38 protein-coding genes and 2 riboswitches (1 of these 40 running past the window's edge) are annotated in these 44560 nt (G+C 37.4%); of the genes, 27 read left to right on the top strand and 11 right to left on the bottom strand.

What is annotated here, in order from left to right; genetic code table 11:
* The first annotated feature begins 291 nt into the window (after window positions 1–291).
* The 5 genes from ACQKOG_RS19915 to ACQKOG_RS19895 all read left to right on the top strand — a co-directional run bounded on the left by ACQKOG_RS19915 (window position 292) and on the right by ACQKOG_RS19895 (window position 6729).
* Window positions 292–507 carry a hypothetical protein gene (locus ACQKOG_RS19915; RefSeq protein WP_370076594.1) on the top strand — a complete coding sequence of 72 codons (216 nt, stop codon included), beginning with the start codon at window positions 292–294 and terminating at the stop codon, window positions 505–507.
* 336 nt (window positions 508–843) lie between these two features.
* Window positions 844–1347, top strand: a complete 504-nt coding sequence (locus ACQKOG_RS19910) for a GrpB family protein (RefSeq protein WP_370076592.1) — start codon at window positions 844–846, stop codon at window positions 1345–1347.
* Between the two features lie 110 nt (window positions 1348–1457).
* On the top strand, window positions 1458–4646 hold the full coding sequence (locus ACQKOG_RS19905) for a BTAD domain-containing putative transcriptional regulator (RefSeq protein ID WP_370076590.1): 3189 nt from the start codon (window positions 1458–1460) through the stop codon (window positions 4644–4646).
* A gap of 245 nt (window positions 4647–4891) precedes the next feature.
* Entirely contained in the window at window positions 4892–5710 is an 819-nt protein-coding gene (locus tag ACQKOG_RS19900; RefSeq protein ID WP_370076588.1) for an alpha/beta fold hydrolase, read from the top strand.
* Between the two features lie 119 nt (window positions 5711–5829).
* The gene (locus tag ACQKOG_RS19895; protein ID WP_370076680.1) at window positions 5830–6729 is read left to right on the top strand and encodes a LysR substrate-binding domain-containing protein; all 900 of its coding nucleotides are present in this window, start codon (window positions 5830–5832) and stop codon (window positions 6727–6729) included.
* Between the two features lie 36 nt (window positions 6730–6765).
* Here the strand turns inward: ACQKOG_RS19895 and ACQKOG_RS19890 are convergent, their stop codons facing one another.
* Window positions 6766–7755: an aldo/keto reductase family protein gene (locus tag ACQKOG_RS19890; RefSeq protein ID WP_370076586.1), complete on the bottom strand. Its 990-nt coding sequence runs from the start codon at window positions 7753–7755 to the stop codon at window positions 6766–6768.
* A gap of 443 nt (window positions 7756–8198) precedes the next feature.
* Between ACQKOG_RS19890 and ACQKOG_RS19885 the strand changes: the two genes are divergently transcribed.
* The 12 genes from ACQKOG_RS19885 (at window position 8199) to ACQKOG_RS19830 (ending at window position 19569) form a co-directional block, all read left to right on the top strand.
* The gene (locus ACQKOG_RS19885) at window positions 8199–9440 is read left to right on the top strand and encodes a substrate-binding domain-containing protein (protein WP_427448100.1); all 1242 of its coding nucleotides are present in this window, start codon (window positions 8199–8201) and stop codon (window positions 9438–9440) included.
* A 90-nt stretch (window positions 9441–9530) separates the two neighbouring features.
* Window positions 9531–10307 carry an ABC transporter ATP-binding protein gene (locus tag ACQKOG_RS19880; RefSeq protein WP_427448099.1) on the top strand — a complete coding sequence of 259 codons (777 nt, stop codon included), beginning with the start codon at window positions 9531–9533 and terminating at the stop codon, window positions 10305–10307.
* Complete coding sequence (locus ACQKOG_RS19875) at window positions 10282–10989, top strand: ABC transporter ATP-binding protein (RefSeq protein ID WP_402874435.1); 708 nt, start codon at window positions 10282–10284, stop codon at window positions 10987–10989. Before ACQKOG_RS19880 ends, ACQKOG_RS19875 begins: the two co-directional genes overlap by 26 nt.
* A 15-nt stretch (window positions 10990–11004) precedes the next feature.
* Window positions 11005–11877 (top strand): branched-chain amino acid ABC transporter permease, encoded by an 873-nt coding sequence (locus ACQKOG_RS19870; RefSeq protein ID WP_370076578.1) that lies wholly within the window; start codon window positions 11005–11007, stop codon window positions 11875–11877.
* 2 nt (window positions 11878–11879) lie between these two features.
* Window positions 11880–12893: a branched-chain amino acid ABC transporter permease gene (locus tag ACQKOG_RS19865; protein WP_415730669.1), complete on the top strand. Its 1014-nt coding sequence runs from the start codon at window positions 11880–11882 to the stop codon at window positions 12891–12893.
* Window positions 12890–13894 carry a 3-oxoacyl-ACP synthase gene (locus tag ACQKOG_RS19860; protein ID WP_427448096.1) on the top strand — a complete coding sequence of 335 codons (1005 nt, stop codon included), beginning with the start codon at window positions 12890–12892 and terminating at the stop codon, window positions 13892–13894. The genes ACQKOG_RS19865 and ACQKOG_RS19860 overlap by 4 nt, the downstream gene beginning before the upstream one ends.
* A gap of 12 nt (window positions 13895–13906) precedes the next feature.
* Window positions 13907–14818, top strand: a complete 912-nt coding sequence (locus tag ACQKOG_RS19855) for an alpha/beta fold hydrolase (RefSeq protein ID WP_427448094.1) — start codon at window positions 13907–13909, stop codon at window positions 14816–14818.
* Window positions 14802–15533 (top strand): 3-oxoacyl-ACP reductase FabG, encoded by a 732-nt coding sequence (gene fabG / locus ACQKOG_RS19850; protein ID WP_427448092.1) that lies wholly within the window; start codon window positions 14802–14804, stop codon window positions 15531–15533. Before ACQKOG_RS19855 ends, fabG begins: the two co-directional genes overlap by 17 nt.
* A gap of 16 nt (window positions 15534–15549) precedes the next feature.
* A complete protein-coding gene (locus tag ACQKOG_RS19845; RefSeq protein WP_427448090.1) occupies window positions 15550–17016 on the top strand; it encodes a class I adenylate-forming enzyme family protein in 1467 nt (488 codons plus the stop codon).
* 231 nt (window positions 17017–17247) lie between these two features.
* Entirely contained in the window at window positions 17248–17637 is a 390-nt protein-coding gene (locus tag ACQKOG_RS19840) for a hypothetical protein (protein ID WP_402874453.1), read from the top strand.
* Between the two features lie 620 nt (window positions 17638–18257).
* Complete coding sequence (locus ACQKOG_RS19835) at window positions 18258–18692, top strand: MarR family winged helix-turn-helix transcriptional regulator (protein WP_370076568.1); 435 nt, start codon at window positions 18258–18260, stop codon at window positions 18690–18692.
* 19 nt (window positions 18693–18711) lie between these two features.
* Window positions 18712–19569, top strand: coding sequence for an MBL fold metallo-hydrolase (locus tag ACQKOG_RS19830; RefSeq protein WP_427448087.1), 858 nt, complete (start codon window positions 18712–18714; stop codon window positions 19567–19569).
* A gap of 75 nt (window positions 19570–19644) precedes the next feature.
* On the opposite strand, the gene ACQKOG_RS19825 is transcribed toward ACQKOG_RS19830, so the two are convergent.
* Entirely contained in the window at window positions 19645–20205 is a 561-nt protein-coding gene (locus ACQKOG_RS19825; RefSeq protein ID WP_370076564.1) for an AAA family ATPase, read from the bottom strand.
* Window positions 20206–20648: 443 nt separating this feature from the next.
* On the opposite strand from ACQKOG_RS19825, the gene ACQKOG_RS19820 reads away from it, so the two are divergent.
* From ACQKOG_RS19820 to panF, 3 genes are all read left to right on the top strand, one after another.
* Window positions 20649–22343: a methyl-accepting chemotaxis protein gene (locus ACQKOG_RS19820; RefSeq protein ID WP_427448084.1), complete on the top strand. Its 1695-nt coding sequence runs from the start codon at window positions 20649–20651 to the stop codon at window positions 22341–22343.
* Window positions 22344–22613: 270 nt separating this feature from the next.
* On the top strand, window positions 22614–22877 hold the full coding sequence (locus tag ACQKOG_RS19815) for a YhdT family protein (RefSeq protein WP_370076560.1): 264 nt from the start codon (window positions 22614–22616) through the stop codon (window positions 22875–22877).
* Entirely contained in the window at window positions 22877–24322 is a 1446-nt protein-coding gene (gene panF / locus ACQKOG_RS19810; RefSeq protein WP_427448082.1) for a sodium/pantothenate symporter, read from the top strand. Before ACQKOG_RS19815 ends, panF begins: the two co-directional genes overlap by 1 nt.
* 887 nt (window positions 24323–25209) lie before the next feature.
* Here panF and ACQKOG_RS19805 read toward each other — a convergent pair.
* A complete protein-coding gene (locus tag ACQKOG_RS19805) occupies window positions 25210–25992 on the bottom strand; it encodes a TSUP family transporter (RefSeq protein WP_427448080.1) in 783 nt (260 codons plus the stop codon).
* Between the two features lie 123 nt (window positions 25993–26115).
* On the opposite strand from ACQKOG_RS19805, the gene ACQKOG_RS19800 reads away from it, so the two are divergent.
* Window positions 26116–26898, top strand: coding sequence for a TrmB family transcriptional regulator (locus tag ACQKOG_RS19800; RefSeq protein ID WP_427448078.1), 783 nt, complete (start codon window positions 26116–26118; stop codon window positions 26896–26898).
* A gap of 73 nt (window positions 26899–26971) precedes the next feature.
* On the opposite strand, the gene ACQKOG_RS19795 is transcribed toward ACQKOG_RS19800, so the two are convergent.
* A complete protein-coding gene (locus ACQKOG_RS19795) occupies window positions 26972–27343 on the bottom strand; it encodes a nucleotide excision repair endonuclease (protein WP_415730643.1) in 372 nt (123 codons plus the stop codon).
* Between the two features lie 556 nt (window positions 27344–27899).
* Between ACQKOG_RS19795 and ACQKOG_RS19790 the strand changes: the two genes are divergently transcribed.
* Both ACQKOG_RS19790 and metA read left to right on the top strand, forming a co-directional pair.
* Window positions 27900–28199, top strand: coding sequence for a YfzA family protein (locus ACQKOG_RS19790; protein ID WP_427448075.1), 300 nt, complete (start codon window positions 27900–27902; stop codon window positions 28197–28199).
* Window positions 28200–28355: 156 nt separating this feature from the next.
* Window positions 28356–28466: riboswitch (SAM riboswitch) on the top strand.
* 148 nt (window positions 28467–28614) lie between these two features.
* A complete protein-coding gene (metA, locus tag ACQKOG_RS19785; RefSeq protein WP_427448073.1) occupies window positions 28615–29550 on the top strand; it encodes a homoserine O-acetyltransferase MetA in 936 nt (311 codons plus the stop codon).
* A 75-nt stretch (window positions 29551–29625) separates the two neighbouring features.
* Here metA and ACQKOG_RS19780 read toward each other — a convergent pair whose 3' ends face one another.
* From ACQKOG_RS19780 to plsY, 7 genes are all read right to left on the bottom strand, one after another.
* Entirely contained in the window at window positions 29626–31578 is a 1953-nt protein-coding gene (locus ACQKOG_RS19780) for an endospore germination permease (RefSeq protein WP_427448072.1), read from the bottom strand.
* Window positions 31579–31804: 226 nt separating this feature from the next.
* Window positions 31805–33499, bottom strand: a complete 1695-nt coding sequence (locus ACQKOG_RS19775; protein ID WP_427448070.1) for an endospore germination permease — start codon at window positions 33497–33499, stop codon at window positions 31805–31807.
* Between the two features lie 38 nt (window positions 33500–33537).
* Window positions 33538–33771 carry a hypothetical protein gene (locus ACQKOG_RS19770; protein ID WP_402874997.1) on the bottom strand — a complete coding sequence of 78 codons (234 nt, stop codon included), beginning with the start codon at window positions 33769–33771 and terminating at the stop codon, window positions 33538–33540.
* A 3-nt stretch (window positions 33772–33774) separates the two neighbouring features.
* Complete coding sequence (locus ACQKOG_RS19765) at window positions 33775–34974, bottom strand: Ger(x)C family spore germination protein (protein WP_370076533.1); 1200 nt, start codon at window positions 34972–34974, stop codon at window positions 33775–33777.
* Window positions 34975–34988: 14 nt separating this feature from the next.
* Window positions 34989–36524: a spore germination protein gene (locus ACQKOG_RS19760; protein ID WP_370076531.1), complete on the bottom strand. Its 1536-nt coding sequence runs from the start codon at window positions 36522–36524 to the stop codon at window positions 34989–34991.
* A gap of 127 nt (window positions 36525–36651) precedes the next feature.
* On the bottom strand, window positions 36652–36942 hold the full coding sequence (locus ACQKOG_RS19755) for a HesB/YadR/YfhF family protein (protein ID WP_370076529.1): 291 nt from the start codon (window positions 36940–36942) through the stop codon (window positions 36652–36654).
* Window positions 36943–36961: 19 nt separating this feature from the next.
* On the bottom strand, window positions 36962–37564 hold the full coding sequence (gene plsY, locus ACQKOG_RS19750) for a glycerol-3-phosphate 1-O-acyltransferase PlsY (RefSeq protein ID WP_370076527.1): 603 nt from the start codon (window positions 37562–37564) through the stop codon (window positions 36962–36964).
* Window positions 37565–38258: 694 nt separating this feature from the next.
* Between plsY and parE the strand changes: the two genes are divergently transcribed.
* The 4 genes from parE to ACQKOG_RS19730 all read left to right on the top strand — a co-directional run.
* Entirely contained in the window at window positions 38259–40235 is a 1977-nt protein-coding gene (parE, locus tag ACQKOG_RS19745) for a DNA topoisomerase IV subunit B (RefSeq protein ID WP_370076525.1), read from the top strand.
* Window positions 40232–42658: a DNA topoisomerase IV subunit A gene (gene parC / locus ACQKOG_RS19740; protein WP_427448066.1), complete on the top strand. Its 2427-nt coding sequence runs from the start codon at window positions 40232–40234 to the stop codon at window positions 42656–42658. The genes parE and parC overlap by 4 nt, the downstream gene beginning before the upstream one ends.
* A gap of 464 nt (window positions 42659–43122) precedes the next feature.
* A riboswitch (TPP riboswitch) is annotated at window positions 43123–43232 on the top strand.
* Between the two features lie 181 nt (window positions 43233–43413).
* Window positions 43414–44409, top strand: coding sequence for an ABC transporter substrate-binding protein (locus ACQKOG_RS19735; protein WP_402874986.1), 996 nt, complete (start codon window positions 43414–43416; stop codon window positions 44407–44409).
* Between the two features lies 1 nt (window position 44410).
* Window positions 44411–44560 carry the 5' portion of a thiamine-binding protein gene (locus ACQKOG_RS19730; protein ID WP_370076519.1) on the top strand. 141 nt of this gene lie beyond the right edge of the window, so 150 of the gene's 291 nt are visible here — the first part of the coding sequence; its start codon is at window positions 44411–44413; its stop codon lies beyond the right edge, outside the window.

Below are 44560 nucleotides of genomic sequence, written 5' to 3'. Positions count from 1 at the left end.
CACATATTGTTTTACCGATAGCATGAATTAGGCTATCGAACCTTATACAATATCCAATTTTCAATGAACGAGCGTGTTTTATAGACTTTTACTAGCCTATAGATGAAGTATAACACCTTTTCAGACAATTAAGGTAGCAATAGTTACCTCTTGTCTGACCTCACTTTCATCCCATGGCTAAAAACGGGCTACACCTGCATAGGCTTTCTCGTTCGGAAAATCTGTAAGAGAGATCTATCCATTACTAATAAACTAGGTAAAATAAATTATACAGTAGCAGAAATTACTGAAATGATAGAGAGCTATAAAGAAAAATTTAACACTCTCAAAAATAAACCAGAGGTTGATGCCTTGATGTCTCAAATACAAAAGCAATATTTGAAGTTTGCGACAAAAGGAATCTCTCCATATGACAAAGACGATGAAGCTGCTAAGGGCTTTATCCAAGATAAATCAGAAAAAACCTTTATTCATATTGCAGATTATTGGAAAAGATTATTGGAATAGGATGAAACTATTTTTCGATATTGATAAAAATACTTAGGTAGAGAAGGATTACCTTTTTATAAAAACAAAACATAAATTTTCTGGTTCAGAATCCATTTTGATCATTTTTCAAAATGGATTCTTTTAACATTGAGGAGATAAATGGTCTAAGCGCTTGCGAATAATCTAGATGAAATATTTCATATTGGCGATAAGGTAAAAGTGGGCTATGATGGTAAAATAAAGGATAAAGTACCAATTGGAATTGCTACACTTACTATAGAATTAATTTAGGAATATCTACTAAAGTAGTTGTACCAATCTAACGTTGCTACTTTGTAATTGGGGGAGTTTTATATGGAAAAAGTAAATTTTTTCAAAAGTGAACTATTTCATGAAAATGCTGAGAAAACTTTTTTGATACACAAAAATAAAATTACAGATATAATACCGAAGGCTGATATCCAGCATGTCGGTAGTTCAGCAATTCCTAATAGCATTACTAAGGGTGATTTAGACATCCAAGTACGTGTTAGTGCTGAACAATTTTCGAAAGCAGTAGAGCTTCTATCTAATTTATATGAAAGAAATGATGAAAGTGTCAAAACAGATACATTTAGGGCATTTAAAGATGATACAACTAATCCTCCTTTAGGAGTTCAATTAACTGTAATTGATTCTGAGTTTGATTTCTTTTGGAAATTTAGAGAAGTTTTATTGGCAAATAATAAATATCGAGATGCATATGATAAATTGAAGAAAGAATACGAAGCCAAATCGATGGATGCCTATAGGGAAGCTAAAGATATCTTTTTCCAAAGACTCATGGAAACTCCTGAGTTTAAGAAATATGATAAGTAATTTTTGAATGGAACAACTCTACGTATGGTGATTGGCCTATAATTTAAAAGATTTTAAGCTTTGAAGACTTTTAACCTTACATAACCAGTTGAATGGGGAGGTTATCACATATGACTACAGACATTATTATTCAATCTAAGTGTATTCCACCGAGTCCTTCCAATCATTGTATTAGTAGAGCTTTATTAATGAGAACATTAAAAAAAAGCCTAGACCATACTTGTACACTTATTCATAGTGGAGCAGGGTATGGCAAAACAACAATCCTTACACAATTTCTACATGCACAATCAAGCAAATTTTCCTGGTATAGTGTGTCGGAGGAAGATGATAATATATTGCCGTTTTTAAGACATTTATTTTATAGTATCACACGTATTGTTCCGAGCTTCGGTCAAGAATTTGATGCATGGAATCAATTATCCCGTTTTCCGAAAATAGAGGAACTAAATCGTTGGTTTAAGCTGTTTGTCAACAGTTTATGTGAAATCGAAGGGCCGATTCTAATTGTTATTGACGACTACCATCTTGTTGATCATGAATTTCATATTAATTATGTGATGGAAAAAATAATTGAGTTTTCACCACCGAATGTTCATTTTATTATCGCCTCTAGAACGTTGCCGAATTGGGATATTACGAGAAGATTAAAGCTACAAAAGAAATTACTCGTTATTGCAGAAGGAGAATTAGCATTTTCTTCAGAGGAAATCGCTGTTTTTTTCGAGGATTATGTAGCAGTGCATTTAACAGATGAAGAAATATCTAAGGTTTTAGAAATTACAGAGGGCTGGGCAATTAGTATTTCTTTATTAGCTGAGCAATGGAACAATGAATCGTTAGCGCATTGGCTAAATATTTCTACAAATGATCTTTTCACCTATTTATCGGAGGAAGTTTATCTTAAGATGTCAGCATTCGAGCAAGAGGCTATACTAAAACTGGCGATTTTTCCCACATTTTCTGAGGAGTTTATCACACAATTTTATAGTTCGGAAATAGCAGAGGCGTTAAAACTGTTTATACAGCGACATTTATTTATTCAACCGATCACAACGGATGGTTTATATCGTTTTCATGCATTGTTCATTCGTTTTTTAGAGCTAAAATGGCGACAAAATGCTTCGCAATATATTGCATTACATAAACAAGCAGCATTGTATTATGTAAAAGAGAAAAATATACAAGCTGTTCTTCATCATGCATTTAAAACGAATGATCAGGATTTTAGTGGTGAGTTATTACAAAATCATGCCGAAAGTCTAGTCCGTGCAGGGCAATTTGAGTGGCTATTAGAAAAAATAAATCGATTTACAGCTGATGAAAAATCGGAATATTACAAATTATATTATTTTGAAGGTGAGTGCCACCGTTATCGTGCTTATTATGAAAGAGCGAAGCAGTCCTATGAACATTGTGCAAACATCGCAAAAAATAAGAATGATTATCTCTTTATGACGAAAGCCCAAGCAGGTTTAGCACATATTTATCTCGATACAATCCAGCCGGCATTGGCAGAGCCGCATTTAAAAAGAGCGTTAGAGTTAGCGGATCATACGCCGTTAAACGAAGAGGAACTTCTCGAATTGCAACGTCAGTATGCAGAAAATTTGGTGAATTTAGGGAAGGCGAAAGGCGCACAAATTTTTATAGGTGAGGTTGCTTTGACAGAGGATGTGCTACAAAGAGCAAATGTTGATGTTCGCATATTGTTAAGAACAGGGCAGCTACTAGAAGCAAAGGAATTGCTGACGCAGAGATTGGAATTACCACCACAGCTTGTCGCGACACATAGAGAGAGTGAGCTATTGGCATCATTTGTCTATGCGTTATTAGGGCTAGGGAAGGATGCTTGGTATGCCGCTCAGCATGGGATTCGTAGGGGATTACGTGAAAAATCGGTTTTTATTGAGGCTGTTGGCTATATTCGCAAAGCACATGCATTACTATTAATAGATTTTCCTGATTATCAAGGAGCCTGCAATGCTTATGAAAAAGCCCTTACATTGTTGAATACCATTAATATTTCTCGCGTAAAGGCCGAGCCGTACATGGGACTTGCAATTGTCAAACATGCGCAAGGAGATATTATCTCTGCTAAAAAATATGTAGCGCTCGGATTACGGGAAACGGAGCAAGTACAAGATGCATGGATGACCGCTCTTATATTAACCGCTGAGGTTAAAATTATTATTTCTCAACAGGAATTTGAACGGGCGAGGCAATTATTAATGAAGGCACAGCGATTATTCCAGGACTGTGGCGATCACAATGGAGAGATGCATGTACTTTTCTTTCAATCTGTCATTGCCTTTAAAGAAAATAATCCTCAACAATTCAATCATTATTTTCAGCAGTTTGCACAGCTATGTATTACAAATGGTTATGACTACTTTTTACAAAGGAAAACCATCCTCGGTCCACCGAATAGGATGATTTTTTATGAGCTTTTACAATTTAGTAGAAAGTGTGATGGGGAAAATGCTGCTATTTTAGCGATGCGTAGCTTTTTTCAAGTAGAGGATAATATTGTTTATCCGCATGAGGAAATACAGATGAACTTTTTAGGCAGTCTACATTTAATAAGAAAGCATCGAAAGCTTGAGGATAAAGAATGGCAACGTGATAAATCGAAGGAGCTCTTCGTCTATTTATATTGTCATCGCAACCGATTTACGCCAAAGGAAGAGATTGCACAGGCATTATGGCCAGAGCGAAATGTTGAATCGCTAGATCGAGATTTTAAAGTTGTATTGAATACGTTATTAAAAGTGCTTGAGCCAAGTAGAAACGCGCGTCAGGAAAGCTTTTTCATTCAGCGTAAAAATAATATGTACCAATTGCAGCAAATTCAATTTCTACAAATCGATGCCGAACGCTTTCTCTATTTTTATGAATTAGGGATGGAGGAGTTCGATCCACAATTGTCAAACGAATGGCTGCAGCTTGCTGAAACGAGCTATACGGATGTACTTTATGCTGAAAAAAAGCAGTTAGATTGGCTCATACAGGATCGAGAAAAGCTAGATTCAATGTATATTGAAGTACTGGAAAAATTAGCACAAAATGCGACGCGGCAACAAAATTATAAGCAAGCTATTTTTTATGCAGAAAGAATAATTCGTGAGGATCCTTTATGGGAAGAAGGCTATCGGTTGTTGATGTATAGTTACTATCAACTACAAAATCGTTCACTTGCATTAAAATGGTATGAAAAATGTGTGCAGCAATTAAAAAGTGAACTAAATACAACACCGATGGAATCGACGATGGTTGTTTATGATTTAATAATGGGCTAGTATATATTGGATAGTTGGTTATTTTGGGGATATTATCGTAACATGGGGTTGATTTCCGTTCCCACTGGCTGGGAGCGTCCGATGACCCGGGTTCGCAGTAGGGTATCATCAATGACGCTAATCTCGAAGGAGTCACCCAGTCTCCACTCCAATCAACCGGCACCTACAAGAAAAAGCCATAACAACTTTTGATGAACATTTATGTATTTTAATCAATAATTTTTATAATATTTGGAGGAACTACTATGTCATTTTGTAAGGTAAGTAAGGCGAATATTTACTATGAAATAATTGGGACCGGAACACCAATCGTTATGCTCCATGGATATTCGCCAGACCATCAACTAATGAAGGGATGTATGGAGCCTGTTTTTGCAGAAAGGGAGGGCTGGAAACGAATTTATATTGATCTTCCAGGAATGGGCAAGACGACAGACTACGAAAAGATCAATAACTCAGATGAAATGCTCGAGGCTGTTATAGAACTAATTCACTCATTAATACCAAATGAACGTTATTTATTAGTAGGAGAATCTTATGGTGGATATTTAGTCCGTGGAATTATGAGAGAGTATCATGAACAAATTTTAGGGGCTGCGTTTATTTGTCCGTTGATTATTCCAGATAAACAAAGTCGAACTGTGCCAGAACAAAGTGTTGTCTCGGCGGATAAAGACTTTTTATCGACACTAACGAAACAGGAGCTAGAAGATTTTAGCTCGCATCTAGTTGTTTTAGATGAATATAATTGTCAGCGTTACACAAATGAAGTGTTTGCAGGTATAGAAAAAGCAGATGTGGCATTTTTAGAAAAAATCCAAAAAAACTATAGTTTTTCTTTTCCTGTAGATGAGATTTCATTTGCTAAACCTTGCTTATTTTTGCTAGGTAAACAGGATTCCATGGTTGGCTATAAGGACGCTTTTGCTATTTTAGATAAATTCCCAAGAGCAGCCTTCACCATTTTAGATAAGGCTGGGCATAACTTGCAAATTGAACAAGCAAATTTGTTTACGAATCTTATGAGTGAATGGTTGGAGCGGGCAGTGGAAATTAACGATTGAAATACATTTTTAAAAAGACAAAATGAAATCCATTGATCGATTGAAGAATTCACAAGACACCAATGAGTTCAATATTAAAAGAAGTCCTGAATCGAATTTAGTAGAAGGGATAGTTGCAAATAGATATTAGGAAAATGCGATATTTCATAATGGTGGCAGAAGAATTGAATTTTAGTCGTGCAGCAGAACGTCTGAGGATGGCGCAACCTCCTTTAAGCCAAGAAATTCGTAAATTAGAAGTAGAATTGGGAGTTCAACTTTTTAATCGAACGAAAAGAACGGTTGAACTTACGGATGCTGGGAAGATATTTTTAGAAGGATCTCAACAAACACTGCTTCAGTTAGAAAGAACCATAAAAGAAACACAACTCGCAGCTGAAGGGAAAATAGGGAGCTTAATTATTGGTTTTGTCGATTCCACAGAAATTGTTATAGAAGTTCTTAATAAATTTCGAGAACGCTTTCCTAAAATCCATCTTATTTTACGTGAAATGACAACGGAGCAGCAATTAAAAGCGCTTTATGAGAAACAAATTCATATTGGATTTATTCGTTCTAAACAAAACAACGGAATTCTCTCTTCTGAAGTTTGTTCGGAAGAATCTTTAAAATTGGTTTTACAACAAGATCATCCTTTCGCCTTATTGCCCGATATACCACTCCGATTGTTAATTGATGAACCATTTATTTTGTTTCCGCGTCATATGGGTCCCAATTTTTATGATTTAATTATTAGCTACTTTTGGGATCATGGTGTAAGTTTAAATGTTGTCCAAGAAGCTATTCAAATGCAAACGATTGTTAATTTAGTGGCAACCGGAATGGGAGTTTCTGTCGTTCCATCGTCGGTGGAAAGCTATAAACATCCTGGGGTTATCTATAAAAAAATCCAAGAGACGACACCAAAAGTAAATTTATATGTTAGTTGGAGAGAAGATGAAAAATCTGCAGTAGTTAATCATTTCTTAACAGTTGTTAGAGAGATGTATTCGATTTTAAAATTTGATCACCAAAAATAAAACCCCATCCTAAAGGGGATGGGTAATAAAATATTATTAACCTGTTTTACTCGGGTCGTACTCAACGAAACCTTCTAATACTTTGTCAATCTGATTCATAATTTCAATGTCTAGTTTGATACCTGAAGCGAGCGCATTCTCTCTTACCTGTTCTGGGCTCGAGGCACCGATAATTGCTGAGGAAACGTTCTGGTTTTGTAGTACCCAAGCTACTGCGAGTTGAGCGAGGGTAAGATCAATCTCTTGTGCGATGGGTTTAAGCTTCTGAATAGCAGTGAGCACATTGTCGTTCATCCAACGTTGTGCAAGTTTATTAAAGAATGGTTTGCCAGCCGGAGAATTAGCACGTGATTGGGCTGGTACCGGTTTTTGGGGTAGATATTTTCCAGTGAGAACACCTTGTGCTAAAGGCGACCATACTACTTGCCCAAGTCCCTCACGTTGACAGGTTGGTATAATATCGCTTTCGATAACTCTCCACAACATTGAATACTGGGGTTGGCTTGCGATGAACGGAATTTTCAATTCCCGTGAAAGTGCTGCACCACGGGTGATTTGTTCTGCTGTCCACTCACTTACACCAATATAAAGCACTTTACCTTGTCTTACAAGATCTGCGAAAGCTAACATCGTTTCTTCAAGTGGAGTAGTTGGGTCATACCTGTGTGCATAATAGACATCTATATAGTCTGTTTGTAACCGACGCAAAGATGCATGACAATTTTCTAGAATATGTTTTCGTGATAAACCTTTATCGTTTTGCCCATTCCCAGTCGGATGGCACACCTTTGTACATAGTTCAATGCTCTCCCGGCGAATACCTTGTAAAGACCTGCCGAGTATTTCTTCAGCTTTAGTTTCTGAATAAACATCAGCAGTATCGAATGTAGTTATACCGACATCTAGTGCTGCTTTAACACACTCTTTTGCAGTATCCTCATCTACTTTACCCCCATGATTTATCCAGTTTCCGTATGCTATCTTGCTTATTGTCAATCCGCTATTGCCAAGTTTACTAAACTCCATTCTAGACCCTCCCTTTAAAAGTGCTATCTTCATTATAAAAACCAGATTTCAATATGGATAATATATTATTACTAATGAATTAATATGAATTTTATATAATAAAACTGTTTTGCTGTTGTTGCAGAAAAAGTGGCAGCTTACACTGTATTTTCTAAAATGTTCCGATAAATCGATGAAACATTCCGATAAAACCTGAAATTGTTCCGATAAAACACGAATTTATTCCGATAAATCTCTCATCCCCGGAAAAAAACTTTCACCCACCTAAAAAGGGAGCTCATTTAAAGATTTTTGTCGCTGTCGTTGCACTTCGCTGCAGAGATAGTTGGCTCAATAAACTGACCCAACTATCTTGTAACTAATTTGTAACTGATGTTTTATATAGTGTTTACATAGCAACGAAAACGCTTTCTATTTTAGTTCATGATGAAAGGGGTTTTGGGATGAAGAAGCATTGGTTAATTATGCTTTTATTGATGCTGACAATGTTAATGGTGGCATGTAATTCAGAGGGGTCGAAGGATAGTTCAAGTGGGGGTAAGGCTTCGGAGGATGATACAAAAGGTACAGCTGAGGAAGGGGGCACTATTAAAATCGGTATGCTTGCGTCATTGACGGGTGCCCTTGAGTCGTATGGGAAACAAACACAGCATGGATTTGAATTAGGAATTGATTATGCTACAGGCGGTACGATGGAGGTTAACGGTAAGAAAATAGAAATTGTCTATGAAGATACAGAAACAAAGCCTGAGGTTGCAGTACAAAAAGCGACAAAGCTATTAGAAGATGACAAGGTTGATTTTTTAGTTGGTTCCTCTAGCTCAGGTGATACGCTCGCTGTACTACCACTTGCGGAAGAATATCAAAAAATTATGGTGGTGGAGCCTGCAGTAGCGGATAGCATTACGGGCTCAGAATTTAATAAATATATTTTCCGTACAGGTCGAAATTCTTCTCAGGATGCTTATGCTGCAGCGGCGGCGATTGCGGGAAAAGGTGTTAAAATCGCAACGTTTGCACCGGATTATTCTTTTGGCTGGGACGGGGTAAAGGCATTTAAGACAGCTGCAGAAAAGCTAGGCGCAGAAATTGTTTTAGAGGAATATGCAGATCCAGCAGCAACTGATTTTACGTCTAATTTGCAAAAAGTAATTGCTGCAAAACCAGATTATTTATTTGTCGTATGGGCTGGAGCAAACTCGCCGTGGAATCAAATTGCAGATTTAAAAATTCAAGAAAAGGGCATTAAAATTTCAACGGGTGCCCCAGATATTATTGCATTAAAACTTATGAATCCATTAATTGGTATGGAAGGGTTCTCTGTTTATTATCATACGTTACCACAAAATGATGTCAATAAATGGTTAGTGGAGGAACATCAAAAACGCTTTAATGAAGTTCCGGATTTATTTACGCCAGGAGGCATGTCTGCAGCCATCTCTATTGTTGATGCGCTGAAAAAATCAAATGGCGATACAGATGCGGAAAAACTTATCGGCATTATGGAGGGAATGTCATTTGAAACACCAAAAGGAACGATGACTTTCCGAAAAGAAGATCATCAAGCATTACAGTCGATGTATTCGATCCGTTTAGAAAAACAAGATGGTGTAGATTATCCAGTACCAGTGCTAATTCGTGAGCTTAGCCCTGAAGAAACGGCACCTCCAATCAAGAATAAGTGAAATTACGAGACAGATATTTTCTGTCTCTCTTCACCCACTTTCAAATGAGAATGGGTGAAGAGAGATAGAAGTACTAGAAAGGAGAATACGATGGAACCTATTTTACGAACAGAAAACTTAACTATTCGTTTTGGCGGACACAAAGCTGTCGACCAGGTGAATTTTAATATGCCGGAAAAGCATTTGAAATCAATTATTGGACCTAATGGAGCTGGAAAAACAACCTTCTTTAATTTGCTTAGTGGAGAGTTAAAGCCGACTGCCGGGGATGTCTATTTTAAAGGACAGTCACTTGCGAAAAAATCAGCAATTGAAAGAACACGAATGGGTCTCGGGCGTTCTTTTCAAATTACGAATGTTTTTCCGAATTTGACTGTTCTAGAAAATGTCCGTTTGGCTGTGCAATCCAAGGAGAAAGTTCGTTACCAATTATTTCGCCATTACAAAAGCTATAAGGCGATTACCGAAAAAGCGGAGGAGCTATTAACACTTGTCTTGCTTGACAATAAAAGAGATGCTCTAACGACAATGCTGTCCCATGGGGAAAAGAGAAAGCTTGAGATTGCTATGCTGTTAGCACTTGATACGGAAATCCTTTTACTTGATGAACCAACGGCAGGCATGTCCTTAGAGGAGGTGCCAACGATTTTAGAGGTGATTCGCACCATTAAAAATCAAGGTGATAAAACCATTCTGCTTATTGAGCACAAAATGGATATGATTCTAGATTTGTCGGACTCGATTATGGTGCTATTTAACGGCCAGCTTCTTGCGGATGGAACTCCAGGGGACATCATGAAAAACGAAACCGTACAAAATGCATATTTAGGAGGTCTGTACGATGAACACCTTACTGAAATTAAATGATGTCCACACATATATCGGCCAATACCATATTTTGCAAGGAGTCAATTTTGAGGCCATGGAGGGGCAAGTAAGTGTACTGCTTGGTAGAAATGGAGCGGGTAAAACGACCACTTTAAAAACGATTATGGGGTTAACACCTGCCTCAAAGGGCGAGGTGGAATTTCGCTCACATTCTATTAAAAAAAGCCCTACCTATAAAGTTGCAAAATTAGGAATAGGTTATGTACCTGAAAACCAAGGGGTTTTTGCAGATTTAACCGTTGAGGAAAATATGAAAGTGGCCATGCGTAAAGAAGATACGGCTACTTTCGAGCGACAAAATTATGTGCTGGAGCTGTTTCCTGATCTGAAGAAATTTTGGAAGAAGGCTGGCGGACATCTTTCAGGTGGTCAAAAACAAATGCTGTCCATGGCAAGGGCATTTATCAATGATAGTAAGTTAATGTTGATTGATGAGCCATCTAAAGGACTGGCGCCCATAGTGGTAGAGAAAGTAATGGAGGCCATCGTTGAAATGAAAAAGCAAACGTCCATCATTCTTGTTGAGCAGAACTTTCTGATGGCGAGCCGAATTGGTGATACGTATACATTGATTGATGATGGCAGAACAGTTCACTCGGGTAACATGCAGGATCTTATCCATCATGAAGAATTAAAAAGAAAATATCTTGGAATCGGATAAAGGTGGTGTACTTTATTGGAGCTATTCGTCAATTTAGTCATTAATGGCCTGGCAACTGGCATGTTAATTTTTTTACTAGCGGCAGGTCTGACGTTGATTTTTGGACTAATGGATGTTTTGAACTTTGCTCATGGTGGTTTATTCGTTTGGGGGGCTTATGCTGGGATCTTTACGTATATGTTCACAGAGAGCTTTCTAATTGGCATTGTAGGTGCCGTCGTAACAGGGGCTTTATTAGGACTCATTACTGAAAAATTAATTATCACACCTGTGTATGGCAATCATATTCAGCAAATTTTAATTACATTAGGGCTGATGCTTGTGCTACAGGAGTTGATTAAAGTTGTTTTTGGTCCAAATGGTGTGGCAGTGAAAACACCGAGCTACTTAGCAGGCAGCTGGGAAATTGGAGACGTTATTATTATAAAATATCGATTATTTATTATTGTTGTAGGTTTTATCATTTTCGCTATTTTTCAATACATGCTTAAGAAAACGAAGATTGGGCTTATCGTTCGGGCGGGTGTACAGGATAAAGAAATGGCACAGGCACTTGGCATTCATATAAAGCGAGTATTTTTATATGTCTTTATGGTTGGTGCGGCATTAGCAGCACTTAGCGGCATGTTGATGGCTCCGTATTCAGGTGTCATCTATGCGGAAATGGGCATGGAGTATGCAATCTTAGGTTTTATCGTTGTTGTAATCGGAGGAATGGGTAGTTTTTCGGGCTCACTATTGGCAGCTATATTAGTCGGTTTAGCAGGTAGCTTTATGGCTTATTACGTGCCAGTGCTATCGCTTGCGGTCAATATGATTTTAATGGCCATTGTTTTAATTTTCCGTCCACAAGGTTTATTTACTATGAGAAAGGAGAGATCAACATGAAGATGAGGCTTTCAATGCAGCATGTATGCTTTTTCCTCGTGTTAGCTATTTTCGTGCTTCTCCCTTTCGTTAATGATTCAAGGACGCTCATCATTTTATTAACGCAAATTTTTATTTTCGGTATTTTAGCGATGAGTTATGACATTCTCCTTGGCTATACAGGTATTGTATCGTTCGGTCATGCGATGTTTTTTGGTTTAGGTGCCTACACAACGGCTGTCATGCTGAAACAAATGGAGCCAACACTTTCAACATTTTTATTATCAATCTTAGTCGGCATGGTGCTAGCAGGGTGCATCAGCTTCTTAGTAGGATTACTTACACTTCGATTAAAAAGTCATTTCTTTGCGATGCTGACATTATCATTTTCGGGGCTATTTTTAGTAGTAGCAGAAAAATGGCGTTCTGTTACATACGGAAATGATGGTTTTACGTTTAGAGCACCCGAAATGTTTAGAGATCGAATGACGTTTTATTTCTTCGTGCTAGCATGCTTAGTCGTTATTTTTATTGTGCTATATCGTTTCGTTAACTCGCCAACTGGTCGAATATTAATTGCTGTTCGGGAAAATGAACAACGAACAAAATCATTAGGCTATAACACCTTGCACTATAAAGTAATTGCATCAATTGTGGCAGGAACCGTTGCAAGCTTAGCAGGTTCCTTATATGCTGTGTCACTACGATTTGTCAATACGAGTGTGATGACAATGGACATTACGCTAGATGCATTATTAATGACAATTATAGGTGGTGTTGGCACATTAGTTGGACCATTACTAGGATCGGCTGTTATTGAATATGCACAACATGCACTTTCAGGGTTAGCTCGTGATTATCCAATATTTGAACGTTGGATTATCTTCTTTGGAATTCTTTATATTTTAGCTGTTATCTTTTTCCCAAAAGGAATTATTGGATCACTGCGCCTGATGTTTTGGAAATGGCGCTTAAAGCACAAGGAAAAAGGCCAAACATCGGTTGCCCCGTCGCAGGAAAAGGAGCGATTTGAATGACTGTATGCATTGTAAGTACGGGAATCTATATTCCACAAACGAAAATGACATCTAAAGAAATTGCGAGGCTTTCCAATATTCCAGAGGATATTATTCGACAAAAAATGGGCATCTATGAAAAGCCTATTCCTGGTGAGCGCGATCATACGGTTCAAATGGGGATATGGGCAGCACAGGATGCAATACGCAAGGCTCATATCGACCCGAAGGACATTGATGTTGTGATTTATATGGGAGAGGAGCATAAGGAGTATCCCTTGTGGACTGCCTCTATAAAAATGCAGGAGGAGCTAGGGGCCGTAAATGCTTGGGCATTCGATGTGCAATTAAGATGTGGCACGACCATTATGGCGCTAAAACTAGCGAAAAGCTTAATGGCGTCGGATGATTCCATTCAGACTATCCTCCTAGCTGGTGGCTATCGAAATGTTGATTTTATCGATTATAGCAATCCTCGCACACGCTTTATGTACAATTTAGCAGCTGGTGGTGGCGCTATCCTTTTACAAAAAGACTATGACAAGAATCATTTATTAGAGGCAGATATTATGACGGATGGTTCGTTCTCAGAGGATGTAGTCGTGCCTGTTGGTGGTACAAAAAAACCTTTGACGCCTGATGATTTAGAAAATAATTTGTACCAGCTCGATGTGATCGATCCAATAGGGATGAGGGAGCGCTTAGAGCAAAAATCTTTAAGCAATTTTTTGAAGGTAATTCGAACATCCTTGGCGAAAAGTGGATTAACTGAGGGGGATATTAGTTATTTAGCGATGCTTCACATGAAAAAATCTGCTCATGACTATATTTTATCTGAACTAGGCTTACAGCAGGAGCAATCCATATACTTACGAGAGTATGGTCATATCGGACAGATTGACCAAATATTATCATTGCAGCTGGCGTTAGATGAAGGCCGTATCCACGATGGAGACATCGTCACACTTGTTAGTGCAGGGATTGGCTATGTATGGGGAGCTATTACGATTCGATGGGGATAAGGGGGAATTGCGATGTTAAAAACCGTTGAGCTATCAAATGGAGAAACGATTGCTTATCGTAAACGTCAAGGAGGAGAGCGTGCTATATTACTTATTCATGGCAATATGACATCCTCCAAACATTGGGACGTTCTAATCGATGCGTTGGATGAAAAATATACAATTTATGCGATAGATTTACGAGGTTTTGGTGGTTCATCTTATCATAAACCAATTTCCGCGATTAAAGATTTTAGCGATGATGTGAAGCTTTTTGTGGACGCCATTCAATTAAAACACTTTGACATGATTGGCTGGTCTACGGGCGGAGCTGTATGTATGCAGTTTGTCGCTCAATATCCAAGCTATTGTCAGCAGCTTATTTTACTAGCCTCGGCATCTACGAGAGGCTATCCATTTTACACGGATTTAGGTACTGGCAAGCAAGCAGCCTTAAAGAGGGCATTTACCTATGAAGAAGTACTTGTCGATACATCTAAAACAAAATTAGTACAAGGCTTCTACGATTTGAAAAATGTGCAAGGCTTACAGTCGATCTGGAACGCACTTATATACACCCATAATCAACCTAGCCCGGAGCACTATCAGACATATGTGGAGGATATGCTGACACAAAGAAATCTCGCTGAAGTTTATCATGCATTAAATGTCTTCAATATAAGTGCTGTTAATCATGAAGTAGCTAACGGCACTCATGAGGTTCAACAGATTACCATTCCAGTTTTAGTGTTAAGAGGGGATCGTGATTACGTCATAACAGAATTAATGAATGACGAAACAATGCTCGATTTAGGTGCAAATGCACAATTCGTCAGCTTAAAAGACTGCGGTCACTCCCCATTAATTGATGATTTATCACAACTTATAACTGAAATTGAAGCATTTTTAGAAATTGGAGGTAAAAATTATGCGTTTAAACAATAAAGTTGCCATTATTACAGGAGCTGCAAACGGGATTGGCTATGCTGCTGCTGAACGATTTATTGAAGAAGGTGCACTCGTTGTCATTGCAGATTTTAATGAAGAGGCGGGTATTTCAGCTGCCCAGCAATTAGGGGATCAGGCATTATTTGTGCAAGTAAACGTTGCGGATAGAGAAAGCGTCAAGAAGCTAGTGGCAACGGTTATAGAGCATACGGGCCGAGTTGATATTTTAGTGAATAATGCAGGTATTACACGTGATGCAATGCTAACAAAAATGACGGAAGAGCAGTTTCACCAGGTGCTTGATGTGAATTTGACTGGCTTGTTTCATTGCACACAAGAGGTGATTCCACATATGATTGCTGCCGGTGGGGGCAAAATTATTAATACATCCTCTGTTAGCGGTGTCTATGGCAATGTTGGCCAAACAAATTACGCTGCCACAAAGGCGGCTATTGTAGGCATGACCAAATCATGGGCAAAGGAATTGGGGCGCAAAGGTATCAACGTGAATGCGGTGGCACCTGGCTTTACAGAAACAGATATGGTGAAAAAAATGCCAGAAAATGTGCTTGCACAAATGCGCTCCATCGTGCCACTGCAAAGATTAGGAACACCTAGAGATATTGCTAATGCTTATTTATTTTTAGCATCTGATGAGGCTTCCTATGTCCACGGTCACACGCTTCATGTGGATGGAGCAATTATGATGTGATAAGGAGGCTTTCAAAATGTATGTAGAGCAATCCTGGATTTTAAAACGTGCATCGTTAACACCTGAACGTTTAGCATTGGTGAACCTAGAAACTAAAGAACAGTGGACTTATCAGCAATTAACAGAGGAAATCAAAAAATGGAGTCATTTTTTTGAGCGCCAAAATTTGCAGGGAGGAAGTCGTGTAGCCGTATTTGCGAAAAATCATATTCAGCTTTTTGCTGTCTTATTCGCCTGCGGATTAAGAGGTCTTATCTACGTGCCATTGAATTGGCGTATGAGTAAAAAGGAATTGCATGATATTTTGACGGATGCTACGCCTTCTTTACTGCTTTACGATGAAGATATGAATTGCCCTTTGTCTTTTGAAAACATGCATTCTCTTCGTTTAACTAGTGAAGAAGCAGTTCTCAGCATTCGAGAACTAGACCTTAATGATCCGTGGTTAATGATTTATACAGGGGGCACAACTGGCAAGGCAAAGGGTGTTGTACTATCCTTTAATTCTGTGAATTGGAATGCTATAAATACAATTATTAGTTGGGGCTTGAGTGATAGTGATTGTACGTTAAATTATATGCCGTTGTTTCATACAGGAGGTTTGAATGCATTATGTATACCGCTGCTAATGGCTGGCGGTACAGTTGTAATTGGTGATAAGTTTGAGGCAGAAAAAGCTCTTCAGGCGATTAATCAGTATAAGACAACGATTTCGCTTTTTGTGCCAACAATGTACCAAGCGATGATTGCGACGGATTACTTTAAGAACAGTAGTTTCCCTGCAGTGAAAGTTTTTTTATCAGGGGGCGCACCATGCCCGTATCCGATATATGACGCATTTTTTAAGAAGGGATTATTTTTTAAAGAGGGCTATGGTTTAACAGAAGCGGGGCCAAATAATTTTTATATTTCTAGGGAGACCGCCTATTTAAAAAAAGGTGCCGTGGGGAAGAGCATGCAATTCAATGAAGCGAAAATTATCAATAGTGCAGGAGAAAGCTGTGCGCCAAACGTTGTTGGAGAGCTAATGGTTAGAGGAAAGCATATGTTTCGCTTTTACTGGAATAATCAGCAGGAGACTGAAAAAATCATTCAAGATGGGTGGTTAAAAACCGGCGATTTAGCACTAATGGATGAAGATGGTGACTTTTATATTGTCGGTCGCAGTAAAGAGATGATTATTTCTGGTGGAGAAAATGTTTATCCCCAGGAAGTAGAGCAATGTATTTTACGCCATCAGCTAGTGCAAGAGGTTGCGGTAATTGGAGTGGCGGATGATTATTGGGGAGAAATCGTGGCAGCAGTTATCGTTTGCCAGGATAAGCAAGATACTGTACTAGAAGAAATCAAAGAAATCTGTAGCAAGCATCTAGGTCGCTACAAAATTCCCAAAAAGATTATGTTCATCGATGAATTGCCAAAAACAAGTGTTGGAAAGATTGATAAAAAAGCATTGCAAATGTATGCGAAAGCCGCGAATTAACAAAGAACGCTTGGAGATCCAGGCGTTTTTTGGGGTTCTATAAATGAAATGTCTCCTTGAGGAAGGAATAATACCCCTGGAAATAAACGGATAGAAGAGGCTATTCAATTGGGCCAGATTGTTGAAAATCCCCTGTGTAATTATGATAAAATATTGCGAGTGAAATCAGATTTTTAACGATTTTCAGTATTAAAGAATATATTTCAGAAACGAAGAGAGGGCAGTACTATTATGGAAAACGTATCAAATGTAGAAAAATTGGAATCAATAAAATCTTTACAATCGACACTCAGAAAACTCGAAAGTGCCCTGTCACAGATGACCCAGAAAGGCGCAAATACTACCTTAGTAAAGAAACGACTCAAAGCTGTTTGCATTGGTTTAGCAATGTTAGAAAACGTTTGGAATCAAAGCCCTCATCATTATAACCAGGAAGATTTAGCAGAAGCGCGCAATGTTCTCGCTGGTTTATTACCATCAATTGAGAACATATATATGAAGTCAAAGGTTGGTAGTCCCCAAAGAACGCTTTTAGAAAGAAGAATTAAAGCGTTGGAACTAGCTGTTCAAGGGATTGATGAGCATTTAACTTCTTTCAGCAGGTGTCCGAACACCCGCTGAAAGAAGTTAAAGCCTCCGGCGAATGTCACGGAATCGGAAAGGAGTTCTTAGAGGATGTTAGCCTAAGATCATCGCATCCATGCGATAACGGCTAACTGACCTGCAACATGTTGTTGCTGCTGCCGCTTCGCTTCCGCGCAGATAAAACCCTTTTGCTGCCGCTACGTTAGCACTGCGCTTTCGCACAAAAAACATCTGCAGGCCTAAGCACAAAGCCGATTCCGGACGCAATTATGCCGAGGCATAATTGATTAAATAACTTATCTAACTAAATAGAGTATCGGGAGCTTTAGTAAGAAATCATAGTAATCCTTTTGAAGAACATATACTGCCGCTTTGCTTTCGCGCAAAAAAAATTTGTTGCCCCGATGCCCCCAGGAAAGCACCCAGTCGGAACGGAAATCAACCCTACGTTGTGAATTTACTGTCTTCCCACTGCTCACTAACAACCTTTACTATTTTTAATATAAATGAGCTGTTAGTGAGCAGTGGCTATGCAAAAATAATATCTAGGGGAAAAGAACGATTTCCATCTTTAATAAGCGCATACAATAATTGACAAACGAATAATGGTTAAGTAAACTGAACTTAACTAAAGATGAATTGGGGCTGATAAATCTGTGCACGATTATTTAACAATGATAGACAAAATCAATCAAAAGTTTGAGCAGTTCAAGTTGTTAGTTTTACAAGAAACCAAGGAGGTTGAGGAATTAGAGAACTTTCACTTAACCCCTCAACAAGAAATTATAATGTTTTATATCATTCGCAATGAGCCCGTAATTGCGAATGATATTGCAAATCATTTTGGTATTTCAAAAAGTGCGGTTAGCCAAGTAATTTCAAAGTTAGAAGAAATGAAAATGATCTATCGTCAAGAGAATTCAATAAACCGTAGAGAGACCTTTATTTATCTGGGGGATAGAGGTCAAGAGTTTCATCAGCTTCTAAATAAAATTGACGCCATTCTTGTGGAAAAATATTATTCGAAAGTTAGCTTAACAGAGTTAAAAAATGTTCTTGATACATTAAATAGGATTGTCGGAACTAATTAAAACAAAGGGAGTTAAGATAATGGAGAAAAATTTGAAACAACTAACCAATCGTATACATTATTTACCGCATGATTCTGAAACAGATCGACCAATACTGTCCGCCATATGCGGGAATCACCAAACATTAATTGTAGATGCAGGAAATTCTAATAAACATGCTAAGTTATTTCTTGGTGAACTAGATCAATATCAAATTAATAATTTTCATTCTGTAGTATTAACACATTGGCATTGGGATCATAGCTTTGGAACAAATCAGATGAATCTAGTAACCATAGCACATGAAAATACAAAAATGCATCTTGAAAAAATGATGAACTATGATTGGTCAGATGAAGCTTTAGATAATCGTGTCGAAAAAGGCCTAGAGAATCAGTTTTGCTCCGACATGATAAAGAAAGAATATGGAGAAGACAGAAATATTACCATCACTTTACCTAATATTACTTTTAAAGATAAATATGAGATTGAATTAGGTGGTATTCGGTGTATAGTCAAACATGTAGGTGGAGATCACTCTTATGACTCATCACTTATTTTTGTAGAGGAAGAAAAAGTACTTTTCTTAGGGGATTGCTTGTATCCAAGTATTTACACACAACAACCACAATATAAAATTGAAAATGTTAGACATCTCATAGAAATCATTGAAATGTTCGATGCCGAAATTTATGTACTTTCGCATGAACCCCCATTATCTAAAGAGGATTTTATGGGGTATATCATGTTGTTGAAGTTGATTTGTGACTTAACAGAAAAACATCAAAGAAACCACTCGAATTTGGTTAATGAACTATCTACTCAACTAAATCGTAAATTAAGTCAGTTAGAAGAAGAAATCGTATATTGTTTTATTAACGGATTATCAGTTGATTAAAATAAAGTTGTAAGCGGTATGTAGTTCAATTATAGAACCGAAAAAAACGCTTGGAGATCCAGGCGTTTTTCAATCCTATAAATGAAATGCTTCCTTAATGCTCAAAGCAACTTCTTTGGCACTCAAGTTTGTGTTGTTGATCTTGAGATAATTTGCATAATTTAATTCGCCCTCTAAGGAATTTAATCTGTATTTTTCCATCGAGCTTTTCAAATCTTTTTCAGACCATTCGATATCTCTTTTCGAAGGTTTATGCTCAAGTCGATTACCACTTTTATTTCGTTCCAATCTTTCTACTACATCAGCTTCAAGTTCTACAAAATAAACAGTACCTCCTCTAGATTCAAAAAGCTTTGCAAGGTCGTCGACATAATCCCAATCCTCCTGCATATCAAAAGCCCAGACATAAGTAAAAATTAAACCATACAAATTACTTTTCGATACCTCTTCAAATATTTCCTGACGAAACAAATTAACTAATCTTTTTCCTTCAGTCGTACCATAACTAAAAAAATGACTAACTAAATCGATCGTCATATGGTTATGAAAAAGCTTTAAATCCGTTATTTTAGCTAATTCCTGTCCAACAGTCATTTTCCCAACTGCTTGAGGACCGAATATTAAAACAAGTTTCATAATCTCTCTCCTCTCCAATCAACTTATCCATATAATATCTTTTTATGTGTATTTAGATATAAAAACCATATATAGATATATTAACATAAATTTCAAGATCCTCTTTGGGAATGTCGAAAGCTTCGGGCGTGTTGATGAGGAAAATATAATCCTAACTTTCGTCGTAGAGAAAAACTTATCGGAAGGCGAAACTATGAACGGAGAGTATTTTTTCTGTGCGAAAGATGGAGCGACAGAAACATGTTTTAATAAATTGTTATTCAACAAATATTAGAGAATTATTGTCTTTCCTATTGCCACTGCTCACTAACAGCTCATTTATATTAAAATTGTTAATTTATTGATAATGTATTGAAACTATTTACAGAATAATGTTTAATAAAAATGGATTACATTTTATACATAATATTCCTGTTAAATATGAGAAAGGAGAGAAAAATTATTTGCGCACTTTTAAAATTAGTACCAAATTTAATTTGCTATTAGTGGGAGTTATCCTGTTTTTAAGCATTATGATTGGATTTGTATCCCATATACAAGTGAAGCAAATTATGCTTAATAATTTTGAGCAGAGTGTAAGCCATATTTCAAAGGTCGGCTATGCGCTTCTAGAAGAACGATTTAAGGGAGATTGGACTATTAAAGATGGGGAACTTTACAAAGGGGATTCAAAAATAGTTGATCAGGAAGCCTTTGTTGATGAGGTTGGAGAAAGCATCGATGGTGGTGTAACCATTTTCCAAGGCTCAAAAGGACTTATTACTAATCTAAAGCTAAATGGCGAACGTTTAGTTGGCAAAGATGCTGATCCAAAAGTCGTTGAAAATGTAATGACTAAAGGGGAAACCTTTATTGGTGAGGCAGATGTAGTAGGAACGAAATACTTAACACTCTATGCACCTATTAAAGATGCAAATGGAGACATCATTGGGATGTGGTTTGTCGGTGAAACGATCGATGAAGTGAATGCTATTATTTTTGCATTTATCGGCAAGCTTCTCATTGTATTGTTCATCGGAGCTGTCATTGCTATATTAGGTAGCTTCCTCTTTACAAGAGCATTTGTGAAGCCGCTTCGTGAAATGAATGCTCAACTTCGAGATATTGCGGATGGAGAGGGAGATTTAACAAAACAGCTACAAATTAATTCCAAAGATGAAGCAGGTGAGCTTGCGCAATCGTTTAATAAAATGCTGACAAGCTTAAAGGTAGTCATGCAACAAATAGCACAATCCTCTAAACAAGTTGATGTATCGTCTGATGGCTTAACATCTAAATCACAGCAAACGGCGGATATGACGAGACAGCTAACTTCAACACTTCAAGATTTAGCCGATGGTTCAAGAACAACATTACATAGCACTAGTGATAGCTTAACGGCCATGCAGGAAATGGCGATTGGCATCCAACAAGTTGCTGAAACCGCTTCAACGGTTTCAGATGCTGCTGATTTAATGAGTGATGAGGCTGCTCAAGGAAATGACTCTTTGAATCGTGTATTGAATCAAATGACAATTATTAATGAATCATCCGACCATGTAGAGGCGCAGGTGCGAATATTAGGTGATCAGTCACAGCAAATTGGCAATATCGTTGATGTGATTACAAGTATCGCCGATCAAACGAATTTGCTTGCCTTGAATGCTGCCATTGAAGCGGCTCGTGCTGGTGAGCAAGGCAAAGGCTTTGCTGTCGTTGCAGATGAGGTTCGTAAATTAGCAGAACAATCAAAGGAATCTGCTGAACAAATAGCATCACTTATTCATTCAATTCAAAATGATACGGCCAATGTTATTACGGCTATTTCTAGTAACTCGAAAGAAGCTGCCGCAGGTATGGATGTTGTCGATGATACAAAGCTAGCCTTCCATAAAATCATGCAGTCGATTAAGGGGGTTAGTACACAGTTGCATGACATCTCTGCTGTGACGGAGCAAATGTCCGCAAGTGTTGAAGAAGTTACTGCCTCAACAGAAGCAATGGCGCGCATTGCAAACAAGGCAACTGAAAGCACCGACCACGTTACGTTAACAGCGGAGGAGCAATTAGCTTTCATAGATAATATGGCTTCTTCTGCCAAAGAGATGGCACAACAGGCAGACGAGCTTCAAAGCTTACTAAAGAAATTCCAATATTAGTTGAAAAACGCTTGGGTCCTAACGGGTTTACCTTGGGGACGAACAAGTACCTAAAAAGAAAAAAATTAATCTAGCAAATACACTAAACGAACACTCCTAAAAAAGGAGTGTTTTTTAGTTGTGTGGGATTTTATGTTAAAGTTGGATGCAAGGAATATAAAATGAGGAGGAAGCTGAGATGCAGAGCACATATAAGAAATTTATTTCTACACAAAGGTTCCCATAATACGAACATATCAGTAAAATAGAGTAGATTAGGGGGACTATATTTTGAAAGATCAACGCTTTAAAATTGCGCATCGAGAGGCGCTTATCGGTATCGGGCTTGTTATCGTCAACTTTGCGATTTGGTTTGGCTTTGCCTATGGTCTAGGCTCTGGTGATCCAACAAGCTATACGTATGTATTCGGTTTCCCTGCATGGTTTTTCTATAGCTGTATTGCAGGGACATGCTTTATGATTATTTTAATCTGGGTCGTCATGAAACTCTTTTTCAAAGAGGTACCATTTGACGATGAGGAGGTGGATCAATAATGCACTGGCAAGTTATTTTTCCACTGTTATTATTTTTAGTAATCATCTTTGGTATTGGGATATGGTCAAATAAGCATATACGCTCTTCCGATTCATTTTTACAGGAATACTTCCTTGGTGGTCGTGAAATGGGCGGCTTCATCCTTGCGATGACAATGATTGCTACGTACGGTAGTGCAAGTAGCTTTATTGGTGGTCCAGGCGTTGCTTACACGAAAGGGCTTGGCTGGGTATTACTGGCGATGGCGCAGCTTCCTGCAGGTTATTTTGTTTTAATGATTTTAGGGAAGAAATTTGCTATTATCGCAAGACGTTATCAAGCCATCACGTTAATAGACTTTTTACGAGAACGCTATAAGAGTCATGCCATTGTCATCCTATCAGCCATTAGCATCATCATCTTTTTATTTTCTGCAATGATGGCACAATGGGTAGGTGGTGCTCGATTAATTGAATCATTAACTGGCTTAAACTACACAACTGCACTCTTTATTTTTGCGATTTCCGTATTGGTTTATGTTATTATTGGGGGCTTCCGTGCGGTTGCATTGACGGATACTGTGCAAGGCTCGATTATGGTCATTGGAACGATTATTTTATTAATTGGGACAATCATCGCTGGTGGAGGAATCGATAATATTATGACCTCACTTGTCGCTGAGAATCCGAATCTTGTGTCTCCATTTGGAGCAGAAGGTGAATTAACGCCATTATACGTTTCTACATTTTGGATTTTGATAGGTGTCGGAGTTGTGGGGCTTCCACAAATCGCAGTTCGTGCTATGAGCTATAAAGATTCAAGAAGCATGCATTTAGCCATTATCATTGGCACTATTGCCATCGGGACAATTATGTTTGGGATGCATCTAATCGGTGTTTTAGCACGACCAGTGATACCAGGTATTGAGATTGGTGATAAAGTTATGCCACTGCTGACATTAAAAGTTTTGCCGCCATTTTTAGCTGGCATTGTTTTAGCTGCACCAATGGCAGCTACGATGTCTACAGTTAATGCGCTACTAATGCTTGTTAGCTCTACAGTAGTGAAAGATATTTACTTAAATTATATAAAACCAACAGCGAATGATACGGAAATTAAGCGTGCGAGTTTTATTGTTACAGCAGTGATTGGTTTAGTTGTTATTGTTTTTGCACTAAATCCACCTGATTTATTAGTATGGCTTAATTTATTTGCTTTTGGAGGACTTGAAGCAGTCTTTATTTGGACAGTTGTATTAGGACTATATTGGAAAAAAGCCAACAAATATGGTGCGATTTCCTCAATGATTTCGGGTATGACCTTATATATTATCATTGATCGTTTTTATCCTTCTGTCTTTGGCATGCATACTGTGACAATTCCAATAGTCGCTTCATTATTGATATTTGTTATTGTTAGTTTATTAACAAGTCATAAATTTAAAGATGAAAAGTTGTTTATTTAAATTAGAGAACGCCGTAGAGTGAATGTCTACGGCGTTTTATACTGTAGAAAATAAGCAAAACGCATAGAATGTTCGGAATGATGGATAGACTGTCAAAAATTTTGGATAGAACGTTCAAAATGACGGAAAGACCCTCCTGAGTGACGGATGGAACCTCCGAGGTGGCGGATAAAACCACTGAAATCACGGAAAGAACTTGAAGTGACGGAAAGACCACCCGGAGCGACGGAAAGAATCACTGAAGTGACGGATGGAACCTCCGGAGTGACGGATAAAACCACTGAAATGACGAAAAGAACTTGAAGTGACGGAAAGACCACCCGGAGCGACGGAAAGAATCACTGAAGTGACGGATGAAACTTCCGAAGTGACGGATAAAACCACTGAAACGACGGAAAGAACTTGAAGTGACGGAAAGACCCTCCCGGAGCGACGGAAAGAATCATTGAAGCGACGGATGGAACCTTAGAAGTGACGGATAAAATTACTGAAACGACGGAAAGAACTTGAAGTGACGGAAAGACCACCCGGAGCGACGGAAAGAATCACTGAAGCGACGGATGGAACCTCCGAAGTGACGGAAAGAACCACTGAAGCGAGGGAAGGATCCTCCAAATAATGGCTAGAATCACAAAGTCGTGGATAGAACCTTCGAAATCGTGGATAGAGCGTCCAAAATCGTGGATAGAATCCCTGGATTGATGGATAGAAAGTTCAAAGTGACGGAAAGACCCCCCGGAACGACGGAAAGACCACCCGGAGCGACGGAAAAAATCACTGAAGCGACGGAAAGAACCTCCAAAGTGACGGATAGAACAACTGAAACGACGGATAGCCTCTCCGATATGAAGGGTGGAATGCCCATAGAAAGCTAAAACGCCGTAGAGCTAGATATCTACGGCGTTTTTTATGTAATCATAAGCATTTTTAGTTAACAAAGTAATCGTTACGATAATAAATAATACGCGAACAAAGCCGCTACCTTTTTTAATCGCCATGCGTGAGCCTACGAGCGCACCGGCAATTTGAGCGATACCCATTAGTAAACCGTAGACATAATAAATCTGACCTAAGTAGGCGAACATTAAAAGACCAGCAAAATTACTTGCTAAGTTTAGAAATTTAGCATTTCCTGCAGCCTTTAAGAAATCGAAGCCGACTAATAAAAAGCTAAAAATTAAAAATGAGCCAGTTCCTGGACCAAGAAACCCATCATAAAAACCAATTGTAAATAACAACAGCATGAATAAAACTAAGTGTGTAAACTTTAAATTTTTGACTGAAGCTACTGAACCCCAATCTTTTTTAAAGATGGTATAGACTGCAACAGCAGCAAGCATTATGAGCATGAGTGGTTTTAGTAATTCAGGATTGATTAAATGGACAGTCCAAGCCCCAAAAAGTGATCCTATAAAGGCTAGGGGAAAGTATTTGATAACTGACCGAATTTCTAGCTGACCAGAACGATAAAAAGAAATGGTTGATGTCAAAGAACCCATAGTGCCGGCAAGTTTATTGGTTGCTACGGCTGCTGCTGGATTTAAACCAGCAAACATAAGGGCAGGTAAAGCAATTAAGCCTCCACCTCCAACGACCGCATCCACAAAGGCGGCTAAAAATCCAAAAGATATTAATAATATGACTACATTTACATCTAATTCAAATAGCATGTGTGCACCTCTCAATAGTTACTACTGAAATAGTAACTAAATTTCGCGAGGCTGTAAAGACTAATTTTTTCGTTGGCTTATCTTCATAGGCTTATCTTATAATAGAGGTAATGGAGGGATTCGATGGAATTATTAATCGCCCAATTAAAAGAATTGGGATTCACAGAATATGAAGCAAAGGCCTATACTGCACTTGTCCAAAATAGTCATGTTAGTGCCTATCAAGTAAGTAAAAACTCCGGTATCCCTCGTGCAAGAATATACGACATACTTGATGTACTTGTTGAAAAAGGGTTAGTATTGAAAGAAGAAACGGCAGATCAAACGACATACTCTTCCATTCCTGTCGCTGTGTTTTTACAACAAATTCAACAACGTTGGCAGTCAAATTTCACATCGATTAGTGATCAATTAGAAAAATTAGAGGTAAAAGAGCAGGAAGCGGAGCATAAGGTTGTCACATTAAAAGGCAAAGAGGCAATCGTTAATTATTGTCAGTCTTTATTAAAAAAGGCGGAGAAAAAAGTCATATTATCAATGTGGGAAGATATGTATGAAGAATTGCGGGAAGATATACATGAGGTAGCGAAGCATATCCCTGTTCATGGAATTACCTTGTATGTGGAGGACCATTTAGCTTCCGTTGACCAACACCGTATCACTCGCTATACGAGGAATGCGTCTACACCTCATTGGTTTATTTTATCGGTAGATGGCAAGCAAATGATTTATGGTCACTCTCCGTCAAATCAGGAAACGGCTTTTATTACCAATGATCCTGTTCATATCTATTTATTAGAGGATTATATATGGCATGACGTGCTTATTAATCGCCTTTTAAAGCGTGATGATACGGAGCTTGAGGAATGGATTACTAAAGAACGTAAAGCATTTTTCTTAGAATGAAAGTATTGAAAAAGAATCTGCAAGCCGTCATGTACATTACAGAAGGCGAGCAGATTCTTTTTTTCGTTAAATATTAATAAAATACTTTATCAACATTGTATTTAGAGCGGAATGAATTGATCGCGTATGTTTCGTAAATTTCACGTTCCATTGGATCTTCCACTTCATACACTTCAATTTTGAAAATTTCATTACGGTGATTTTTCATCGGTGACACATTGTCCTCGAAATGCTTTTTAATACGTTGACGAATTTTACGTGCTTTACCGACAAATAATAGTTCGTTCTCTTCATTGTAGAATAAGAAAATACCACCGTTTTCACGTGTGATTTTATGGAAATCAATAAAACCATGGTACGGTGTGATTGGTACATCACCTGGCTTTAAATCTTGTTCGCGTTGGCGAATTACTAAATCTGGTTTTGGAAATTCAATTTTAATCAAACTATTCACGTTCCTCTCTGTTACTAAAGGTATATGTTAACATAATTACAGCTTGTTTACCATAAAATATGTAGACATAGTTTCAAGATTAGTGTTAAACAAATTACATAATGACATGCATGGTTAATAACAAAATATTCTATGTATTATTGATATTCTTAATTGTTCATGTTACAATTCTTTTTAATTAAATAATCTCATCATGAGAAATTGAGGGATTGTTTTAGAAACCCAGTCGTACCAAGGGTTTGAAGTGCATGATAAGATGTTGAGTAGATTAAAGTTTATTTGTTATTAATAATACACTTCTTATTGTCTATTAATTTAGATGAGGAGAGGTGTATTTTTTTATGCTGTTAAAGTTTGCTTATGATGATTTTATTGCAGACAGAAAATTCAACAATACGACTCAAGCAAATATCAATAGTTACAAATACATGATTAAGCCGTTCATCGACAAATATAATTGATAGGATTATCTAAAAAAGAGAATATATGTTTAATTTTGAAACTTATTCCTGAATTTTACGTATAACAATTAGAGGGGGGATATAACTTGGCTAATAAACAAAAAAATCCAATTCCATTTTTGAAAAAGACTTGGGTGTCTTCTATTGGTGTATTTTTATTGTCACAGATAATCTTTATTACGTGTGAAGCAACAGGATGGATACCTAATTATAGAGATATTGGCGGAACGTTTATTGGAAGAATTACGGAAACTTCAATTTTCAAAGAGTGGTTTACTTTTTATGAAACACCAAATTTCAATTTACTTACTATCTTTTTTGGCATCTTTCTTGTGTTTGGAATAATAGAGGCGATAAAAAGTGTTTTTTCACCAAGGTCTACATAAGTAAAGACTATAGCAAAAGTATCACTAGGGTGTAAAGATAAATAACTAAACTATAATTTCCCTAAAAACATAATGACATGCATGATTAATAACAAAATATTCTATGTATTATTGATATTCTTAATTGTTCATGTTACAATTCTTTTTAATTAAATAATCTTATCATGAGAAGTTGAGGGATTTGGCCCGATGACGCTTCAGCAACCTCTAACGAGAGTTAGAAAGGTGCTAATTCCAGCAAAGGATTTGTCCTTTGAGAGATAAGAGTGAACGTGGAAAAATCCTTCTCATTCTATCTCATATGGAATGAGGGGGATTTTTTAATTTCATCGTTTGACATATTGAACTTTGCGCAGGGCCCGTGCATTGATTAATTGATTTTAACAGAGAGAAATAACAGAGAGGGGAATGCAAGATGCCAATTAATATTCCGAAAAACTTACCAGCTGGAGAACATTTACGTGAGGAAAAAATCTTCGTAATGGAAGAGGACAGAGCGAAAACTCAACAAATTCGTCCGTTAAATATATTAATTTTAAACTTAATGCCAGAAAAAGAAAAAACAGAACTGCAATTACTTCGTTTATTGGGGAATACACCATTACAAGTGAATATTACATTTTTAAATACAGCTACGCATGAATCAAAAAATGTTAGTAAATCACATTTACAGTTATTTTACACGACTTTCAATCAAATTCGTCATCGCCGCTATGATGGCATGATTATTACGGGTGCACCAGTAGAAAAAATGGAATTTGAAGAAGTGAACTACTGGCAGGAAATTTCTGAAATTATGGATTGGTCCAAGACAAACGTAACATCGGTTTTACATATATGTTGGGGTGCACAGGCAGCGTTATATCATCATTACGGTATTGGTAAAATTGGGCTGCCTGCTAAATGCTCAGGTGTATATTCGCATGTTATTACGGATTTAACAGTGGACTTAGTACGTGGCTTTAGTGATTCATTTACTGCACCACATTCACGTTATACATCCGTATCAATTGATGAAGTACTTAGCCATCCCGATTTACGATTACTATCTTATTCTGAAGATGCTGGTGTTTTCATTGTGCAATCTAAGGATAATAAAAACATTATGATTACTGGTCATCTTGAATATGATGCAACAACTTTAGCTGATGAGTATAGTCGTGATGTTGCGAAAGGATTAGATATTGATGTACCAGTAAATTATTTCCCACATGATAATCCTGCAAATGAACCGATTAATACTTGGCGCGCCCATACACATTTATTATTCTCGAATTGGTTGAACTACTATGTTTACCAAGAAACACCATACGAATGGGATTTTGTCGATCAGATTGAATATCATATTTAAAACCGCTCAATTACAATAAAGAAAAATGATGACTTTGATATTTCAGGGTCATCATTTTTTCACGCCATTATGCTGTTAATTTTCTGATGAATTTTTATTTCTATCACTGCTTGGAGTATTGCCGGTATCGCTATCATTCTGTGTAGTATTGTTGCTACTATCACTCTGCGAAGGATTTTCGCTGTTACTTGCACTTTGAGTAGAATTATCGTTATTACTACTACTTTCATTTTGAGTAGTATTACCGGCATTGCTACTACTTTCATTTTGAGCACAATTATCAGTATTACTATTACTTTTTTGTGTAGCTTTTCCGCCATTGTTACTTGCACTTTGAGTAGAATTATCGTTATTATTACTACATTCATTTTGAGTAGTATTACCGGCATTGCTACTACTATCACTTTGAGTAGAATTATCGTTATTACTAATACTTGTACTTTGAGTAGCATTTCCGTCATTGTTGCTACTTTCGTTTTGAGTAGAATTATCGTTATTACTACTACTTTCATTTTGAGTAGTATTACCGGCATTATTGCTACTTTCACTTTGTGTAGCATTTCCACCATTACTGCTACTTCCACTTTGAGAAGAATTCCCGCCATTGTTGCTACTATTACCCTGAGTAGAGTTTTCGTCATTACTATTACTTTCACTCTGTAAAGAGTTTCCGCCATTGTTGCTACTATCATTTTGAGTAGAATTACCGTTATTACTACTACTTTCACCTTGAGTAGCATTTCCGCCATTACTGCTACTATCACTCTGAGTAGAATTACCGTTATTACTACTACTTTCACCTTGTGTATCATTTCCAGCATTGCTACTGCTATCACTCTGTGAAGAATTATCGTTATTAGTATTACCTGCACCTTGAGTAGCATTACCGTTATTACTACCATTTTCATTCTGTGTACTACAATTACTTTTTGTATTATTACCGTTGATTTTGCGAATCTTCGCGACAAGTAGTAAAACTAATGGTAATAAGATAGCGAAAATAAAGGAAAAAATAGGCCAGGTTTCTTTATTGTAAATTTCTGAATGAATGATACTAGGATGAACAATTTGTGAAAGTCCAAGGATAATCATTCCGAATGGAAAAATGAGCGGTCGATGATTGTTAATTTTACATATTTGTGCGATGCCGATGACCCCAGCGTAAAAAAACATAAAAGTTTTAATATAAATTGATATTATCCACATTGCTGCCATAATAACTTCAATACGCTGCAAAAAATTCCCGATTGAAATTCTTTGGGCTAATGAATAGCTAGGAAATGTCCTAGAAGCAGTATTTGTTGGACCTAGGACAAGGATAGCCAGTGTGATGATAGCAATTAAGACAATCCCTCCAAGAATTGTGCCAATGTAAAAACCTTTTTGGGCTGATTCATGGACGTTAACAGAAGAAGGAAAAATCATTAACAATATGACAAGTGGCAATGAAAAAATACTCATTAATCGAATAATACTAAAGAATAATGATTTTGCTGGTACTTCCATTATTGGCTGTAGATTTTCCATATGGACGGATGGTGAAATACAAACTACAAAAAAAATAAAAATTAAAATAAACATTGCGAATAGTATTTCTGCAGAACGGGCAAAAACTTCAATTCCTAGAAATGCTGCATAAATAATGATAATACTGAACAGAAAAGCAAAGGCCATCATAGGTGTTTCTGGCATAATTTCTGTTTTCATGAAAATGCCAATGAAATATAATAATTCACCAGCAGAAAGAAAGGATAGAATAATAAAGCCAATCGAAGTTATTTTTCCGAAAAAACGACCTAATATCTTTTCATTAGCCTCTACAAATGTAAGGGTAGGTGTCCGTTTTCCTACAGTAACGAAAAGCTTTATTAAGAGTAAACTTAGAACGACACTAATAATCGCTGCAATCCAGGCATCTTGTTTCGCTTCACTTGTTACACTAGCAGGGCTAATTAAAATAGCTGTCCCAATTGAAGAGAGAAGGGTAATGATCATAAATTGTCTTGAGCTAATTATTTCTTTTTCCATATGAACGCTACCCCTTTTCTCTTAACATAAAGTTCCTTATTATTTTATCAAGGAGACAATTAAATCTTTAATTGGTGAAATGGGCTTGGAATTTTGATCCTTAATGGACCTCAATATTTAATGCAGCGACGATCAATAAAAAAATCGAAAAAATAACAATTGTTTTTGTTTCTTTATTTTTAAAAATTTTGGAATCATTCGTTTGATTCCTTTTTTTGCTATGCTGTTAACTTTCTGGAGAATCTTTATTTTTATCACTGTTTGGAGTATTCCCGGTATCGCTATCATTCTGTGTAGTATTGCTTGAAGCGTTATCACTTTTGCTCGGTGAAGGATTTTCACTATTACTGCTACTTTCATTTTGAGTACAATTAACGTTATTACTACTACTTACACCTTGTGTAGCATTTTCGCCATTGCTAGTACTATTACTCTGTGAAGAAGTATCGTTATTACTACTACTTTCACCTTGTGTATCATTTCCGCCATTGCTAGTACTATTACTCTGTGAAGAAGTATAGTTATTATTGCTACCTGCACCTTGTGTATCATTTCCGCCATTGCTAGTACTATTATTCTGTGAAGAAGTATCGTTATTATTGCTACTTTCACCTTGTGTATCATTTCCGCCATTGCTAGTACTATTACTCTGTGAAGAAGTATCGTTATTATTACTACTTTCACCTTGTGTATCATTTCCGCCATTGCTAGTACTATTACTCTGTGAAGAAGTATCGTTATTATTGCTACTTGCACCTTGTGTAGCATTTCCGTTATTACTACCACTTTCATTCTGTGTACTACAATTACTTTTCGTATTATTTCCTTGATTACCGTTAATTTTGCGAATCTTCGCGACAATTAATAAAACTAATGGTAAAAAAACCATGAAAACGAAGGAAAATATAGGCCATGTGTCTCTATTGTAAATATCTGAATGAATGATATTAGGATGAACAATTTGTGAAAGTCCAAGGATAATCATTCCGAATGGAAAAATGAGCGGTCGATGATTGTTAATTTTACATATTTGTGCGATGCCGACGACCGCAGCGTAAAAGTACATAAAAGTTCTAATATAAATTGAAATAATCCACATGGTTGCCATAATAACTTCAATACGCTGCAAAAAATTCCCGATTGAAATTCTTTGAGCTAATGAATAGCTTGGAAATGTCCTAGCTGCTGTATTTGCCGGACCTAGGACAAGGATAGACAGTGTAATGATAGTAACTAAGACAATCCCTCCAATAATTGAACCAATGTAAAAGCCTTTTTGTGCAGATTTTTGGACGTTAACTGCAGAAGGGAAAATCATTAATAATATGACAAGTGGGAATGAAAAAAGACTTATAAATCGAATCATACTAAAGAATATTGATTTTTTTGGCGTTTCCAATATTGGCTGTAAATTTTCAATCTTGATGGATGGTGAAATACAAATTACAAAGAAAATAAAAATTAAAATAAATACAGGAAATAGTATTTCTGCAGAACGGGCAAAAACTTCAATTCCGAGAAATGCAGCATAAATAATGATAATACTGAACAGAAATGCAAAGGCCATCGTAGGTGTTTCTGGCATGATTTCCGTTTTCATGAAAATTCCAATGAAATATAATAATTCACCTGCAGAAAGAAGGGCTATAAGAATAAAGCCAATCGAAGTTAATTTTCCGAAAAAACGACCTAGTATCTTTTCATTAGCCTCTATAAATGTAAGGGTAGGTGTCCGTTTTCCTAGAGTAACGAAAAGCTTTATTAAGGGTAAACTTAAAACGACACCAATGATAGCTGCAATCCATGCATCTTGCTTTGCTTCGATTGTTACACTAGCAGGGAGAATTAAAATGGCTGTCCCAATTGAAAAGAGAAGGGTAATGATCATAAATTGTCTTGAACTAATTATTTCTTTTTCCATATGAACGAAACCCCTTTCTCTTAACATAAAGTTCCCTCTTATTTTATCAGGGAGACGATTAACTCTTTAATAGGTGAAAAAATAAAGGTAATCAAATCAAGTGGGCTTGGAATTTTGATTCTTAATGAGACCCCAATATTTAATGCAGCGCCGATCAATAAAAAAATCGAAAAAATAACAATCGTTTTCGTTTCTTTATTTTTTTTTAATTTTGGAATGAAGGCAAAGGCAATAACAGCAGAAATTATTAGTATGAATATCGTCATAATCATGGCTTATTCTCCCTTCGTCTTATTCACTAATGAGTTTTCCATCGTTCCTAATCCTTGTGTGTTGACATGTACTTTAACTTTGACTGGTAACTCTTGAAATATCGTTAGCCAGTCTTTTTTGATTTTTTTCCACTCTTTAGGATTTGTGCGATGAAGTTCTTCACCAAAACCAAAAATATCGACCTGGTAATTTTGTTGAACTGAACGAATTGTTTCTTCGATTCGTTTTTTAATAAGTTCTTCTGTTTTTTTATTTATTAAGTGAATCGATTTTTCTTTCGTAAGGTCTATATTACATAGAACTTCTCCGACATTTTGGTTAACATCTATAACAACATCGATTTTGGGAGCTCCATTTTCAAATTTACCTTTTACTTTCGTCTTTGAGTGAGTAATCTCTGTTGCTAACGTACCACCCTTAGGGCAAGCAAGAATTTCAATTGTACTGTCTATTTTGTCCTTTAAAAAACCTAGGCTTCTACTCTCATCTTCCGTTAAAAGCCCAATGAGTTTACCTTCTTTAAAAACAGCTAAGCCCGCATACTTCAATAGCACAGGAGATTTCGATCTTTTAACATTCGTTTGCTCCTTGCCAATATTTTTATCCCCCTGTATTTCAATAGCAGACATGACTACACTAGTTTCTTTAGTATTTAAAGTATTGATTAATTCATCAATTTTTATGGATTCGGTTGTACCCCAAGTTTTCTCTGACGTTTTAAGAGAATTTAGTAATTTATTTGCTGGTACTTTTTCGATAGGTGTTAATACATTTAATACTTCATCGGCAGTCGCGTCATGGGCAACGATGACATCGAAATCATTTCTGAATTCATGATCTCTTGAAACCAAATCTAACGGTTCGTTAATTCCTTCTTCTGCCAATTCGTTACCGAGCACAACTATTTGAAGATGAGCAAAATAAAGTTTTCTAGCTGTTACTGTTGTCATTTTTCTAATGGCCTCAAAGACCGTTGCCCCTGTTGAATGATAGGTAATAACAGGTGATCGTCCTGAAGAAGGCTGTTTTGAGGAAATTTCACCAGTATCCACAACTTGAACAGTTATTTCAAATTCATTATCTACTTTATCTATACCTAATGCTGCGACAATCGCTAATTCATTGAGTTCACGCTTACTCCAACAACCACCTAAAAGCAAAGTAACAATCATTAGTAAACAGAGTGCTTTAAATTTTGACATAGTTCATTCCTCGTTTAATTCCTTTTTTTCGTATCGAAATATTTATGACCCCTGACAGTATTTTTTTGACTAATTAAGCGTGGTCGAGTCAATAAAGCTCTACGAGGGAACAACACTAGTGCGTCTTTTTGATCTTTTAGAATTAATGGGCCGAATGGACTTAAATATGGAACACCAAAAGTTCGTATGCTGCACATGTGTAGGACGATGATCATAAGGCCTAACATTACACCAAACAATCCAACAATTGCTGCTAAAATCATTAATGGAAAACGAAGAGCACGAACGGTATTTGATAAGCCATAAGCGGGGAATAAAAAGCTACAAATGGCTGTTAATGCTACAATAATAACCATTACGGCTGATACAATTCCAGCTTCTACGGCAGCTTGACCGATCACTAATGTTCCAACAATGGATACGGCTGGTCCAATGGTTCTAGGCATTCGAAGACCCGCTTCTCGTAACACCTCGAATGCAACCTCCATAATGAGTGCCTCTACAACGGCGGGGAAGGGGACTCCTTCTCGTTGAGATGCAATACTTATCAGCATAGGGGTTGGTAGCATTTCTTGATGGAAGGTAGTGATAGCTACGTAAAGAGATGGTGCCACCATGGCTAGGCTAATTCCGAAAAACCTCAAAAGGCGTACAAGAGAACTAATCATCCAATGCTGATAATAATCTTCAGCAGATTGTAAAAAGGCTGTAAAAAGGGCAGGTACAATTAGGACAAACGGTGAACCGTCCACTAAAATAGCAATTTTTCCGTCTAATATTTCGCCAGCTATAACATCAGGTCGTTCAGAATTATAAACTGTAGGGAATATCGAGGATTTTGAATCTTGAATAAAATCTTCGATGTAGCCACTTTCTAAAATACCATCAATATTAATACGGTCTAAACGGGCAAGAACCTCAGCTACTATTTTGTCATTGGCAACGCCATTTAAATACATAACAGCAACATCCGTTTTTGTTACTTCACCGACAATACGAGACTTGATCCAGAGATTTGGACTTTTTATTTTTCTACGAACCAGAGCAGTGTTCGTACGTAATGTTTCCGTAAAGGATTCCCTTGGACCTCTAATGACCGACTCTGTAGATGGCTCCATAACGGCTCTATCTTTTGCACCTTGAGTACTTGTAACGATACCAGTAGAAGATTCATCTAATAAAATAACCGTATTACCATTCAAAATTGAATTGTACAGTGCTGAAAAATGAAAAATATCATTAACATCGCCGACTGTTAAACAAGAATCTCTTAAATATCGGATAATCTTTTCTACTTCTGCATCATGATTATCCTCAATATCAAGCATTAGTTTATCAATTACAGCATTAGAAATGCTTATTTTATCGGATAGGCCATCTACATAGATGATCGCTAACGTAAATTGTTCAGCTTTTCCAATGGTAATTTCTCGTATGACAAGGTCATTACTATTCCCAAGTGTGTTTTTAATCAACTTTAAATTTTGAGAAAGAGAACTATATAGTTGGTCATTGTTTTGGGAGGTATCAGTAATTTTAGAAATAGACATTTTCATTTCCTCCTCAAGTTTTACATAACTATATAATGTACAACTTTGATAGAAGATAAACCAAGGTTGGAATTGAATTCAAATAAAAAACAGTGTTCCTTTCGTATATACGAAAGGGAACACTGCTTTATTTTTTATACTCATATTTTAATTCGTCATTTGTAACATCCACATCTACATATAAACTGTGATCATTGAAAAACCATATATCTTTTTCATCTATATAGTAGGTAACATCGTCAATAACTTTCTTAACACCAATGTTGATTGGTTCTTCGCGTGTCATGCCTAGAGAAAAGCCTTCATGAAAAGGACTGGAACCACCATATCTAGCATAAAAACGAATAGTATCTCCGGATTCTACTTCCATCTCTTGTTTGAACCATTGTAGGGCCTCATCTGTTAGTACGATATTCATTAGAATGTTCCTCTCCTCGTTACAGCCATTTCACCTTTGGCTCGGTACCATTTTTAATGCGGGCAATATTTGCTCGGTGACGGTACATGATAAAAGTAAATAAACATGCTACTAAAATACCTAACGCAAAATCGCCTGTAACAAAATAATATACGATTGAATAAATAAGTGCTACTAAAGCGGCAATCATAGAAGTTAAACTTACAATCTTCGTTATTTTTAATGTTACAATAAAAGCAATAAATAGTAAGACAAATAGTGGCCATGAATATCCTAAGAGAACTCCAGCTGATGTTGCTACCGCTTTCCCTCCACGGAAACCTGCAAAGATAGGGAACATATGACCAATAACGGCTACTAGTCCAAGTATTAGCGAGTGGATAGAGACATCAGAGAATAGAGGAAGAGCTACAAGTAATACGGCTACTGTACCTTTTAAGACATCCATAATCGTTACGACTATTCCTGCTTTTTTTCCTAAAATACGAAAAGTGTTTGTCGCACCTAGATTACCACTTCCGTGTTGACGAATATCAGTTTTATAAAAAACTTTGCCTATCCATAACCCAGAAGGGATCGAGCCGATTAAATAAGCACATAAAATAATAAGTCCATTTAGCATAGCTGGACTCCTTTCATCCATAGATTATTACTTGGTACTAATAATATGTAATAAATATTCTACACTTTTTCTCTACAATCTACAATGTCATGAAGGAGATTTCTTCGTGTATCTTGAATTCATTATAAAAGATAACTATTTTTCAAGGATTTTTATATGTAGTTGAATATGTGTTAGGCTTTTTGACATGATTCATGTTGGTTGCATGAAAGCCCTTTCTAAAAATATAGGTATAAAGGCAATTTTGTCAATCATCCATTCCTTTGGTAGAATAGAAGTCTATCTTTAATTTCTAGAGTAAGTTAGTATGAATTTTCTAATAGACAGAAGAAACCTATTAAGTACTGAATTGTATATTTTTCAGGGGATATTCAAATGCTTCTGTATGGAAGAACAAAACCTATAGCGATTGGTATCGTTTTGAAATGAGAGTAATGACCAGAAGATAGCCCTATGTTGTTTCATTTATGCAACTAATGTTTACGATCCTGCGTCAAGGGAATAGGATAGTTAGTAATACATATTAAAGCAACTATTGCAACTTTTTCTTTCGGTAAAAAGCTCAAAACGACAAAGCTGTGAGGAAATTTTAAAAATTTATTGGGTCTGTCACTAGCTATTGACAGGAAATGCTATTATTATTAGGAAGAGAACATAAATAGAACATGCGTTTTGTTTTTTGGAGGGGAAATTTTTGGCGAATAAACAGTCACCAAGCGTCTATAATGATGACGCCATTCAAGTATTAGAAGGATTAGAAGCGGTACGAAAACGACCCGGCATGTATATCGGTTCTACAGATGGCCGTGGACTTCATCACCTAGTATATGAAATCGTAGATAATGCGGTGGATGAAGCACTGGCTGGCTTTGGTTCTCATATCATTGTCCATATTCATAAAGATCAAAGTATCAGCGTTCGAGACTTCGGCCGTGGAATGCCAACAGGTATGCATAAGATGGGGAAACCCACTCCCGAAATTATCTTTACTGTCTTACATGCTGGTGGTAAATTCGGGCAAGGTGGCTATAAAACAAGTGGTGGCTTACATGGCGTAGGTTCGTCTGTTGTTAATGCCTTATCTACTTTTTTAGAAGTAACGATTCACCGCGATGGTAAAAAGTATCGTCAACGTTTTGAAAACGGTGGCCATCCTGTGACGACATTAGAAGAAATTGGACAAACAAAGCAGACAGGAACGCTTGTTCATTTTCTGCCAGATGACACGATTTTCTCTGTAACAAAATACAATTATGATACGCTTGCAGAACGATTACGTGAGTCAGCGTTTTTATTAAAAGGCTTAAAAATTGAGTTAATCGATGAACGCGAGGAAGGCAAAGGTGATGTTTTCTTTTATGAGAACGGCATTGAAGCTTTCGTTGCGTATTTGAATGAGGAGAAAGACGTACTTCATCCTGTTAAGTATGTGGAAGGGATTCAAGACGAAATTGAAGTTGAATTCGCCTTTCAATACAACGATGGCTACTCAGAAACAATCCTTTCATTTGTTAACAATGTGCGTACACGAGATGGTGGGACACATGAAACTGGTGCCAAGGCGGCTTTAACACGTGTTTTTAATGAATATGCACGAAAAATTGGCCTGTTAAAAGATAAAGATAAAAATCTTGAAGGGACAGACATTCGAGAGGGCTTAGCAGCGATTGTTTCTGTTCGTATACCAGAGCATTTATTGCAATTCGAAGGTCAAACGAAGGGGAAACTTGGGACAAGTGAGGCACGCTCGGCAGTAGATAGTGTTGTTTCGGAGCAAATTTTATATGTGCTTGAGGAAAACGCTGAATTGTCTGCATCACTTGTTCGTAAAGCTATTCGTGCGCAGCAAGTACGTGAAGCGGCTCGTAAAGCACGTGAAGATGCACGAAACGGCAAGAAGAGCAAAAAAGCAAGTACCATTCTTTCTGGAAAATTAACACCTGCACAATCTCGAAATGCGGCGAAAAACGAGCTGTATTTAGTCGAAGGTGACTCTGCAGGTGGCTCTGCAAAACAAGGGCGAGATCGTACGTTCCAAGCGATTTTACCTTTGCGAGGTAAAGTTATTAATACAGAAAAAGCAAAGCTTCAGGATATTATGAAAAATGAAGAGATTTCAACGATTATCCATGCCATTGGTGCTGGCGTCGGAACAGATTTTTCTGTCGAGGATGCAGCGTATGACAAAGTCGTTATTATGACCGATGCTGATACGGACGGAGCGCATATTCAAGTGCTGCTACTAACATTCTTCTATCGTTATATGCGACCATTGATTGAAGCTGGAAAGGTATTTATCGCATTACCACCACTTTATAAAGTATCAAGAGGCACTGGTAAAAAAGAAGTGATTGAATATGCTTGGACCGAAAATGATTTACAAAAGGCCATTAAAAAAGTTGGTAAGGGTTACATATTACAGCGCTATAAAGGTCTTGGTGAGATGAATGCTGACCAGCTGTGGGATACGACGATGAACCCTGATACGCGTACATTAATTCGTGTAACGATTGAGGATGGTGCACGTGCTGAGAGACGTGTGACAACATTAATGGGCGATAAGGTAGAGCCGCGCCGTAAATGGATCGAAGCTAATGTAGACTTCGGTATGGAGGATGATTCAAATATTTTAGAAAATGAATTCATCCAACAAGAGGAGGACCAAGCATGAGTAGTACGGAAAAATTCCAAGATTTACCCTTAGAAGAAGTGATGGGTGACCGCTTTGGTCGCTATAGTAAATATATTATACAAGACCGCGCGTTGCCTGATGCACGTGACGGTCTTAAGCCTGTGCAACGACGTATTTTATATGCGATGTTTACAGAGGGCAATACGAACGAAAAACCATTCCGTAAATCAGCCAAAACTGTCGGTAATGTTATCGGTAATTATCACCCACATGGTGACAGCTCCGTATATGAAGCAATGGTGCGCATGAGTCAGGATTGGAAGGCGCGCCATATGCTTATTGAAATGCATGGGAATAACGGCTCTGTTGATGGTGACCCTCCGGCAGCGATGCGTTATACAGAGGCAAGGCTTTCTGCAATTGCAGCGGAAATGCTCCGTGATATTGGCAAGAAAACTGTTGAATTTGTACCGAACTTTGATGATCAGGATATGGAGCCAACTGTTTTACCTGCTCGTTTCCCGAATTTACTAGTCAACGGCTCAACTGGTATTTCGGCTGGATATGCGACAGATATCCCTCCTCACGCACTTGATGAGGTGCTAGATGGTGTTCTCATGCGCTTAGATAAGCCGAACACTACTGTTGATGAATTAATGACTGTAATTAAAGGGCCTGATTTCCCAACAGGTGGGATCATTCAAGGTGTCGATGGTATTAAAAAGGCGTATGAGACTGGTCGCGGTAAAATTATCGTGCGCGCTCAAGCAGTCGTGGAGCCAATTAAAGGTGGCAAAGAGCAAATCGTTATTACGGAATTACCGTATGATGTCAATAAAGCAAATCTTGTGAAGAAAATCGATGAACAAAGAGTGGATAAACGACTTGAAGGAATTGCAGAAATTCGCGATGAATCGGATCGTACCGGCCTACGTGTTGTCATTGAACTGAAAAAAGATGTTCCAGGACAAGGGATTTTACAATACTTGTTCAAAACAACTGATTTACAAGTAGCCTATAATTTTAATATGATTGCTATCCATAATCGTCGTCCGACAATGATGACATTGCCATTGTTACTGGATTCTTATATTGCCCATCAAAAGGAAGTTGTGACGAACCGCTCCGTTTATGATTTACAAAGGGCTAAAGATCGTTCGCATATCGTTGATGGCTTGATTAAGGCGCTTTCTATTTTAGATGAAGTTATTGCTACGATTCGTTCGTCTAATGATAAACGAGATGCGAAAACGAATTTACAGGTGAAATTTGACTTTACAGAAGTGCAATCAGAGGCGATCGTTAGCTTGCAATTATACCGATTAACGAATACAGATATCACAGAGCTTCGCCATGAACAGGATGAACTAAATAAACTGATCGCCAAGCTTGAAGGTATTCTTAATAGTGAAGCAAAGCTTGTACGTGTTATTAAACAGGAACTACTTGACATTAAAAAGCGCTTTGCAGAGCCACGTCGTTCAAAAATCGAACAAGAAATTGAAGAAATCAAAATTACGTTAGATGTCCTTGTCCCAAGTGAAGAGGTCGTAGTGACTGTCACAAAGGATGGCTATATTAAGCGTACATCTACACGTTCACATGCAGCTTCGAATGGTCAGGATTTTGCGATGAAGGATTCCGATTATTTATTATATGAAGCAAATTTAAATACACAGCATCATCTACTGCTGTTTACAAATCGAGGCAATTATATTTATCAGCCTGTCCATGAACTACCTGATATTCGTTGGAAGGATCTTGGTCAGCATATTTCTAGTATTGTGCCGACAGGGGAAGATGAATCTATTATTGCTGTATATGGTTTTGAGACATTTGAACAGGCCAATACGTATATTTTAACGGCTACGAAAGATGGACAAATTAAACGCTCACCTGTAGCAGATTATGCTGTTACACGTTATTCTAAACCAATCAAAACGATGAATGTTAAGTCAGGCGATGAAATGATTTTTGCAGGTATCGTGACAGACGAAGTAGAACTAATGTTAACAACAGATACTGCCTATGCTATTCGTTTCCCAATGGAGGAATTGCCAGTAACGGGTGTGAAAACAGGCGGTGTCAAAGGGATTACGCTGAAAGACGGAGAAGCATTAGTCGGCATCAATGTTTTACCGCCAAATGCCACGGCATATGTTGCGATTGTGACACATCGTGGTGCGGTGAAGAAAATGAATGTTGCCGAGGTAGAGATGACGAGTCGTGCAAAACGTGGCTTAAAAGTGTTAACGGAATTAAAAGCGAACCCACATCGTATCGTGGCTGTAGTCAAGGTAACTGATGAGGAACGGCTAACAATCGAAACGGAAAAAGGCGTGCAAGAGATCCTTGATGTACAAGCATTAACTCGAGCAGATCGCCATTCCAATGGCTCCTTTAAAGTGGATATAGCTACAGACGGTGCTATTTCACATGTCTTTACGGTCAAAAAAGAATAGAAATAAAACTGATTTTATAGCCCATGCTCCTTAGAGAGCTGGGCTTTTTTTCTATATAGGAATCAAAAGAAAGGGTAGGTGTATAGTGACAATAAAGTTTTTAGGCAAATTGGTGAATCGGGTGTAGCTTTACAAGTAAGTTGTTATGAAGATTACTGATTCTTATTCAACGTCTTACTACTAAAAGCAAAAATTAAAAACCACAAAAGGTTCTTGATTTGATTATCAACAATAGTATTTAACAGTGCCTATTAAAACTTCGAACAATATACCGCTTCTTGATTTCAGGAGGGGATTCCTTTTAAATAAAAAATGTTTTACCAAAAAAACGGTGAATATTCTCAGGAAATGGAATTGTTGAAGAGAAAGATGAGGCTTTAAATTATATTTACGGGGCTTTCAGAAAACAGAGCCTTGTCATTTACGGATAGATATGGGTATAATAATCACGAAAAGTTCATATGGAAAGAATGTAGGGGGGCTGGTGTTGCCAGCTGAGATTGTGTCCGATAGACGCTGACTCTTTGAACCTGATTTGGCTCGTACCAGCGTAGGGAACATCTATTCAAAAAGTAAAAGTTTTTGATATTGATTACAAAACGTCTGGGAGGAATCCTAGGCGTTTTTTATGTTTTCAGACTTTTATTCATGCACAGACTTTGGGTTTGGGTGTAAACAGACCGTGAATACGCTTTCTTCTGGTAAACACATTCATTTATGAACAATTTCACACTACTTTACTTGGAGGATTCAGCATGAAAAAATGGTTATTGATCCTGTTGGCTACACTGTTAACATTAGTGGGCTGTAGCGAAAAAGAGGATAAAAAGGATACTAAGGGATTAACAAAAGTATCAGTCGTTCTCGATTGGACACCGAACACAAATCATACAGGTTTATATGTTGCGAAAAAACTTGGCTTCTTTAAGGAGCAAGGCTTAGATGTCGATATTTTATTACCTGGCGAAACAGGTGCTGATCAGCTTGTGGCGTCTGGCAAGGCTCAGTTTGGCGTAAGTTATCAGGAAGGGATTACACAGGCCCGTGTGCAAGATGTACCTTTAGTATCGATTGCAGCGATTATTCAGCATAATACTTCTGGCTTCGCATCCATTGCATCAAAAGGCATTTCGTCACCAAAGGATTTTGAAGGTAAAACATACGGTGGCTGGGGTGCACCACTTGAAAAGGCTGTACTACAATCACTTATGCAAACAGAAAATGCGGATATTAATAAGTTAGATATTGTCAATGCAGGCGATATAGATTTCTTCACAATGATGAAAAAAGATATTGATTTTGCGTGGATCTATTATGCATGGACAGGTATCGAAGCAGAACTACGTGGCGAAAAACTGAACATGCTATATTTAACAGATTATAGTGATCAGTTAGATTATTACACGCCTGTACTCGCTACAAATGAAAAAATGATTAAGGATGATCCTGAGACGGTCAAAGCATTTGTCGCTGCTGCAGCAAAGGGCTATGAATATGCGATAATACATCCGAATGAGGCAGCTGATATTTTACTAGAAGCTGTACCTGATTTAGATAAAAACCTTGTGCATAAAAGTCAGGAATGGCTAGCAGATAAGTATCAAGACGACGCTAAACAATGGGGCGAGCAAAAGCTAGCTGTCTGGGAAAACTACGCGAAATGGATGGCCAGCAACAAAGTTTTAGAGGGCGAATTTAACGCAGTACAAGCATTTACAAACGACTTTTTACCGAAAAAGGAGACAAAGTAATATGGCAAACTCATTAATAAGTGTACAAATTATCCCGAAAACTGAAAAATATGAGGATGTGATCCCATATGTCGATGCAGCGATTGCGGTTATCGACGCTTCAGGAGTTAAATATGAAGTGCACCCGTTAGAAACGACAATGGAAGGTGAG

The organism is Lysinibacillus sp. NPDC093216 (assembly GCF_050280325.1).
GTDB lineage: Bacteria > Bacillota > Bacilli > Bacillales_A > Planococcaceae > Lysinibacillus.
This window is presented reverse-complemented; position numbering and strand designations above follow the sequence as displayed.

Bases quoted from the DNA above. Each gene is read 5' to 3' on its own strand.
- ACQKOG_RS19915 (WP_370076594.1), top strand. From the start codon at position 292: ATGATAGAGAGCTATAAAGAAAAATTTAACACTCTCAAAAATAAACCA.
- ACQKOG_RS19910 (WP_370076592.1), top strand. From the start codon at position 844: ATGGAAAAAGTAAATTTTTTCAAAAGTGAACTATTTCATGAAAATGCT.
- ACQKOG_RS19905 (WP_370076590.1), top strand. From the start codon at position 1,458: ATGACTACAGACATTATTATTCAATCTAAGTGTATTCCACCGAGTCCT.
- ACQKOG_RS19900 (WP_370076588.1), top strand. From the start codon at position 4,892: ATGTCATTTTGTAAGGTAAGTAAGGCGAATATTTACTATGAAATAATT.
- ACQKOG_RS19890 (WP_370076586.1), bottom strand. From the start codon at position 7,755: ATGGAGTTTAGTAAACTTGGCAATAGCGGATTGACAATAAGCAAGATA.
- ACQKOG_RS19885 (WP_427448100.1), top strand. From the start codon at position 8,199: ATGAAGAAGCATTGGTTAATTATGCTTTTATTGATGCTGACAATGTTA.
- ACQKOG_RS19880 (WP_427448099.1), top strand. From the start codon at position 9,531: ATGGAACCTATTTTACGAACAGAAAACTTAACTATTCGTTTTGGCGGA.
- ACQKOG_RS19875 (WP_402874435.1), top strand. From the start codon at position 10,282: ATGAACACCTTACTGAAATTAAATGATGTCCACACATATATCGGCCAA.
- ACQKOG_RS19865 (WP_415730669.1), top strand. From the start codon at position 11,880: ATGAGGCTTTCAATGCAGCATGTATGCTTTTTCCTCGTGTTAGCTATT.
- ACQKOG_RS19860 (WP_427448096.1), top strand. From the start codon at position 12,890: ATGACTGTATGCATTGTAAGTACGGGAATCTATATTCCACAAACGAAA.
- ACQKOG_RS19855 (WP_427448094.1), top strand. From the start codon at position 13,907: ATGTTAAAAACCGTTGAGCTATCAAATGGAGAAACGATTGCTTATCGT.
- fabG (WP_427448092.1), top strand. From the start codon at position 14,802: ATGCGTTTAAACAATAAAGTTGCCATTATTACAGGAGCTGCAAACGGG.
- ACQKOG_RS19845 (WP_427448090.1), top strand. From the start codon at position 15,550: ATGTATGTAGAGCAATCCTGGATTTTAAAACGTGCATCGTTAACACCT.
- ACQKOG_RS19840 (WP_402874453.1), top strand. From the start codon at position 17,248: ATGGAAAACGTATCAAATGTAGAAAAATTGGAATCAATAAAATCTTTA.
- ACQKOG_RS19830 (WP_427448087.1), top strand. From the start codon at position 18,712: ATGGAGAAAAATTTGAAACAACTAACCAATCGTATACATTATTTACCG.
- ACQKOG_RS19825 (WP_370076564.1), bottom strand. From the start codon at position 20,205: ATGAAACTTGTTTTAATATTCGGTCCTCAAGCAGTTGGGAAAATGACT.
- panF (WP_427448082.1), top strand. From the start codon at position 22,877: ATGCACTGGCAAGTTATTTTTCCACTGTTATTATTTTTAGTAATCATC.
- ACQKOG_RS19805 (WP_427448080.1), bottom strand. From the start codon at position 25,992: ATGCTATTTGAATTAGATGTAAATGTAGTCATATTATTAATATCTTTT.
- ACQKOG_RS19800 (WP_427448078.1), top strand. From the start codon at position 26,116: ATGGAATTATTAATCGCCCAATTAAAAGAATTGGGATTCACAGAATAT.
- metA (WP_427448073.1), top strand. From the start codon at position 28,615: ATGCCAATTAATATTCCGAAAAACTTACCAGCTGGAGAACATTTACGT.
- ACQKOG_RS19780 (WP_427448072.1), bottom strand. From the start codon at position 31,578: ATGGAAAAAGAAATAATTAGCTCAAGACAATTTATGATCATTACCCTT.
- ACQKOG_RS19775 (WP_427448070.1), bottom strand. From the start codon at position 33,499: ATGGAAAAAGAAATAATTAGTTCAAGACAATTTATGATCATTACCCTT.
- ACQKOG_RS19770 (WP_402874997.1), bottom strand. From the start codon at position 33,771: ATGATTATGACGATATTCATACTAATAATTTCTGCTGTTATTGCCTTT.
- ACQKOG_RS19765 (WP_370076533.1), bottom strand. From the start codon at position 34,974: ATGTCAAAATTTAAAGCACTCTGTTTACTAATGATTGTTACTTTGCTT.
- ACQKOG_RS19760 (WP_370076531.1), bottom strand. From the start codon at position 36,524: ATGTCTATTTCTAAAATTACTGATACCTCCCAAAACAATGACCAACTA.
- ACQKOG_RS19755 (WP_370076529.1), bottom strand. From the start codon at position 36,942: ATGAATATCGTACTAACAGATGAGGCCCTACAATGGTTCAAACAAGAG.
- plsY (WP_370076527.1), bottom strand. From the start codon at position 37,564: ATGCTAAATGGACTTATTATTTTATGTGCTTATTTAATCGGCTCGATC.
- parC (WP_427448066.1), top strand. From the start codon at position 40,232: ATGAGTAGTACGGAAAAATTCCAAGATTTACCCTTAGAAGAAGTGATG.
- ACQKOG_RS19735 (WP_402874986.1), top strand. From the start codon at position 43,414: ATGAAAAAATGGTTATTGATCCTGTTGGCTACACTGTTAACATTAGTG.